The following is a 57671-nucleotide window of genomic DNA, read 5'->3' as shown; positions in this document are numbered from 1 at the left end:
GTCCAAGTTCACTGCCACATAGGCAGCTTAGAAAAACACTGGTGGGAATACTTTGCAATAACGCAAGTTCACTGCCACATAGGCAGCTTAGAAAAGCCGAAGCTGAATTGATTTTTGATGGGGATTGTTCACTGCCGAGCAGGCAGCTTAGAAATGTAGGTTTAGATTATGCATTGGTAAATGAATGTTAACTGCCGAGTAGGCAGCTTAGAAATCAAATAGTAAGTAATGAAACAAGAAAACTACGTTCACTGCCGCATAGGCAGCTTAGAAACAGTCAAGACCTACAATATTGTTTTCTACTGGATTCACTGTCGAGTAGGCAGCTTAGAAATGTAGACGGTTTCTACCACCACAGTCGTGCTAGTCCACTGCCATACAGGCAGCTTAAAAGAAGCCAACACAACACATATTAATATGTTAACTATTTCACATTTTAATTGGAAAAAATATTTATATGATTTTTAACATTAAAAAAGTAGAATATTATATAGAAAAATAAAAATATTCATTCCTTAAGCTCATATATAAACATCATCATTGGGCATGTTAACTGGGCGATTTGTCAAACATTGGTCAGTGGAAATTCTAAATTTAAGCGAAATATCAATCAGTAAAATAGTCGTTAAAGCATTGCTGCTCATTGGTCTTTTAGCTTTATAAGGGGGCGAGGGGGAGTTGTGATATCGCTGTTTTTTGCCTGAATTTCAAAGCAAATTTTCTTAATCAAATGACATAAAACGATGATTTATACTCATGTGACTAATTTAAAATTTATGCTGAAATAACGTGAATTTTGTTTTTATGTAAAAAATTTACAAAAAAAAATATTTTAAATAAAACTGAAATATGAATGTAATAAATATTTAATATATTGAAATTTATAATAAAAATATTTTTCTCAAAAAATACAAATTTATATACACTTGTATCTATTTTATACACAAAGTGTGACTTTGTTTACATTTTTATCTCAGTGTGCATAATACCCATCGATCTAAACGAATCATTTTTTTGTCTGTATAGGATACTTGGTATGAAAAATACTTTTTTAGCAGCATCAGTTTCAATTTTAGCAATGTCTAGTGCTTTTGCAGCAGACGGCACAATCACAATCAATGGTCTAGTAACTGACAAAACTTGTGATATCGTAACTCCACAAGGTAAAGATTTCACAGTAACGCTTCCTACAGTATCTAAGCAAACTCTTGCTAAAACTGGTGATATCGCGGGCCGTACGCCATTCACAATCAACTTGGCTAACTGCTCTGAAGGCAAAGTTGCAACTTATTTTGAACCAGGTTCAACAGTTGATTTTGGTACTGGTCGTTTAAATAACACAGATGCAACTGGCGCGAAAAACGTTCAAGTTCAATTGTTAGGTTCAAATAACCAATTCATTCCTGTACTTGCTGCGGGTGCTTCTGGCGCGCAAACTAACTCTCAATGGGTAGATGTTGCGGACAAAGGTGCAGCTGATCTTAATTACTATGCTGAATATTATGCAACTGATGCATCTGCTGCTGGTAAAGTAACAACGTCTGTTCAATATACTATTATCTATCAATAATTTTTTATTGAATGGTACGGAGCTAGGTTGTCTAGCAACCTAGCTCTTTTACTTTATTTTAGATATAGAGATAATCGTTATGTTCTTGAATCATTCCTTTCTTAAAAAAGGTTTACTCGCATTTTTAATTCCGTTTGGTGCAGCGAATGCTGAAATCATCATTCATGGTACTCGTGTTATCTATCCATCTGATGCACGTGAAATTACTTTACAGGTAAGTAATAACGGAAATAATCCTGCATTGGTTCAAGCATGGATTGATGAGGGAGATGCGAAATCTACGCCAGATCAATCGAAAGCGCCTTTTATGATTACACCGCCTATATCGCGTGTGGAAGCTAAAAAAGGGCAGTCTTTACGTATTACCAGTTTGCCAAATGCAAATGAGTTAAGTAAAACTCAAGAAACGCTCTTTTGGTTAAATATTCTCGATATCCCACCAAAACCTTCTGCGAAAGATCAGAATGTTGTACCAGATAACTTTTTACAACTTGCGATTCGATCGCGTATTAAGTTTTTTTATCGCCCAGCTGGACTTAAAGAAGATGTCGCTTTGGCACCTGAAAAATTACAGTGGAGCAATAACGGTACTCAGTTAACCGTAAAAAACCCAACACCATTTCATATTACCTTGACTTCTATTATGCAAGATCAATCAGGCAAACGCGTTGATTTGATTTCACAAGGTTTAATGTTGAAACCATTTTCTGATGGAACGGTGAGTTTAAAAAATTCCAATGTCGCTAAGATGACCTTTACCACAATCAATGATTATGGTGGTCGTGTAGAGCGAAATATTAAATTTTAATAGATTGAACAAGTCTTTAAATTTCTTCAATGCAAGAAATTTAAAGCACCTTCGCAATGATGATTTAATCATTTCATTTATCTGAGAGTAAGCGAGTAAAAAAACCTATTCATTTGTTGATAGGCAGACTTCTTTATGCAAAAAAATGAACAAAGCTACAAGTGGATCAAGCGACATATCAGTTACTATGTGGCTTGTGGGGTTATTACGCTCAGCATTCCTGCTTTAGTTAATGCATCTGAAACTGACTTAAAAGAGGCTGAAAAGTCTCCGACTGCTGCAGAAGCAGAATTTGATTCGGCTTTTTTAATTGGCGATGCCAAAAAGATAGATGTAAATCGCTTTAAATATGGCAATCCTGTGTTACCAGGTGACTATAATGTGGATATTTATGTCAATGGTAACTGGTTTGGTAAACATCGTATGGTGTTTAAAGCAACTGAAAATAATCAAAATGCGTTTACCTGCTTTAGCTCAAACCAATTATTAGAATATGGCGTTAAAGCAGACGTGTTAAAAAAAGGCGAAAGCTTTGCTTTGACAGGTTGTCAGAAAATTGAACAGTGGGTTGAAGATTCGTTTTATGAATTTGATACTTCACGCTTACGTGTCGATATTTCGATTCCACAAGTTGCGATGCAAAAAAATGCGCAAGGCTATGTCGACCCTAGTGTTTGGGATCGCGGGATCAATGCTGCATTTCTTTCTTATAATGCCAGTGCATATAAAACATTTAATAAAACCCAAGGTGGCCAAGAAACCACCAACGCATTTACTTCGATAACCGCTGGTGCAAATTTAGCTGGCTGGCAATTGCGCCATAATGGGCAATGGCAATGGCAAGACCGCACCACCACAGATAATCAATCTAAATCAAGTTATGACGCGATTAACACCTATGTGCAACGCGCATTCCCGCAATACCGTGGTGTATTGACTTTAGGTGAAAGCTTTACTGATGGTGAAATCTTTGATTCATTTGGTTATCGTGGTTTCGATTTTTCCAGTGATGACCGTATGTTACCCAACAGTATGATTGGTTATGCACCTCGTATTCGCGGTAATGCAAAAACCAATGCCAAGGTTGAAGTACGTCAGCAAGGTCAGTTGATTTATCAAACAACGGTTGCACCGGGTAGTTTTGAAATCAATGACCTCTATCCGACAGGATTTGGTGGTGAACTCGAAGTTTCTATTTTAGAAGCCAATGGTGAGATTCAACGCTATTCAATTCCTTATGCATCTGTTGTACAAATGCTCCGTCCAGGAATGAGTCGTTATTCTGTGTCAATGGGTCAATTCCGTGATAAAGATATCGATCTAGATCCTTTTATTGTACAAGGGAAATATCAACGCGGTATCAACAACTCGATCACGGCTTATGGTGGTGTACAGTTCTCAGAAGACTATTCAGCAGTGACATTGGGCAGTGCTTTTGCAACACCTATTGGCGCAATTGCACTTGATGTAACGCATTCACAAGCAGATTTTGAACGTCGCAAAAGTGAAAGTGGGCAAAGTTTCCGTATCAGTTATAGTAAATTAATTACCCCAACAGATACCAATTTAACCTTAGCTGCATATCGTTATTCTACAGAAAACTTTTATAAGTTACGTGATGCAATATTGGTACAAGACCTTGACAATAAAGGCATTAGTTCAGCTCATGTAGGTAAACAGCGCAGTGAATTTCAGATCACACTGAATCAGGGTTTACCACGTGATTTTGGCAATATTTATGCAACAGGTTCGTGGGTAGATTACTGGAATCGTCAGGAAACAACCCGTCAGTATCAAGTGGGTTATAGCAACAACTACCGTGGTTTGACTTATGGTTTGTCGGCAATTAAGCGTATTGTTGAAAATAATGCCACAAGTATCAGCAATAGTGATACTGAGTATATGTTGACCATGTCCTTACCACTTTCATTTAAGAAAAGCTCAGCGAACCTTAACTCGATTATGACGCAAGATAATGCGACTGTCGGTGTGAGTGGTGTGGTTGGCGATCGTTTTAACTATGGTACATCTGTATCGACGCGCTATGGTGATAATCCGAGTGCCAATTTAAATGCTCAGTATCGCACCAACTACGCTACTGTTGGCGGTTCATTCAGTGCTGCAGATGGTTATCAACAAGCCATGTTGACTGCACGTGGTAATATTGTTGCTCATCCTGAAGGTGTCTTGTTTGGACCAGATCAGGGGCAAACCATGGTGTTGGTATATGCACCTGAAGCTGCTGGTGCAAAAGTGAATAATGCGACAGGTTTAAGTATCAATAAATCTGGTTATGCGGTGATTCCATATGTAACTCCATATCGTTTAAATGACATTAGCCTTGATCCTCAAGGAATGTCGACAGATGTAGAGTTAGATGGTACAAGTCAGCGTATCGCACCCTATGCAGGTTCAATTTCACAAGTGAGTTTTGCGACGAAAACTGGTAAAGCAATTTATATTCGCAGCAAAAAACAAAATGGTGAAACTTTACCTTTTGCAGCAGAAGTATTTGATACAAAAGGTGAAAATATTGGAATGGTTGCGCAAGGAAGTATGGTTTACTTAAGAACCAATACTACTGCAGACTCGGTTACAGTGAAATGGGGCGAAAATGCTAACGAGCAATGCCACATCCAATATGATGTTTCTGCGCAAGCAGCAGACAAAAAGCAAAATATGATTATGGCGGAAGGTGTATGTCAATGAACGGTAAAGTTTTAAATCGTATTCTCTTGCTCATTGCTGGGACTGTGAGTTCAGGGACATATGCTGCATGTATACCAGATCGTGGTTTCTCTACTGTTGATGTGAGCATGGCAGTAGGACGTGTTGTGGTGAGACCAAGTGACCCTGTCGGAAAGGTTTTACGCAAAGCCTCTTTTCCAATTAGACCCAATGGTTCGACGTATAGTTGTGGTAGTTATGGCACACTTGGTGCTGTTTTAACTCAAAACTATTCACTTAGCCCTATCGGTAATTCGGTTTATAACACCAATATTGATGGAATTGGTATTCGCTTATACCGTGAAGCGCCAACAGCTCCTGGTTTTGCCGATTATTATCCTTATACACGAAGTGCGAGTGGCAGACGTGTTTTGGCAGAAGGGTTTTTTATTGTTGAAATTGTTAAAACGGCGACATCAACAGGATCTGGCGCACTGGTTCCAGGCACATATAGTAGTTATCGTTCTGGTGAACGCCAAAGCCCACCTTGGTTAACCAGTACGGTATATGGGAATGCGATTACTATTGCGTCTTCTTCATGTGAAATATTGGGAAATATTAATAAAACTGTGACACTGCCAACGGTAAATAAGGTTGATTTTAAAGGTGTCGGTTCAACGCAAGGTGAGCAAGCCTTTGATCTCAACATTTTGTGTAATGGTGGTAAAAACCCGAGTGGTTATGAAGAAAGCAATAAAATCAGCCTAAGCTTTGATTATGATGCGGTGAGTAGTAGCACTCAAAATGTACTTGCGAATACAAATACCGCAGGAAGCAGTGCATCAGGTGTTGGCGTACAATTGCTTTCACAATATAAAAATTCGAATAAAGTGATTGCTAAAAATGACAAGCTAGAATTAGGCACGTTAAAGTCAAATGATAATATTCAATACAATGTGCCAATGACTGCGCGTTACTATCAGACTGCAACCAAAGTGATGCCCGGAAAAGTCCGAGCTATGGCAACCGTCACAATTGAATATGATTAATTGACGTGAATCATATTTTTTAAAATTATTTTTTTATTTATTGATTGGAAAATCTTGTATTAATAATAAGGTTATGTAATTAATTAACTACACCATTTCTTTAGAGGGGAATGAGATGGAGTTAAATAAAAAACTATCCTTTTTATTAATAACATTTACAACGATATCGAGTTTAAGTTTAGCCACTTATGCAGAGGAGATTCATTTTCAAGGGCAGATTGTAGAATTTACATGTGAAAAGGATTCTAATAATTCTAATTGCAAAGCGATTGATAATACGATTGATGTGTTGAGAAAAACCACCACAATAGATAGTTTTAATTTCAATAACTTAGTTGATAAGAAGGCCAATAGTGTGGCGCATTTAAAAATTCAAGATTTAGAAAGTGAGCAGCATAAAATACTGGTGGTAGATTATTATTAAGCCTATTAATTTGTGATATAAATAACATAAATTAAAAATTATGCTGTGTGATAAGTTAAAATATAATCTGATTATTTTAGTTGGATTATATTTTAATGTGTATTAAAAACAATCGAATTTTAAACTGTTTTAAATCTTTGTATATTATTTTATCGGTTGGACGGTTTTATTTAATATATCCATAAAGGTTTTTAAGATAATATTGTAATTTTTTCCTTTGTGGGTAATTAGACAGATCGGCGTACTGTAATGCATTCTCTCTTGTAAAATCGGTTGCATTAAATCATCTTGGACCCATTTTTTCGCATAATGATTGGGTAAAAAACCCATAAATTTTCCTGAAAGAATCAGAAAGGCGATACCTTCTCGGTCACTGGCTGTGGCGGAACAGTTCAATCGTTGATGCAACTTCATTGCATCGGGGGTAATGGCGTAATTTGGAAGAACCGTATTGCATCGTTTTAAGTCATCTAAACTTATTTCTCCTAAATGCTGAAACAGCGGGTGATTTTGCCCACAATAGAGTGAAGACTCTTCATTATATAAATGAAAATAATCGAGGCCTGACAATGGACTCACCAAAGGAATCGCACCAGCGTGTAAGCGATTGTCCAAAACACGACACTCAATATCTGACAGTGTGCTCATACTAATATTAATAACCACCTCAGTATTTTCTTCCGCAAGCTGTGCCAATGTATTGGTAATATAAGCACTGGGCATCGTGACTAAGTTATTAATAATTCCAATATTAAATTCACCTTTGAGCTGATTATGCATTTGATTGATTTTGGCACGAAAGTCCTCAATCGAAGCCGTCAGTACTTCAATATATTCTAAAACTTCCCGACCTTCATCGGTGATGGAAAAGCCTGCTCGGCCACGTTGACAGAGGCGAATCCCTAAGCGATTTTCCAGATCACTCATATGCAAACTAATCGCAGAACGGCTAATCCCTAGGATACTTTCAGCAGCAGTAAAGCTGTGACAGTCACAGACTGTTTTAAATATTTTAAGTAATTTTATATCAAAATCAGTAACTTGATTTAATTTTTTAGGTTTCATTTAGTTTTGCTTTTTTATATCTAAACTCAAGATATTTTGAATTTATCAAAACTATCTCGCTTTGTACACTCAAGAGATAACCACAAAACAAGAAGAGTACTTATGTTTGATATCGATACATCAAATGACCGCGATGACGCATTGGAAGCCAGTCAGTCAAATGAGCAGATGAATTTAAATTATCAAGCCCATTGGATGCCATTTTCTGCAAATCGTAATTTCCATAAAGATCCGCGCATGATCGTGGGTGCAAAAGGATCGTATTTAATTGACAGTACTGGACGTGAGATTTATGACTCATTGTCAGGGCTATGGACGTGTGGTGCAGGGCATACACGGCCTGAAATCCAACAGGCTGTAAGTAAGCAATTGGCAAAATTGGATTATTCACCTGCATTCCAATTTGGACATCCTTTATCTTTTCAATTGGCTGAAAAAATTGTTCAGCTGATGCCGGAAAAACTGCAACATGTATTTTTTACCGACTCTGGTTCAGAGTCTGCGGATACTGCGATCAAGATGGCACGTGCCTATTGGCGCATTCAAGGCAAACCAAGCAAAACCAAATTGATTGGACGAGCGCGTGGCTATCACGGTGTAAACGTGGCAGGGACCAGTCTCGGCGGCATTGGTGGAAATCGTAAAATGTTTGGTCAATTGATGGATGTGGATCATTTGCCTCATACCTTACAGGCGCATTTAAGTTTTAGCAAAGGCTGTGCTGAAACGGGTGGGGTTGAGCTGGCAGATGAAATGCTCAAGCTGATTGAATTACATGATGCTTCTAATATTGCAGCAGTAATAATAGAACCTGTTTCAGGTTCAGCAGGCTGTATCGTGCCACCAGTTGGTTATTTACAACGCCTACGAGAAATTTGTGACCAACACGATATTTTACTGATTTTCGATGAGGTGATCACTGGCTTTGGGCGTATCGGCAAATGGACTGCGGCTGAACATTTTGGAGTTACACCAGACCTTTTGACCTTTGCTAAACAGATTACCAATGGCGCAATTCCATTAGGTGGGGTGGTGGCAAGCCATGAAATTTACAATGCATTTATGCAGCAAGACTTGCCTGAACATGCCATTGAATTTACCCATGGCTATACCTATTCGGCCCATCCTGTTGCCTGTGCCGCTGCTCTCGCCACCTTAAATGTACTCGAAAATGAAAATTTAATTTCCCAATCTGCTGGCTTGGCACCAAGCTTTGAAAAGCTTGTCCATGAATTAAAAGGTTCCCCCCATATTGTCGACATCCGTAACTGTGGATTGATTGGTGCCTTGCAATTGGCTCCACGTGATGGTGATGCCACGATTCGTGGTTTTGAAATTGGAATGAAACTGTGGAAAGCAGGTTTCTATGTGCGTTTTGGTGGGGATACCCTTCAGTTTGGCCCAATGTTTAACAGCACAGAAGCGCAATTAAGCAGCTTGATGAATGCAGTAGGTGAGGCACTTTATCAGGTGAAATAAATAGGGTGTGCCTCTAAGCAAATCAATACGGAACAGCTGGACAATAGACAAGGAAAAGTAATGAACAATTTAGAAAATTTTAGTGGTGGCGAGCTGTCTAATACCGAAACAGTTGAAACAGTACAACCGATCACGCTGGTTGGGCATTTTATTCAAGGGGGACTTGTAAGCAAGACCTCAAGAACACAAGCTGTATTTCATCCAGCCACAGGCAAGATCAGCAAAGAAGTTGCGCTTGCAGATAGCGACTTAGTCAATCAGGTGGTTCACATTGCACAACAGGCTTTTCCAGCATGGCGCGATACCCCTGTGATTAAACGTGCACGAGTGATGTTTAAGTTTAAACAACTGTTAGAAGACAATGCTGAAAAACTCTGTGAGTTGATTGGACAGGAACATGGAAAAATCTGCCATGATGCGCAAGGTGAGTTACAACGCGGAATTGAAAATGTTGAATATGCATGTGGTGCACCTGAGTTTTTAAAAGGTGAATACTCAAAAAATGTTGGCCCAGATATTGATTCATGGAGTGAATTTCAACCTTTAGGTGTGGTTGCTGGGATTACACCATTTAATTTTCCAGCAATGGTGCCATTGTGGATGTTCCCGATGGCGATTGTTTGCGGAAACTGCTTTATTTTAAAACCCTCTGAAAAAACCCCATCCGCAGCATTATATTTGGCGGAATTACTTAAACAGGCAGGTTTACCCGATGGTGTGTTTAACGTCATCAATGGTGATAAACAAGCAGTGGATGCCTTATTAGATCATCCAAATATTCAAGCGATCAGTTTTGTTGGTTCAACCCCGATTGCTGAATATATTTATCGTACAGCAACCTCGGCAGGCAAACGTTGTCAGGCCTTAGGTGGCGCAAAAAATCATGCCATTATCATGCCTGATGCAGATATCGATAATGTGGTGAACTCATTATTGGGTGCAGCTTTTGGCTCATCTGGTGAACGCTGTATGGCATTGTCTGTAGCAGTGGCAATTGGCGATGAAATTGCTGATCTGGTGATTGAAAAACTTAGCCAAGAAATGCAACAACTCAAGTTTGGTCATTATGCAGATCAACAAAATGACTTTGGACCGCTCATTTCGCAAGCACATAAAGATAAAGTTCAAGCTTTTATCCAAAGTGCTGAACAGCAAGGTGCTAAAATCGTTGTTGATGGTCGTGATGCCAAACCTGTTGGTTATGAAACTGGATTTTTTGTTGGCCCGACGCTGATTGATCAAGTTTCATCAGACATGACTAGTTATCAGCAAGAAATTTTTGGCCCTGTTTTACAGGTGATTCGCGTAGAAACCATGCAACAGGCGATGCAGTTAATCAATGATCATGAGTATGGAAATGGTACCTGTATTTATACCCGTGATGGGGAAGCTGCGCGCTATTTTACCCATCATATCCAAGTGGGAATGGTCGGGGTAAATGTGCCATTGCCCGTACCTGTTGCTTATCATAGTTTTGGTGGCTGGAAGCGTTCGTTATTTGGTGACTTGTCTGCTTATGGGCCAGATGGAGTACGTTTCTATACGCGCCGTAAAACCATTACCCAGCGCTGGCCAGCTACACACGTTCGTGAAGCTAAGCAGTTTTCAATGCCGACTTTAAATTAATTTTTTGTGTATAGAGGGAAGATCATCGATTTTCTCTCTTTTGAATAAGGATTTAATAATGTAAATCACGATTTTAAAAGTATTTTTAAGGAATAAAATATGAATGGTGTTAAAACAACAAAATTAGGTGAAGGACTTTCCAACCGGCATATCACGATGATTAGTATCGGTGGCGTTATTGGTGCAGGTTTATTTGTCGGCTCTTCAGCTGCAATTGCCAAAGCAGGTCCTGCTGCTGTACTGGCTTATATTATTACCAGTATTATTGTTTTTTTGGTGATGCGTATGCTCGGTGAGATGGCCGTTGCTCAACCAGATACAGGTTCATTTTCCACTTATGCGCGTAAAGCAATTGGCCCTTGGGCTGGCTTTACCGTGGGTTGGTTATATTGGTGGTTTTGGGTTTTGGTAATCCCTATTGAAGCAATTGCTGGTGCGGAAATTTTACATGCATGGTTTCCTCAAGTTTCCAGTGCTATTTATGCTTTTGCTTTTATTATTTTACTCAGTTTAGCCAATTTCTTTAGTACCAAAAGTTTTGGTGAGTTTGAGTTTTGGTTTGCTTTAATTAAAGTGGTTGCGATACTGCTGTTTATTGTGATTGGTGCATCGGCTGTATTCGGTCTTTGGCCTTTGGCTCGTGATGTCAGTGGTGTGGGGCATTTATTTTCAAATGGCGGTTTTATGCCGCATGGCATGGGTGGTGTTCTCTCGGCGATTTTAATTTCAGCATTTTCATTTTTTGGTGTTGAAATTCTGTCGATTGCTGCGGCAGAGTCTAAAAATCCACAAGAGAAAATTAAACGTGCCACCAATCTAGTGCTGTATCGCATCATTTTATTCTTTGTCGTTTCGATTTTTCTAGCAGTGGCTTTAGTCGATTGGCGTTCGCCTGATTTACAAAAATTGGGGACCTTTCAGTATGTCTTGGTCAGCCTCAATGTGCCGCAAACCAAACTGATTATGGACATGGTGGTGTTTATCGCGGTGGCAAGTTGTATGAATGCGGCTGTATATACTTCTTCACGGATGCTGTTTGCATTGGGTGCACGTCAAGAAGCCCCGAAAGTTGTGACTAAAATTAATGATGCAGGTGTACCAACGATCGCAGTGTTTGCTTCAACCTTGGTTGGACTGATTTGTTGCGCCGTGAATTATATGTTTCCCGGGCAAGTTTTTGGATTTTTACTTTCAACAACCGGTTCAATTGCCTTAGTGGTTTATTTAGTTATTGCTGTGTCACAACTACGCTCAAGAGCTAAACTGGAAAAAATAGGCGCTCAAGTGACCTTTAAAATGTGGTTATTTCCTTGGCTGACATGGTTTGTCATTGTGGTGATTATGAGTGTATTGGGCTATATGTTTTTATCGCCTCAATATAGTTATGAAACGACTTTGTCCTTAGGAGTAACCTCCATCGTGGTGATTTGTGGTCTGATGGTGACACGTAAGAATAAAACCGCGAAGCGTATGGCCGTTCATTTGGATTAAATCAGCATTAAACAGCGCAGAACAACCAGCAAACTTTGTCGGTTAAGGGCAAAGCCAGCACGACAAAGTTTGTTTTTTATGTTTAGGCTTTTGCTTTTATCACGCCAGTCTATAAAAAGAAATCAATCACTTAGGTTGGATGTTCTAGGTCATTTTAGCGAGATTTAGCTTATTTTAGCTGAGTTGAACATCATGTCTATTGAGCTCTGTTTCAAAGCTTTCATTGACATGATGTTTTTCATTTACATCTAATGTTTTATTGATATTTTGCTTTCTCCACATAGAAGGAGAAACCCCATTCCATGCTTTAAACGCACGATTAAATGAGGTTTGGTCTTTATAGGCAAGTAAAAAGGCAACTTTTGTGATGGATAAGTTTTGATTTTGCAGATATTTCTTGGCTAAATTTTGACGAATATTACTGAGAATTTCTTTAAAGGAAAGGTCTCTATTTTTTAAATATTTTTGCAGTGCTCTCGCAGAGATATTTAATGATTTTGCAATAGAGTGAATTTGGACATTATTATTTTCAAGTGCTTGTAGCATACTCAGATTAACCAATTCCAAGAAAGAATCCTCCTGAGGCATTTTACTGAGTAATATGTTGGCATGATTCAATAATATTTCTAAAAGAATAGGGTCATAATATTTTAATTTGGTTTGCAATAAAGAATTCGGTATGACGATACGAGTTTGCTTTGTATTAAATTTAATCGGGCAATTAAACAGTTGTTGGTATTTTTTTGTGTCAATGGGTTTGGGAATGGCAAGTTCTAGACAATGAAAAATACTTGCATCTGAATCGGTCAGTTGTTGTAAGTGGTGAAACAGGCTAGACACTTGTATTTCTTCAACGATGGTGGTTTCTTCTAGATATAAACCTACTTGTAAATATGCAGGTTTATCCCATGAGATTGAAAAGTGGTTTTCCTCAATAAGCACTTTTTTGGGAATATAATTAAACCAAAGCTTTTCGTATTGAGCCAATATTTCGATATAGTCAAATAATGTATCACTCGACTGAGCCATATAAGCCACAATGCCGATATGTTTGGGCTGAACCAAAGCACCGATATCTAATCCAATACCCACTTGGGGATATTGTTTATTGATTTGTTTTATTCTCTTGAGCCATTCGCCAAACGGTAGGTGATCATTGAGTGGATATTCAGCATCGCTTGAAACATCTAAGCCTTTTTTTTTACAGAAATCGTCTAATAAAAGTGCCATTCCTTTATTCACACTTTTTATTTTAAAAAAAGTTTTCATGAATTCTCCCAATATTCATTCGATGTTTCTGTGTATTTATTTTTTATTTAAAGTAATCAAAGATTTGTCGTTATGTGTGAGGTCTTCATTTTTCTTTAAAGCGAGGCTGGGATTTGAATGATGAAAATAGATAAAGTTCTCCGCTATTTTTTATGCCATTCAAATGAGAAGGATGAGTTCCTATACCCTGTGCTTTAAAAAGTTTGAATACTCAATCGTATTAACCGTCAATAATAAATCGCGTTATGTGCTCAATCATATTGAATAGAAAACTGAGCATTTGCATTTGCAATCCCTGCGAGGGCTTGTGCTTTGGTCACGATATAATTTGCATAAAAGAGTGCCGAAACATTGCCATTGATGTCTGTGCTAAAGGCTTCGCTTTTCTTGCCTAAAGGCAATCTTTTTTTATCTTGATCTCGGATTTCTATGGCAATATTTTCAGCTTTATTGGCTAAGGCATCGAGCGCTAAAAGTTCAGCATTTTCAGTATTTCGAGGCCCCTCAAAAGTAATGGTCACAGATCCATTCGGTGGACAGTTACTCATCTCAAAATGAATCGGGGTTGGTTTTGATTGACTACCTACATTCGGTAAGTCTTTGCTTGCAACGCTGCCAAGCTGAATATATTTATCTTGTTCAGAACTTAACACGCCACAGGTTGCTGTCGTCACAATCCCTGAAAGTTCAATATTCACTCGACCTAGTTCTACATTACTATTTTGAGCATGAGTGATCTGATGAATATTTAAACAACATAGCAGTGTGGCAGCGGCCATATATCTTGCTCTATTTTGCATTATCGTCTCCTAATCAAAATCCACTCTGAGATATCCTCTAGATTTAAACGGACCAATGACTGGTTTATTCCCAGTGATACTGACGGGCCAAGCTTTGATGGTCACATTTGCTGGTTGTTGATTGAGATTAAACGGAATCACACTATTGATATTATTGGGCAACAAGACATTGTCGTTTTGATCTGACATCTTAAAGCCAATATCTGGATTATCTGAGATCATCATATCTCCAGTGGCTTTTTCAGCCTCAAGCCGAAGTGTCAGCATTGCTTGGGCATCAATATTGGTACATTGAATCGCTAAGGTATGACTTTGTTTATTGACATTGTTGGGTTTATTGCCAGGACCCGCCTGACTAAAGGCATAGGCTGGAATTTCCCCAAACTTAATTTCTAAAAAGTCACCTGTGCCAATTTTGCAGCTTTGTGGAACCGTAATAGAACCGCTGTAACTGATTTTATAAACAGGGATACTTAATGGATCTGCTGAACCCGTTGTGACATATACGGTAAACATGGTTTTTTTCGGGATAGGCACAAAATCAATAAAGGGTTTAATCACTTTGAGGCGGAAGGTAAAGTTTGAATCCCAAATACCAAAGGGTTGCCCTCTACTTACATTGGGATCTGTACCCATCTGTACATAATTTGCAGGAGGATAAAAATCTCCCGCAAAGCTATCGGTAATTTTCATGGCACCGACCAGATAGTCGTTGATCGGTAAGTATTTATAGCGATCGATGGTTTCTACCACAGAGAGGTCGGAAACATAACTACGCATGGTTCTATTTCGACTAATATTGGAATTATGAACAGGGCAGGTTCCATAAACTTGCGAGGAAAAATTTTTTTTAAGCTCTACAATTTTACCTACAGCGTTATTCGAGCTGCTAAAACTATTGGACAGATCATAAAAAACTTCATCCACCACACCGTTCCCTTTACTGTTCCAACAGACAACTGCAAAAGATGGGGCAGACGCAAGTAACAACATACTGGAAATTAAAAGTTTAAATTTCATATGATCTCTCCTTATTGACATTCAAGATCAAATTGAATAACGGGTTTGCTGAGGTCCATGTCTGAAATATCGTAGTTTGCCAAACATTTTCCTTCAGCCGATTCACCCCAATTGACTTCCAGTGTGCCTTTGAGCGGAAGTCCAGTTAAATAAACTCGACCATCATCTGCAACGATACTGGTGGCTGAACTTTCCTTTTCGATCACACTACTTGCATACGGTATAAACTTGCCGTTATGGGATAAGGTGATGAGTGCTCGTACACCTAGACTGGTATTAAACGTTGCTCTGGCAATTGCCCCTTTGATTGGGACGACATTTTCAACGTTATTGCTGATTTCGAGATTATTACTGAAAGTATTTGAATTGAGCGCAACACGATTGGCACGATATTCAGTGGCATAAGGAACGATGGCATAACCACGCCAATCGGTTTTAACGCCAGTATAATTTTCGATATTTACACCTTTAGCACCGGGTGCTTTGACCAAAATTGAGGTGCTGCCTAAAGGCTGACCAAAGGTAATCCCATCACGGTGCGCTAAAATACCGCCAGATGCGTTATAGGTAAACTGATTTGAGTTCTTTTCGTAGCTATAACCTGCACCTACCGTACCGTAACTACCATTGTAATTCAGGCTGACTGAACCAATATCGCCTTGCTTACTGACTTGTCCCTGATTGATGCTATAACTTAAATTACGATCTTTCAGTAAAGTGCCACTTAAACCTGCCATATAGGACTCATTACCATTTGAATTTTGTGTGGTCGAAAAAGTGCTATATGCATTTTGGATTGGATGATTGCGGAAATTCGCTTTCGGCCATAGCTTGTCCAATGGGAAGGAGATATTCATGGCGTACATGGTGTCACTTTGATTAATCTCAGAATATTTGTTACGGCTGACTGAGAATGAATAATTCAGTGCTTTCCATGAGTTTGCATAACCCGCTTGAACCCATTCATTTTTTTTGTTGGTGTCCCAATAGGTTTGCTGATTTCCGGAGACAAATAAAGAACCATAGTTGCCAAGTGAATGCGAGATATTGACTTCAAAGCGACCTTTTTTAGAATTATATAAATTGTAGTAATCCGTAATGATCGGGGTATTGGCTTGATTTCCATCTTGAGTTTCGGAAACGTGATAGCCACTCATACGATTATAAGCAACATCATTTAAGGTATAGAAACCTTTGGTGGAATAACGATAACCCAATAACTGGAAAGTTGTTCCAGAGCTTAATAATGATTTTGAATATAAAAAGCGCAGAGACTGCCCACTGCTCGTGGATCGATCCGCCAACTCACTGTCCGCATGAGTAAGGTCAAAAGACAGAGCGCCATAATCGCCGAGGTTGGCACCTAGACCCACCAATGCACTCTTATATTTTTCTGATAATTGCGTACCCGCATAAACGGATATACCATTTTTTAAACCGTGAATTGCTGTTGCCTGTAGCAATGACGGATTATCTTGAGAATCCAATCCGCTACGGTACTCACCCACCACCACACTATATTTTGTACGTCCTTCACGTTGTAGCACTGGAAGGCTTGAATAGGGCACTTGAAAGCTTTGAATCGAACCGTCATTTTCTTCAATCGTAACCAAAAGGTCACCACTGATTGAGGTTGGATTTAAATCTTGGATAAGGAATGGTCCGGGTGCGACATTTACCTGATGGATTACAAAACCATTTTGTTTAATCACCACTTTTGCATTGGTTTTTGCAACCCCACGAACTGTAGGGGCATAGCCTTGCTGACTGTCTGGATACATTGCTTCAGAAGTCGACAAATGTGCGCCACGGAAACCAAAGCTATCAAAAATTTCGCTACTTGTTGAACCGTCACCAATTACCAGCTGGCTTTTTAAAGGAATAATGGTTTTTTGTATATAGGTGTTTAAATTATTCCATTGATTTGTGGTTTTACCATTGTGCGAATTGGCGTTAAAACTGCCCGAATGTCGGAACTGCCATGAGCCAATATTGAGTCCATTATCCAGACGTAAAAATAAACTGTTGGTATCTGTTTTAGAGTTGTCATAACCCGAAATATTATAGTTGGTATAAAAGCCGTTGATCCCTTCATCCCATTGATCGGGTGGAATATAGCCGCGAATTTGGTTGCGTAAAGACGCTTGCGGCAAGCTGATCAATAATTTTTGTTTATCAAATTGAAAGTGGCTGTTTGCACCGTCAATGATTGAAATAAAATCTACACATTGTGGGTTTGAGCTAGACAATTGCTCGTATTGGGCAATATTGACCCCAAATCCCTGCAATGTTTTGCTGTCTAAACACGGAAATAACCCCGTTGTATCTTGAATGCCTGATTTTTCAATAAAATTGATGTCGCGGGTAAACGCATATTGATCGTTGACATACACATCAACCCGGTACACGCCCGGCAATTGATGGGTCGATTTCTCAAATCTGCTCAAATCAGAAATTTGTGAATTGGATAAGTTATCTGTTAAAAATGCAGGGTTAAACACCTGTTCTGCATGACTGGTTCTTGGGACTACGATTGAAATCAGCATAGTCACTGCGATACCCACTGGATATCGCTTGATATTTCTCCTTACGCATACAACATTGTATGGCATTGAAAATAGACTATTCATAATTATTACTTCAGTTCTAAATCAACTTTAGCCGTTAAACCACCGTAATCATTGACCGTTTGATAACTCAGCTTATTGCCTGAAGTTGCTGAAATTTTTGTTTGGGCAAAAGGACTCGCCATCACATTTGGCACTTTTTGGTTATCAACAAAAACGTTCACAAAAGAAACATGATAAGGAGATGGATTATTCACCATGATTCCTTCTGCTGATTTTGAAAACTTAAGTGTTTCTAATGCGGCTTCAGGTTTGGTTTTTAGATTTATTGGACGAACAAACAGTTTGATTCGAGATAAAACAGCAAGTTGCAAAATATTTTTGTCAATCAAAGTCGATTTATCAATCGAAGGAATTGCCTTGACATTGACCCAAAATACCGACTCTCTATCTTGGGGTAAGTTGGTGGCAACATTGACAATTCTTAAAGTATTTTCGCTATTTGCTTCTGCGACAAATAAGGGCGGAGTAATCAGAAAATCTTTTGATTTTTCATCTAAATTATTTTCAATCCATGAGTTAATTAAAAAGCGTTCTTTATTGTTGCTGTTGACAATAGCTAATGAAACTTGCTTGGCATCGGTTGGGTAAATAACACGAGTTGCCCCAAGTGATATACCGCCAATTATATTGTTATTGGCCAAGCTGGTAGATGCTAAGCAGGCTAAGGTTATACTAAGAACACCATTTTTAAATAAGTTCAGTTTCATATAAGTCCTTAGAATTCATTTATGGATAAAAAACAGAAATTAAAATATTCGATGCTTGAGCGGATGACTGTTCTGAAGTTTGGTTGAGGAGAATACCAATCCTATTTTTAGCGAAACTGTCATAACGTTCAGGTCGATCAATTTGTCGAATAAATTTCTGATTCAGACGGGCCTGTTCAAGACCTTGAATGTTTAATTCTTGATGAATATCAAAATCATTTCTTGCTTTTGGATCTGTATAAAACATCTCATGGGTTGGCTTATTTTGTTCAGATAGACCAATGGCAAGATTGTCGTAAATGCTCACAGGGCATAATGAAAAATTGATTTGAATTGGAGAATTGGGAGTTTTAATAGATACAGCAGCATTATTCTCAATCAAGATTGAGCAGCTTTGATTTATCAAAACTCCCTGAAAATGAGCTCTTCCACCAAACACATAACTCTCTGCGTAAATATGAGTACTTACTAATATTCCAGCAATCAGGGTTATATACTTTTTCATGGTAAATAAGCTCATGTAATCAAATAGTTAATAATTATCTTAGGCAGATAAATTATTCATATTTCACTACAAAAGTTGCATCAGCATTTGCTTGACCAGGTGTAGATGCACCAGTCGCTACATAACGAGCGCTGAATTGAAGTGTGTTATCACCAGTGATCAATGTTTTAGGTGTAGAGAAACTAGCACCAGTAACACCTAGGATTTTTGAAGTGTCATCAGCAATCTCAATCCCTACATTTGTTGCAGCAGTAGAGTTTGTACCACCAGCAGCAACTGAAAGTAAGTTTGCATTAGACGTTACAGACTGACCATAAAATGCAACAGCAGCAGTTGCTTGAACTGTTGGATCACAGTCAACAAGTTTGATTTGGAACGGTACTGGAGTTGTTTTATCGCCAGCAACAGCTAAACGTGCAGTACGGTATTGACCTAAATCAACAGTTTGATTTGAAGATTCTGTACTCACAGCACATGCTGCATTTACGATTTCACCAGTAAAATGTACTGTTCCACCGTTAACAGTTACAGGATCAGCAGCGAAAGCTGAAACAGAAAGTGTTAAAGCAGATAAAGTTGCAGTACTTAATAGAGCTAATTTCATAGTAAAACCCATTCATTTTAGAAGGTTGATTTTTAATATTTATTTAAAATCATTTTTTATGATTTCAATAAATTACACTTAGTCGCACTGTTTAATAAAATAGTAATGTACTTAAATAAATGCAGGGTTATAGTGACTTACATCACAATAGATAACTTTGTATTTTGTGCATAATTAATTTGTATTTGACGCCCTTATCATTTTTTATGAAAAGTTTATGAATTAATGTGATTAGTTGGGTGCTTGTTTTTAGCTGTGCTGTGTACAGTGTTGTTGCTTATTATTGATATACGTTGGTACGGGTTTTTGATCAAAAATGCTCATTGCATTTGTAGATATACTTTTGAGTTAGAATTATTTTTCTTATTTAATATCAATCACAAGGGGAAATAAATTTTTTGATTATCAAAAGCTTGCGATGCCACAGCTTACATTCAAAGTTTAAATACCTTTGCGTAGGCAATGCCTCACTTTTCGTAGGGGATACCAAACCTTGCGCTATCACAACAGCAATCAAAACTAGACGATTTATACAACAGTTGATTGTGTATAGCGCTTTATTTTTTAATCTGAGATGGTATTCCAATTTGCGCAGCCAAAGGCGAGAAAATCACTTTAATTGGAGAGTTAGCCTGACTTTGCTGTACATCAGGCCCTATATAATTCTTGCCTTGAGATGTTGCAAAACTACGATGCCACACACTAAGTTCAGTGTCTGACAGCCACACTATGTGCAAAGCATTATCCTTTGCGCCAAAGTCGATGGTTCTTACATCAAATTGCGCCAAAGCATTAATAAATGAACGACATTTTTCAGTTTCACCTTTTTTCAGAACTGAAATTTGAACTTGGGTTGCGCCACCAAACATTACATCATTGGCTCGGCACTGAAGAACTTCCACATGAAAACGGCCATCAGGAGAGGGCAGATCTCTTATCAACTTATTTACCGTGCTGGATTGGCATGCTGTTAAAACGATGGGCAATATCAGTAAAGTGCATATCCTTGTCAGTTTCATTTTATTCCTTGCTATGTAAATACATTACGATTTTTGTTTTATCGCTTTATTCAAATCGGTCAGTCTGCTTTTAGCCAATACATGCAATGATTCAGTTGAATTGTTTTCACAACTTCGGCTGGTCATCATATCGTGTTGCATGTTTACTGGCGATTTAATTAAGGATGATGTGGTTAAGTTTATCTGTATTTTGCTGTTTTAAAACATGTTTTTGTATTGATTTTTCACATGATTTAATTGTTTGTGTTTAGCTGCTCTGCATTTAATCTTAATGAGAATGCTTAGAGAAAATTTAATGAATAAAAAATGACTTGCAGAAAAAAGTTGTAGAAGTTTTAATCTAAGTTTGAACGTTAGATAAAATATTAACATTCCATCAATCAGAAAATTGATCATATATTGTTTGTTTTTTCTAAGTAAAAATCATTCAATTTATTGGTGGTTATTGGCCATGAGGGCTTTTATTATGCTTAAAACATTCACGATCGCAGAGCAACACTATTTAAAACAATTCATGGGGATTGCAAACACGCTTGTGTTGGCGTTTGTTGTTTTGATGTGGTCAGGCCATGTGGCCGCAGAGGGCAATTGTCCTCCTGGTTATTATCCAATTGGTGGGCAAGGCCTGCAAGGGTGTGCACCGATTCCAAGTGGCGGTAGTAATGGTGGTGGCGGTGGTGGCACATATAAATGGGAACCCTCACTTTGGGAAAAGCGTTGGGGCGCGATTGCTGAAGATAAGGCAGCACCATCTCGACCTACAGGTTATGCCCAAGCGACAAGAACCGAACGTGGGGCAAAAAAAGTAGCCTTGGAAAATTGCCAAAAAAAGGGAGGTAAAAATTGTGAAGTCATCTTTACCTATAACAATAAATGTGTTGCCTTGGCTGATCCGACTCAAGGTGGTCAAGAGTCTGTGATTAGAATTGATCGTACGCCCGCAGGCGCCAAAGCATTAGCTGCTTATGAATGTCAAAGTAAAAACAAGCAAGAGTGTAAAGTGGTTTACTCAGCATGTAGTACTTATTACGAGCCGGGCGCCAGTATATTTTATTGGTGGTAATACATAGCGGTTCTGCTTTAAGTCACATCGCCTATTGTGATAAACCCGAGATAAGCATTTGAAAGACAATGTATATTTAAATAAAAGATCGGATCTTTTTAAAGGATAAAAATGATGAAAGCGGTTAATTTTTTACTGGGCAGTATTTTAGCTTTGCCCTTGTTTGCACATGCAGATGCCTTGAAACTGCAAAAAAGCACACAGGAATTTGATCAATATCGTGGTCAAATTACAGTAAATGGAGAATATTCATATTATTTTGATGATGAAGTGGCAGGTGATGTTATCTGTTTTCATCCCAGTGCGCCTTCAGATCAGTTGATACCACGTAAGCCGGATGATCGCCGTTCCCGTTGGTTCTGTTTCCGTGACACTCAACAGGCAGCTCAGGCATTGAAACTCAACAAAAGACCCAAGGAAGGCTATATTGGCTATACAGGACATGCAACTGTAACGGTTGGAGAATATGCGGTTTATAAGGGCGAAAGTGATGGTACTGATCTGGCAAAATTGGTATCAGTCCAAAAAGCAGATACAGCTAAACTGGTTAAAAGCTCAGGTTATTAAAAGACCATTGTTATCGCGATGTTAAATTAAATACATATTTAAAGTTTAAAGGAAATAAATCATGAAAATTGTTAGTTTTTTATTGGCGGGTATGCTGATTACGCCAATTGTTGCACAGGCAAAAACACCACAACAATGGGCTGACTGTGCCGATAAGGTTGGGCGTACTATCGATGTACAAGAAGTTGGTAATATCGGCTATGAGTCAGAAATCAAAAGCAAGTGCGGTACACGTCCTGTTCCAACAACAGGTATGGCGAAACCAGATGGTAAACACCCACATGACGTTATACAGGCAGCACCTTGGAAAGCTCGTTTTCAGCAATTAGTTGGCAAATCATATGCAAATCTCACTTCAGCTTTAGTGGTATCCAGTGCAATGCAGCGTCAGGGTGATTGGCTGGTAGGCAGTGGTTATGACCCACGTGGGGCGGGTTCGAGTAAGGCTGTCATTGCGATCAATACCAAAACAGGAAAAGTCATGGCGGCTTATTCAGATACTGAAGATGGTGTTAAGTTCTTTGGCTTTGATGAAAATACCAAAGGTGTTCCAAGTAAATTTTCACAATGGGTTGCGGAAAGTGCAGCAGGCTGATTTGTTAGATGTATGTTTGGCTGATCATGACGTGTAGCAATCAATCAGCCATGGCAAAGGGATGCCAACAATAAATTTGTTCCATAAGTCCTTTTTAAAACCATAGATCAACATAAAATCCCCCTCATCCTAGCCTTCTCCCGAGGGAGAAGGAATTTTCAATACCAAAATGCTTTACTCCACATGATCATTTTTTTGATTTATGAAAGATCTTTAATGTTCAGCTTAAAATATCCATTGTGATTTAAAATCAGCAATTACAGGAAAATTACAATTTGGAGTTGTATAAATAGTTGTGTTAAAAGCTTAGGTTTGTTGTAGCAAAGATATGTTGTTTAGAGAGCAATCGACTGTTCAAAATACTGTGTTATTTCGAGTTACCATTTTGTATAAGAGCCTGAGTCTGTCATCAACACAGTCATATAAAAAAACAGCATTACTTAGCGATAATTAACAGTAAACAAGCTTTTAAAATAAGTTTTATAAGTATAATACGCCACTTGATGAAGTGGGATTGAATAAACTGTTGCAGTAAAAAATAGTGTTGCAAGAGGATCTTTTAATTAAGAAACCAATTATTAGACAAAGTTCAATTGTATTTTTTGTATTTATTGTTATTCAAATGTTATAATTTGTCTAAAGAAGGCTTTTTAAGCCAATTAAATTAGCTGATGTTGATGAATAAAACATGCTTCAATTAAATATTTCTAGGCTCACCTTGAGCGAAGATGGTGATACATTTTTAGCACTTGAAAAAATTCCTGCGATGCAACGTAGACGGTTATCAAGTATTGCTAAAATTGCACTGAATAGTGCAATTCAAAGTTTGCAGGGGATTCAGGTCGACTATATTGTTTGGAGCTCACAATATGGCGATGAAGAAAAAACACTTAAAATTTTACAAGATGTCTTGTCAGACCAAACCCCATCTCCGACACTTTTTTCAACCTCTGTACATAATGCAGTTTCAGGTTTGTATTCTATATTTTGTCAAGATGATACGCTCGCGACCAGTTTGGCAGCGTCATGGTCTGAAGCTTTAGTCGAAGCTTATGCTTATTTAAAAACCCACCACAATGCCAAAAATGCCTTGGTGATTTATTATGACCAAGCCTTGCCAGAAATATATGATGAGTATCAGAATTTTAAAGCTTTTTCATTGGCTGGAGTGGTCAGTTTAGAAAATGCCAATTTAAAAATTGCTGTAGAAAATCTGCAACTGCAACAGAGCAAATATTTAGAGGCTCAAGATTTTAATGCGTTTTGGCACAATCAAAACCTGATAGAAAAGGGTGCTTGGGTCAAATGCTAAATATCAATAAAGTAAAGAAAAAGTTAAATTACGCTTGGCGTGTTGGTGCTACAGGTTTTAGTTTTGCAAGTTTTGGCTTGGGCGGAATTGTGATTGGGGGTGTGGTTGCACCATTGGTGAAAGTCAGCACATTTGATACAAGAAAAAGACAAGATCGTGCGCAAAAAGCCATTAAATATAGCTTTAAAGGCTTTACTGAAATGATGGTTAAATTGGGCATCATGACCTATGAAGTCGAAGGCTTGGAAAAGCTGGCCCATAGCCGTCAAGAGTTAGTCATTGCAAATCATCCAACCTTGATTGATGTGGTGATTTTGATTGGCTTAATGGAGAAGGCCAACTGTATTGTAAAAAAAGCACTTTGGCGTAATCCATTTACATTGGGGCCAGTGCGTAGTGCAGGTTATATTTTAAATGAGGGGTCTGAGCAATTCATTTTGGACTGCGTTAAAAAACTCCAAGAAAAAGATGCAGCCTCATTATTGATATTTCCAGAAGGGACACGAACAGAAAAGGGCGCATCACTGAATGAATTCCAACGTGGTGCGTCAAATATTGCGATTCGAGCGAATGTTCCAATTCGTCCGATTTTGATAGAATGCACGCCCTCGACACTGACCAAAAATGAAAAGTGGTATCACATTCCAAATGAACCATTTCACATTCAGATTACAGTGTTAGATGCGGTACATGTACACGATATATTGGATGATGCTGCTGTTAACTCAAAACAGGTGAAACAGCTCAATCATTTTTTGCACAACTTATTTAATCAAGCGTTAATTAAACAAGAGTTATCTACAAATGAGCAATCTTGCTGATGAGTTAAAAGAAATGATCATTGATGTGTTGGCTTTGGAAGATATTTCAATTGAAGATATTGATACCAATGCACCACTCTTTGGTGATGGATTAGGGCTGGATTCTATTGATGCCCTAGAATTAGGTTTGGCTTTGAAAAAACGCTATAACATTCATTTAAATGCTGAATCACAGGAAACCAAGCAACATTTCGCCTCTGTGCAAAGTTTAGTGGACTTGGTTGAAGCGCAACGCGCTGCTTAAGAGGTCGTTATGTTATCTGAAGAAATCGTCTTAACAAATCTACGTGAGTGGATGGAAGAACTATTTGAAATTGAACCTACTGATATCCAGCTTGAGTCAAACCTGTATTCTGATCTAGATGTTGATAGCATCGACGCTATTGATTTAGTTGTTAAAATTAAAGAATTAACCGGTAAGCAAGTTAAACCTGAAGATTTTAAAAATGTCAGAACAGTGCAAGATGTTGTGGTTGTGATTCAAAATATGTCTGCAGAATGAAGCATTTGATCCGCAGTGGAGTCACCATCTTATTTTTACTTTACCCATTTATCGTGGGCTACAGCCTAGCGCATGGTCATTTTATTTGGGTGAGTGCTTTGTTGGTTCTGCTTGGTGGATCACGCTTATTTTTAAAAAAAAGCGATCTTATGTGGCCATTGACTTGGTTTGCCATTATTTGTGGTGGGCTGAGTTTGATTTTAAAAGATCATGCTTGGTTAAAGCTGTATCCAGTATTGATGAGTGTGGGCGCGTTGATAATTTTTGCGACCACCTTAATCAAACCACCCTCAATGATTGAGCGTTTTGCACGTTTGGTTGAACCTGATTTACCCGCGTCTGGGGTGATCTGGACCAAAAATGTTACGATTGTTTGGTGTGGCTTTTTTATTTTAAATGCCTGTATTGCGCTTTATACAGTGTTATTTAGCAGTACTCAAATGTGGGTACTTTATAATGGTTTTATTTCTTATCTTTTGATGGGTTTGTTATTTGCAGGTGAATTTGTACTGCGAAAAATTCATCAAGCTAAAAATCATACGAGTTAAAATAAACGCTTATGTTGTGTCATTTTCAAAGCCACATTCATGCTGAAAAATGTCTGTGTATCACCTCTGATTTTAGTGTCAAAACATTCTCCCAATTTTGGCAGGAGGTGTTGAGTGAAAAAACACACATTGAACAATCCGCTGAAAGTGCATGGGCCTTGTGGCAAAATGACAGTTATGATTTTTTAGTGTTATTTTTTGCAGTTTTACTGGCAGATAAACAGGTGATTCTCCCGCCAAATCGTGTGCGTGATTTGGAAAAAAGCTTAGCGGCTCAGAATATTTATTTTATTGAACGACAATATAAACAGATTAATCCTGTGGTTGAAGATGCTCAACACATTGATCTAAATGATTATTTTTTAAATCGTGCAGCAGTGTTTTTTTATACTTCGGGTTCTACAGGGCAACCTAAAAAGATTCCGCGTACCCTAAAACAGCTGCTTAATGAAGTACAGGGTTTAGATCAAAGTTTTGATCTAGCAGAAAATGCACTAGCGCTTGCTACAGTCAGTCATCAACATATTTATGGTCTATTGTTTAAATTACTTTGGCCACTTGCCAGTGGCAGAGCTTTTTATAATCCACAATTGGCATTTCCTGAAGATGTGGTTGAAGCACAAAAAAAATTACAGCATTTAAGCCACGATCACTTTGGTTCAAATCATTATGTGGTTTCCAGCCCAGCACTTTTAAAACGTTGGACTTCTGATGTATTACTTGAGCAGTATTCAGTGGTTTATTCTTCAGGTGGTAAACTGGATGCTGGAGTGCGTCCGCTGCTCAATGCCAGTATCACCGAAATTTTTGGTAGTTCCGAAACGGGCGGTATTGCTTATCGCACACAAGATGAGGTGCTTTGGACCCCGTTTGCAGATGTCGAAATTAGTGTTACGGATGCAGGTGAACTGGGTGTCTTGACTCAACATGCCTATATCAATGATTGGATCTATACCGCAGATAAAGTCGAAGTGTCTGTGCCTAATGATCGAAAAAGTCAGTTTCAGCTTCAAGGTCGCTTAGACCGTATTGTTAAGCTTGAAGAAAAGCGTTTAAGTCTTGATTCTATTGAAAGTGGTATTGTCGAATTGCCAGAAGTTAGTGAATGTCATACATTGATCTTTGAAAAGGATCATCGACAAATTTTGGCATGTGTGGCGGTATTGTCTGAACAAGCTCAATTAGAACTTAAACACAGTCATAAGCGTGCATTTGTCGCAAAAATAAAACAACAACTTGCAGATAAATTGGAATATATTGCGATACCGAGGCAGTGGCGTTTTTTAAGCCAATTACCGAAAAACGCCCAATCAAAGCTCAATAAAAATTATATGAAATCATTATTTGAAAACTTAAATTTACCCGTGGTTTTAGCATCGCATATTGATGCCAATAGCGCAGAATTTAAATTAGAATTTATTCCTGAACTGGCTGCTTTTAATGGGCATTTCCCTGATCACCCGATTTATCCTGGTGTTGGGCAAATTGCTTTTATTCAAAAGTTCGCTAAAGAGATCTGGGCTGATCTAGATTGGTGTACAGGATTAGAACAAATTAAGTTTCAGGAATTGATCCAACCGCATGCCGTGGTTTTGCTTAAACTTGAGCGTAAAGCAGATAAAATCAGTTTCCAGTTGCAGCAGGCTGAACAATCTTTAGCATCAGGACGTTTGGTTTTTGCTACTACGGTTAAAGCTTAGGAGACAGAAGATGCAGCAATATCAATTGGGTTTTGTGATTCCTGTGTATAACCATCCACATTATATCAAAGCATTACTGGACTATATTCACCCTTATGATTTGCCAGTGGTTTTGGTCAATGATGGTAGCGATATTGAATGTTCGACCTTGTTGCAAGAATTGGCGCAGCAGCATAAAAATGTATATCTGGTCGAGCACGCGACCAATCAGGGCAAAGGTCAGGCCGTGATGACAGGTTTATATCAGGCACAAGATCTTGGCTGGACACATGCTTTACAAATTGATGCAGATGGGCAGCACGACTGGCAGGATATTGAAAAATTCATCACCATCTCAGAACAGCATCCTCAAGCAATGATTTTGGGACAGCCGATCTTTGATGAAACGGTACCGAAAAAGCGTTTGTATGGTCGTTATGTCACCCATGTCTGGGTTTGGATTAATAGCTTGTCACTTGAAATCAAAGACAGTATGTGCGGTTTTCGTATTTATCCACTTGATCAAACCATTCACGTCCTCAATCGAGCAAAATTCCAACCACGCATGGGTTTTGATAGTGAAATTCTAGTGCGCCTAAAGTGGGAACAAGTTCAGTTTATCAATGTGCCTACTGCTGTGATTTATCCAGAACAAGGTATTTCACATTTTAATGTGTGGAAAGATAATTTAGGACTCAGTAAAGCACATGCGCGACTTTTTGCAGGCATGTTAATTCGCTTACCAAAATTATTGGCGCAAAAAGCCAAAGGTTCAGCCCATGACTGAATCACATACAAAACGATGGAGTGAGCTTAAAGAAAAGGGGGGAATATTGCCTTTGATGTTAATGCTTTGCTGCTATCGTTTTGGTGGGCGTTTTTTGTGTAAGCTGGTGCTGTATTTCATCATCATGTGGTACTGGATTTTTTCTCGCACAGCACGTCAGGCTTCATTGCTTTATTTACAAAAGTTGCATCATTTTGCTCAAGAAAAGTCACCATTTTCACATCAACCGAATATGAGTCATTCGTATATTCATTTGATGACATTTGGTGAGTGTATTTTGGATAAAATTGAAGGTTGGCTGGGAAAAGTCGCAGAAGAAAAGCTGATCTTGCATGGGCATGTGCATTTTCAGGAAAATTATAAAAAAGGTGCGATCATTGTGGTATCGCATTTTGGCAATATCGAATTGCTACGTGCGATCAAATCTGATCACCAACAAAAAATCAATGTATTGGTTTATCAAAAACATGCCAGTAAATTTAATGAATTTCTTAAAAAGCTCAATCAAAAAGCCGATGTGCATCTGATTTCGGTCGATGAACTTGGCGTTGATACTGCGATTCTTTTGCAGGAGAAACTGGATCAGGGTGAGTGGATCATCGTGGCAGCAGATCGAGTGCCGGTTCAATCGCAACGTGTCGAAAATCTTAAATTTTTAGCTGATGAGTCCGCTTGGCCGCAAGGACCTTGGATTTTAGCAAGTTTACTCAAAGTTCCGATATTGGCGGTTTTCTGTTATCGCAAGCAAGACAACTTTCATGTGCATATCCACTCAATCGCTCAGAAACTTAATTTTCCGCGGCAAACCCGCAACCAAGCCATAGCTGAAGTCATACAACGCTATGTTCAATTGGTCGAACAGCATTGCGTAGATGCACCTTATCAATGGTTTAATTTTTATAATTTTTGGAACAAATAAAAATGCAGTCACTTGTCATCGGAGAAAAGCCACTTTCAATTGAAGAGGTTGTTGCTGTCGCAAATCAACAGCTCAAAGTGGCGTTGCCTAAGTCTGAAAGTTGGCAGGCATTGATTCAACGAGGTGCTGATTTTCTCGATCAATTATTACAAGAAGAAGGTGTCATCTATGGGGTAACCACAGGTTATGGCGATTCTTGTTTGGTTGAAGTGCCTGCACATCAGGTCAATGAATTGCCTTTGCATTTATCTCGTTTTCACGGTTGTGGTTTAGGGCAAAATCTGGACTTGATCACTGCTCGTGCTGTGATGGTGACTCGATTATGTTCTTTGGCACGTGGCTATTCAGGGGTATCACATGCTTTACTTGAGCGTTTGGTTTGGATGCTTAATGAAAATATTATTCCAGTGATTCCTTCAGAAGGTTCAGTCGGCGCCAGTGGTGATTTAACTCCATTGTCCTATATTGCAGGGGCATTGGTCGGTGAACGGGATGTTTACTATCAAGGCAATATCGTGGCAGTCGCAGATGTTTATGCTGAATATGCGATACAGCCTTTGGCACTCAGACCCAAAGAAGGGCTTGCCATTATGAATGGTACTGCGGTAATGACCGCAATGGCCTGTTTAAATTATAAAAAAGCTGAGCAGATTAGTTTGGCAAGTACTTTAATTACAGCATTAAATGTGTTGGCATTAGAGGGCAATCCAAGCCATTTTGATGAAGTGTTATTTGCCCAGAAACCACATGCAGGTCAGCAGGAGATTGCCAAGCAACTGCGTGAATGGTTAAACGATAAAGTACAAACAGAGCATCAAAGTCCACGTTTGCAAGATCGTTATTCGCTGCGTTGTGCACCACATATTATTGGAATCTTTGAAGATTCTAAAACTTGGCTTAGACAATTTATTGAAAATGAATTGAACTCAAGCAATGACAATCCTTTAATTGATCCGATCAATTTACGCGTGTTACATGGTGGGCACTTCTATGGTGGACATATCGCTCAGGCTATGGATAGCTTAAAAATTATGATTGCCAATATTGCTGATTTGATGGATCGTCAGCTTGCACAGTTGGTCGATCATAAAATGAATCATGGTTTACCGCGCAATTTGACTGGTGCTAAAACTGATCGCTTACCACTCAATCATGGTTTTAAAGCCGTACAGATAGGCGTGTCAGCTTGGACTGCCGAAGCGCTTAAACAGACGCTTGCCGCTTCAATTTTTTCACGTTCAACCGAGTGCCATAATCAAGATAAAGTCAGTATGGGCACGATTGCCGCACGTGATGCGAGTCGGGTGATTTTATTGACCGAACAAGTGATTGCTGCATTGAGCTGTGCTGCGGTTCAAGCAATTGAACTGAGAGGATTGGCACAACAATTAAGTCCAGTGCTGGGTTTGTTTAGACACTGGGTACTGAAAGAATTTCATTTTGTTGAAGAAGATCGTCCATTGCAAAAAGAGCTACAAGCGATAGTGGATCATCTTGAAAATCTCAGTCTGTTAAACTGCAATCTGTTGCAGCACAAGCAGGAGAACGCTGATGTATGCTGATGTCATTATTGATGTGCCATTTCATGATGTAGATACCATGAATGTGGTTTGGCATGGGCATTATCTCAAATATTTTGAAATTGCCCGTTGCAAATTGTTGGATCAATTTGACTATAACTATAATCAAATGAAAGATTCAGGTTATGCATGGCCCGTGATTGAAAGTTATGTCCGTTATGCGCAGGGTATTATTTTTGGGCAACATATTCGAGTACGTGCGACTTTAAAAGAATGGGAAAACCGTTTAAAAATCGAGTATCAGATTTTTGATGCAGAATCGGGTAAACGCCTCACCAAAGGTTTTACCAGTCAGGTGGCAGTCGAGATAGAAACTCGAGAAATGTGCTTTCAGTCACCACAAGTATTTTTAGACCGCCTATATGCCTGGTCTGAATTTAAGACCAAATAGGGGGGCATAAAAAATGTTGAATTTTAAAAATAAAATCAAACTGATCATCACCAGTATGATGTTTATGGTTGTGACGGCACTTCCATTGGCAAGTTATGCGGAAAGTTCTAAAGTTGGGCAAATTTTTCAACAGCTTTCCCAAACACCTGTAGTTCGCGCCCATTTTGAGCAGCAAAAAAAGCTCACCTCGTTAAATAAAACTTTTAGCTCAAATGGGCAGGTTTTATTTTCCAAAAGCCAAGGGGTGATTTGGCAGATTCAAAAGCCTGTTCAAGCAGATTTGATTGTTACCCCAAAAAAGTTGCTACAAAAAACCCAGCGAACCATGAGTCAACTTGAGATTAATAACAGTCAATATGGTTCAGTAGCGACCATGTTTTTACAGTTAATGGCAGGCGATGAAACAGCCTTAGCCAAAAATTTTAATGTGGTTGCAGCCAATTACACAACATCAGCTTGGGATGTCACATTGACCCCGAAAAGCGCGTTGTTTAAAAAATTGTTTGTTAAAGTGAATGCGCAAGGTGGACGTTATGTCAATCGTATTGTGATTACTGAACAAGCCAATAATATGACGATTATCAATTTTAGTCAGCAGACGGCTCAACCTCAAACTTTATCGGCGTCTGAGAATGCACTTTTCCAATTGGCAAAATAAACTCACTGCAATTTGGTTGATATTTTTAGTCATCATTGCGATCGGACTGGGATTTACATGGATGCAAAAAGGCATTCATATCCAGACCAATATTTTTGCTTTACTACCAAAAGTAAAGCAGGACAAACAGCTTGAGCAAACTGAACACTATGTTAGTGAGCAATTGAACAATAAAGTGTTCTTGGTGATTGATGCAAAATCATCTGAACAAATTGAGCAAGCAACACAGATATTAAGGGCGGGTGTCCAACAGTCGAATTTGTTTAAGCCATTAAAAGCACAAGTTGATACCGAAGATTTTGCCAGAACTTTATATGCACATCATGCAGGCTTAATCAGTTCGCAAGATCAAGCAATCTTAAAACAACAGGATTATGCGGCACTGACTGAACAAAGTTTGATGCAAATCATGAGCCCGGGTATGCCAATCACTGAGGGCTTACTTCAACAAGATCCATTGTTATTATTTCCACGTTATGCCATGGGGCTTGCAAGCCTGCAACAGCATTCAAATATCGAAATACAAGATGGTTTTGCCACAATTGCGGATGAGCAAGGTTATTCCCGACTATTTAATTTAGAACTTTTAAAAAGTCCTTATGATATTGAGTATCAAGAACAAACTACCCAATGGATGACTAATGTTAATCAGCAATTGAGCAAGATCGGGGTGAAACCGCACTGGACTGGAACAATTGTTTTTTCGCATTTTGGTACCCAATCTGCAAAGAATGAAATTTCTACAATCGGCGTGGGTTCGAGTATCGGTGTCTTGCTTTTGGTCTGGTTTGGCTTCCGTTCCATTCGCCCGATGTTGACTGAGTTTATTGCGGTTGCCACTGGGTCAATGGTGGCTTTTGCGGTAACCCACTGGATATTTTCCGAAATACATCTGATGACTTTGGTTTTTGGTGCAAGTCTGATTGGGGTATGTGTCGATTTTTCCTTTTACTTTATGGCGATGCAATCGCAGCAACGACATCTCAATGGATTTGCCGTATTAAAGCCGATTTTACCCAGTTTGTTGATCGGGCTTTCAACCACATTGCTGGCTTATTTATTTTTAAGTTTCACCCCTTTTCCGGGCTTTAAGCAGATTGCCGTATTTTCAATGGTGGGCTTAACTGCCGCTGGAATCACCAGTCTATTATTACTACCGCGTTTACCTGCCTTAAATGCTGAACCCGCAATACGCAGATTAAGCTTTATTGGCACATGGCGTAATTATTTTTTAGCGCACGCAACAAAGCGTTATCTGTTGATTTTTGTGATCTTTGTGGTTTCAGGATCAAGTTTGCTGCTGATCAAAAGTAATGATGATGTGCGTAATTTACAAAGTATGGATCAACATTTAAAGCAGGAAGATCAATATATCCGTTCTCGTTTTGGGCAAGCGCAGGGCAGTGATTATTTTGCAATTTATGCAAATTCAGCAAAGGACCTTGCAAGGCAAGAACAACACTTGATCCATGCGCTTTTTCAGTTAAAACAACAGGGCAAAATTGACGGATTTCAAGCAATAGGGCAAACGATTCCTTCGCTGGAACAGCAACAGCAGAATGTTGAAGCGCTACAGAAAATTCCAAAATCAGTACTGGTGGAATATGCAAGCGCGATGCAACTTGATCCTAAAGATGTCCTGAGTTGGCAAGCAAGATTGTCTCAACAATCATTGTTAAATTTAGATCAGTTTGCTGCCCATCCTTTGGCATTCTTACAGGTTAATTCGCAGCAAAGATTGATTTTGATTCAAGGCATAAAAGATGTAACAGCTGTAGAGGCTTTGCAAGATCAGCAGAATAAGCTGGTTCGCCCTGTACATAATTTATCGCGCTTATTCCAAGACCATCGGATCCAAGCTGAATATCTTTTTGTTTATGCATTAATTGCCTTAGCGATCGGTTTAATGCTGATCTATGGGATTAAATCGGTGTTTGCTTTGATGGTGCCTGTGACTTTGGCGTTGATGAGCACTTTTGCATTACAGGCATGGATGGGCGTTGAGATTAATCTATTTAGTGTAATGGGAGTTTTTCTCATCTTGGGGATTGGTGTGGATTACGCCATTTTCTACCGTCAAGGGCACGATCATCCGCATGTGGTCGGGATGGCATTATTTCTCTGTATGATGTCGACGTTGTTGGGGTTCGGTTTATTGGCGTTAAGCCATACTTATGCAATACATTGTTTTGGGTTAACGGTTCTTTTTGGGGTAATTTTTTCGTTTATCTATGCCACGCTGTTTACTCCGGCAGACTCAAAATTAAATCAAAATCAATTAATCAGTCAAAGAACTGAACATTAAGGTGAATACATGAAGGGTTTAGATTTACAACAAACAGATGTCGTGATCATCGGGGCAGGACCATCGGGAAGTTCCGCAGCAGCACTGCTTCGACACAAAGGTTATCAAGTGGTGATCATTGAAAAGCAGCATTTTCCTCGCTTTTCGATCGGTGAATCACTTTTGCCACAATGTATGGTGTTTTTAGAAGAGGCCGGTTTATTAGACACAGTTCGTGAACATGTTGAAGAATATGCATTTCAATTTAAAAATGGAGCAGCATTCTTACGTGGTCATCAACGCAGCTACTACGATTTTACTCAAAAATTTAGTGAAGGTCCTGGAACGACATGGCAGATTAGACGTGCCAATTTCGACCATCTTTTAGCACAGCAAGCTGAACAATATGGGGCTGAAATTCGTTTTGGACATGAGGTTGTTGCAGTTGATGTAGAGCTTGATCATCCTCTATTAACGGTTAAAGATGAGCAGCAAAATATCTATCAAATTCAGGCTAAATTTTTACTGGATGCCAGTGGCTTTGGCCGTATTTTGCCGAAACTTCTTGATCTGGAAAGTCCTTCAAATTTTCCAGTACGCCGTGCGGTGTTTAGTCATATTGAAGATGGGATCTTGGATGATCCTGAATTTGACCGAAATAAAATCCTGATTACGGTACATGAAAAAGATCACCGTGGCTGGTATTGGTTAATTCCGTTTGCAGATGGTCGTTGTTCATTTGGGATTGTGGCTGAACAGGATTTCTTTGATCATTATGGTTATATCTCTGATGAGCCTGAAGCCTTATTGGCTTTATTTAAAGATATTCTTGCAGATGAACCGAGTTTGTCGCAGGTACTGCGCAATATGAAGTTTGATACGCCAATCCGTACTTTGGTGGGCTATTCAGCAAATGTTAAAACCTTGGCACAGCGCAATTTTGCTTTGCTGGGCAATGCGGGTGAATTTTTAGATCCTGTGTTTTCATCTGGGGTGACCATTGCACTCAAGTCTTCAAGTTTGGCGGTACCTTTAGTCGATCAAGTCTTACAAGGTGGGCAAGTAGACTGGATGCAAGAATATGAAAAACCTTTGCGTAAAGGAATCAAAGTATTTCGCGCTTATGTAGAAGCATGGTACGACGGTGAGTTTCAAGATGTGGTATTTTCAAAAAATCAAAATGAAAAAATCCGTCGTATGATTGCGTCATTATTGGCGGGCTATGCTTGGGATGAAACTAATCCAATCTATCGCAATGCACGACAACGCTTAAATACCTTGGCTGAGTATTGTCGTCATGATCTGGAACAGAGCAAAATACTTGAGAGCGAATAATGCAAATTTGGTTAAAAACAATGAGCATCAGTCTGTTGTTAGCGCTGGGTGCCTGTCAAAGTATGTATCCACAGCCACAAGGTCTGGTTCCTGTGGTTTGGTCTGCTGATCCAGCCTTGGCGCATTATCAGCGTCAAGATCAAGTTGAAGTTGTCTGGAAAAATCAAAGTTTTAGCTTTTTACTCTACCAAGAACAGCAGGCGAAAAACTTGCAAATGTTTGCTTTAAGCTTAACTGGACAGCAACTGTTTAGACTGGATTTCGATGGTCAAAAAGTACAGGTGCATGAAAGGATAAAACCGATGCGTTTGTTACCCTTTGATTTTGTGGTTCGAGATATTCTGTTTGCAACTTATCCTGATTTTGCAAAAAATCATTTAGAAAATGTTAAAGTGAAACAGGGCGTTGATCAGACTGAAATTGAGATTGATCAAAAAAATGTTTTAACGATAAAAACGCGTGCTGATCATATTGAGCTGGATAACCTGCAAGTTCCTTATCAAATGATCTTTAGCCCTGTGGAAAATACTTTGAAAGACAATTCATTAGAGCAAAATGAAGTGGAAGATCTGCAAAAAAATGACAAAAAAGATTGATTTAAATCATCCCGCTGTAGGCATTCATTGTTCAGCCAGTTTATCTGCTTTAGGTGATCATCCTGAACAGGTCAAGGCACAATTGACCTCATTGGAAAACAGTTTAACCCTGAATAAATCTTTAATTTTTGATCAGCCTGTATGGGTGGGTGCTTATCCACATCCGTTATGTAGCGATATTCCCATGGTGCTACAAAACTATGACTCTCGTAATTTACGTTTTGCCTTAACTGCGCTTGCACAATGTGAATCTGAGTTACGTGACTATGTGGCTAAGTTTGATAAAAAACGACTTGCGATTATTGTTGGGACTTCAACTTCGGGTATTTCGGACAATGAACCCTTATTAAAAGCTTACTTTCAAGGCCAAACTGAAACCGTGATTCAACAGCAAAAGCAGGAAATGGGTAATCTCGCCAAAGCTTTACAAATCTATTTGGGCTGGGATGGTCTTGCGTATACGATTTCTACGGCCTGTTCTTCAAGTGCCAAAGCTTTTGCCAGTGGGCAACGTTTGCTTAATGCAGGCCTTGCTGATGCTGTATTGGTGGGTGGCGTAGATACCCTCGCTAAACTGACCTTAAATGGTTTTAACAGCTTGGAAAATTTGAGTGCAGGTATCTGTAGCCCATGTGGATATCAGCGGGATGGGATCAATATTGGTGAGGCCGCAAGCTTATTTTTACTCAGTAAAGAACCAGCGCCGATCATGTTGATTTCTGCGGGTGAATCCATGGATGCATGGCATATTTCTGCTCCGCATCCAGAGGGCAAAGGCGCAGCAACTGCAATGCAAAAAGCACTGGATCAGGCGCAATTAAAAGCTTCAGATATTCATTATCTTAATTTGCATGGCACCGCAACCACGCACAATGATGATATGGAAATTAAAGCAGTCCGACAGGTCTTTCAGGACTATGCCGTTCCAATGAGTAGTACTAAGCATAAAACTGGACACTGTTTAGGTGCTGCGGGTGCATTGGAGGCCTATATTTGTACGCAAGTGCTTAAAGATCAAAACTGGTTACCCCTTCATCAAAATGGCATGATTGATCCTGAATTGGATGATCAGCATTACGTTGAACAGGATGATTTAAATCAAACTGCTCAATCTGATCCTGTGCGTTTTGTGATGAGTAATTCATTTGCCTTTGGCGGTAGTAATGTCAGCCTTATTTTTGGAACTGAAATCAAATGAGTTTAGATGCTATTCAATTTATTCCGCATGAAAAACCGATGGTTTTTGTTGATCAACTGCTTGAGCTAGGGGAAAATTTTGCACTTGCCAACCTAACCATTACTCCTGAATTGATGTTTAGTGATGAACATGGTTTGCCGACTTGGAGTAGTATTGAACTCATGGCACAAACGATTAGTGCCTTTGCCGGTGCAAAAGGACAAAAAATGGGGCAAACGCCACAAATTGGTTATTTGCTCGGAACACGCAAATTAAATTTACCTTTGGCTTATTTTGAATTTGGTAAAACATTGACCATTCGGGCTGAACAACAATATTTACATGAAGGCTTGGCACAATTCTCTTGTGAAATAAGCTATGAAGAACATAAAATTAGCGCAGTTTTAAGTGTTTATGAACCACCTGTGAAAGCTGAGCAATAAGTAGGAATTAAGTGTGTCGAGAAGAATATTAGTGACGGGATCTAGTCGAGGAATTGGTAAAGCAATTGCTTTAACTTTAGCAAAATCTGGCTTTGATGTGGTGGTGCATGCACGTTCTAGACGTGCTGATGCTGAGCAAGTGGTCGCTGAAATCCAAGCGTTGGGGCAAAACAGTTATGCGCTACTTTTTGATGTCACCCAACGTGAAAATACCCGACAGATACTGGAACAAGATATCGAGCTTCATGGTGCATTTTATGGTGTAGTGCTAAATGCAGGTTTAACCCATGATGGCGCATTTCCAGCTTTAACCGACAATGACTGGGATGAAGTAATTTCGACCTCATTGGATGGTTTTTATAATGTATTAAAACCTTTAGTGATGCCGATGATTCGCCTAAAACAAGGCGGGCGTATTGTCACGCTTTCTTCTGTTTCTGGCATTATGGGTAATCGTGGTCAAGTCAATTATAGTGCAGCAAAAGCGGGATTAATTGGTGCGACCAAAGCTTTGGCTTTAGAACTGGCAAAAAGAAAAATTACCGTGAATTGCGTTGCGCCGGGGCTGATTGAAACGGAAATGGTCACAGAAGAAGTAAAAGAACATGCTTTAAAAATGATTCCCTTACAACGTATGGGACAGGTCGATGAAGTGGCGCATACCGTGAACTTTCTCTGCTCTGATCACGCAAGCTATATTACTCGGCAAGTCATTTCTGTGAATGGGGGATTGATTTAATGAAACGTGTTGTTGTGACGGGAATGTCGGGAATCACTTCACTGGGTGAAACGGCCGATGAAATTTTTGCCCAATTCCAAGCATCAAAAAATGGCATTCGTGTGATGCCAGATTGGGAAATTTATACCGATTTACGTTGTAAAATTGCAGGCCCAGTAGAACACTTTGAGGTACCCAAACATTTTAATCGTAAAGTGACACGAGGTATGGGACGAGTTGCATTGATGTCGGTGATTTGTGCTGAAAAAGCATTGGCAGATGCAGGCTTGATCGATCATCCTATTTTGAAAAGTGGCGATGCTGGCGTTGCTTTTGGCTCCTCTGCGGGGAGTGTCGATGCGGTCAAAGAGTTTGGGAAAATGCTCATAGACAACGACATGAGCCGTTTAAATGCGACCACGTATATTCGCATGATGTCACATACCAGCGCTGTGAATATGACGGTTTATTTTGGTTTAAAAGGTTTAACCTTACCCACATCAAGTGCCTGCACTTCAGGTTCAATGGCCATCGGACAGGCGTTTGAAGCAATTAAACTAGGTAAACAAACGCTGATGCTTGCGGGTGGTGCTGAGGAGCTCAGTGCGACAGGTTCAGCTGTATTCGATGTGTTATTAGCCACCAGCGGGATGAACGACACCCCTGAAAAAACACCACGGCCATTTGATAAAAATCGTGATGGATTGGTGATTGGTGAAGGTGCTGGCTGTTTAGTGCTAGAAGAGTATGAGCATGCGCTGGCACGTGGTGCAACGATCTATGCAGAAGTCATCGGTTATGCCAGCAATACCGATGGTGAACATGTTACTCGTCCAAATTCAGAAATGATGGAAAGATGCATGCGCATGGCACTTAAAGATGCCGCAATTTCTGCGCAAGAGGTTGATTATATCAACGCGCATGGGACTTCGACAGATCAAGGCGATGTTGCCGAAACCCAAGCTACTGCACGTATATTTGGTAAAAAACCGATCAGCTCATTAAAAAGTTATTTTGGACATACTCTAGGTGCATGTGGTGCAATCGAAGCTTGGCTGAGCATAGAAATGCTGCAACGCCAACAGTTTATCCATACTTTAAATTTGGATGAAATTGACCCATTATGTGGTGATTTAGATTATATCGTGCGGGAACCACGAGAGATGAATGCAAAAACCATCATGACCAATAATTTTGCATTCGGAGGGATTAACACCTCCATTATTTTAAAACATACTTAAAAGAGGAAAAAAACGATGTCATTTAAACACTTGGTTGTTGCTTCAACTTTATGCTTTGGTGGAATCGTCTCTGCACAGGCTGCAGACACTGTTCATAATCTCAATTTTAAAGCAGCTGTAGATCAAGCTGTGGCTGATGGATTTTTAGATGGATCGGTAAAATTTTATCTTGCTGGGACTAAATCTGGTGGTCAAGTTTTAGAAAAGGCGGTTGTCAGCAATAAAAAAACCAATGGTTTTGGAAAGTCTGCGGAAAAGGCTTGTGATCATGTATTACGTTCAGCATTAATCCAATTGCAAAACGCTGCAAAAGACAAAGGTGCTAATGCAGTGACCAATATTGTGAGCTATTTCAAAGCAAATGAATCAAAAAACACCACAACATATCAATGTTATAAAGGTACAGCACTTGCGAGTGTGGCTTTAAAAGGCGATATCGTTAAATTCTAAGCGGTAAACATGAGCCAATGTCTAGTAATCTTTTAGAATATGAGATGGACATTGGCTCATACTTTTGAATCTATTAAAAAATGATCATGTTGAGTGAATCATATTGCTCTTCAAAGTCCTTTCTCCCCTTGGGTGAAGGCTAGGATAAGGGTGCTTTTATGTTGACTTAATCTAGTACAAGACTTGGTTTAAAAATGACTTATGACGCAAGCCTATTCTTGGATCTATTATAAAAATAATATTTAACGATTAAAAATTTCATTAGCCTATTCATTTAAATGTCCTGTGCATTGTGCCGAAATGTTTTTGATTTGTGCTGTATCCAGTTCTAAGTTATCCCATTTGCACATTTGTTGAATAATCCATTCAAAATCATCTGGTTTAGGTCGCTCCTGTGTCCCAAAAGAGCGAATAATATTTTGTATTTTATGAAACGCATAGGTATGCACCAAATGTGAACAGTTAAAGCGGATAATCTCGCTGTCTTCTAACATGTGCCATATAGGTTGCAGTGATTGCAAGGTGCTTAAATCATGCTGTGCTTGCTGAATCGCTGTCTGCAATGCGTTTAAGGTATTCGGATGCTTGTTTGCCCATTCATGGGTGGTCGCCAAAACTTTATCCGCGACTTCAGGAATAATCTGTTTACTCTCGGCAATCACATAACTATAACCTTCAATCTGCGCTTGGATATTCCAAGGTTCACCGACACAGAATCCATCGATGAGTTGTGATGAAATCGCATCCACCATATAGGAAGGGGGCAGTGTGGAGGGTTGATATTTTTTGGCCAAATCTAGGTCTGCCAAAGCCAACCATTCTCTTAAACAATAATGATGGATGGACTGTTTAAACACATGAGCCAGTTGTATTTTATCGCCTTGTTTTAAGGCTTGAACCACTTTCACTGCTGACGCTTGCGCAGTATCTTGCGTGTGAATTTTTAACTCATAACACAATTTTTGACTCAAGCTGATAAATGCGCGATTGGTACTCAACACCAATGCGGTTTGTAAGGGAATACCCAGTTGATCATTGCCTGTCGCAGCAGCGGGAAGCATGGCAGAAAGACAATGTGCGGCATCTAAAATACCAAAAGCTAAACGGTCACGTAGACTGGCCCATGAAGGCTCTTTTACCAACGTAACATTCAGACCTTGCTCGGTAAAATAGCCTTGATGGTGTGCCCAAAGTATTGCAGTGCAATCCAATAAAGGAATATAGCCTAATTGAATGTCTGTGGTTTCAAGTGTATGCATTGTTTATTCCTTGAAATTAGCTTGGAGCAAGGCTTGGGCGTCGATTAACTTTCTTGCCATTTCCCCCATGGTGATACGGTGACTCATGGCATTTTTTCGTAACAAACTGAAGGCTTGTTCTTCTTCAATTTGATGCATCTGCATCAGCATCACTTTGGCTTTTTCAATATCTTTTCGGTCTGCTAGTTTGCATTTGGTTTCATTGAGATCTTTTAATAGTTTTTTATGTTTTTTAAATTGTTCAATTGAAATTTCTAAAATACTTTCCAGTTTTTCTGGATCAATCCCATCGACAATATAGGCGGTTACACCCGCTTCAATGGCACTTTTGATGGTGTCTTTTTGCGAGTTTTTAGTGAAAAGCACAGTGGGCAAATCAAACTGACTTACGCAACTTTCAATAATATCTCGTTGTGGATGGTCCATATCCAGCAAAATTACATCGGCATGTAATTGTTGAAGATCGGTACTGTTTAAATGGTCAATCATCAGACATGCGACCACATCGAAACCATGTTCGATCAAAGAGGATTTGATAAAAGATGCCCGCTCTATATCATCATCGATCAGGGCAATTCTTAATTTTGGCATGTCGCTACTCAAGTATGTCCTGACATGAACTTTCAGCATATAAGCAATTTAGATGCCAATATCTCTGGTTAAAATTGCTGTTTAAAGCATAACCGCAGGATGTTAAAGAAAAGTGATGCACTTTATTGACGCAATTTGCTTCCTAAACATGCAGTTTTATGGCTTACATTTTAGATGCACTGATCAACAGTGTGACGTTTTATTGTGCAATCTAGGTACGATCATTTAATCATAAGTACTGAGTATTCAAGCAAAATAAAACCATAAACAGTCAAAAATATAAAATTGGCATGAACCATGCATATATTTAATCAAGTCAAAGAAGACTTTCAAAATTTGTAAGACGGCCAACGACGTCCGTTCTGATCGTTACTGATATGCCTCGTGCATAACAGCAACTTATATACGTTCAGTTCAGGAGATCGAAGCTATGTCTTCAAATTTAGATGCGAAAAAAGCAACAAAGATTCATCTTTTCAATTTTAGCAGCGCAGCAATGCGGGCCTTCCATATGAGTTGGCTCGCCTTTTTTGTCTGTTTCTTTGCATGGTTTGCTTGTGCGCCGTTAATGCCTGTGATTGCAGGTGAATTCCATCTGACTAAAGATCAAATTGCCAATATCAATATTGCCGCGGTGGCCATCACGATTTTAGTCCGTCTGATCGTCGGTCCCTTATGCGATAAATACGGTCCTCGTAAAACCTATACTGCATTACTGATTATCGGCAGTATCCCTGTATTTGGTGTGGCATCTGCCAATAGTTATGAGTCCTTTCTATTTTTCCGTCTATTGATTGGTGCAATTGGTGCCAGCTTTGTCATCACGCAATATCACACCAGTATTATGTTTGCGCCAAATGTGGTGGGAACTGCAAATGCAACCACTGCAGGTTGGGGCAATGCGGGTGGTGGAGCAACTCAAGCCTTGATGCCATTGATGCTTGCCGCACTGGTGATGTTTGGTGTTGAACAAGCCATGGGTTGGAGAATTGCGCTGATTGTACCTGGTGTGCTGATGTTAATCGTCGGTGCAATGTACTGGAAGTTTACGCAAGATTGCCCACAAGGTGATTTTAAAGAGCTTCGTGCGCAAGGTCTGCATGTGGGCAGTGATAAAAAAGGTGGTATGGCAATTTTACTGCATGCTGCAAAAAACTATCGTGTTTGGATTCTATTCGGTGCTTATGCAGCTTGTTTTGGCATCGAAATTTTTATTCACAACATTGTCGCAATGTACTACGTGGATCATTTCAAATTTGGTTTAAAAGAAGCGGGTATGGCCGCAGGGATTTTTGGTTTATTGGCACTGTTTGCCCGTGCACTTGGCGGTATTGTTTCAGATAAGGTGGCGACTAAAAAAGGTCTCGATGGTCGTACTAAAGTATTGTTTGCCATGATCCTGTTAGAAGGCGTATTTCTGATTGTCTTTTCTCAAATGAATACCGCAATTCTGGCGATTTTGGTGATGACCGTATTTGCTTTATTTACCCATATGGCTTGCGGTGCGACCTATGCACTGGTTCCATTTATTGATCGCGATGCTTTGGGTGGTGTGGCTGGCATTATCGGGGCAGGCGGTAATGTCGGTGCTGTTGCTGCTGGTTTCTTATTAAAAGGCATGTTGGATATTCAAACGACACTGATGGTTTTAGGTGGTTTGGTGGTGATTGCTGCAAGTTGTGTATTGATGATCCGTTTCTCGGTTGAACATAAAGAGAAAGAGCAAAAGTTATTTGAAGCTGCAGTGCTTGAGCGAAATAGCATGGAACAAAATGCTGTAAGTCTTAAACAAAACAGTGCGACTTAATTGAATAACAACAGCAAGAATTAAGGAGAATCGATATGAAATTAGTGATGATTGGTCATGGAATGGTTGGGCACAAATTTATTGAATCTGTGCTGGAACATGCTGGTGATGAAGTTGAAATCACGATTTTGGCAGAAGAGCCGCGTTTAGCTTATGACCGTGTGCATTTGACTGAATATTTTACAGGCAAATCTGCCAAAGATTTAACCCTCTGTCGTGCTGACTTTGCCGATGCTTATGGTATCGACCTGCGCTTAAACACCAAAGCCACGGATATAGATACCCGCAATAAATGCATCACTACCAATCATGGCGATGTGATTGGCTATGACAAATTGGTGCTTGCGACGGGTTCCTATGCTTTTGTTCCACCAATTTTAGGTCACGACCGTAACAACTGTTTTGTTTACCGTACCATTGATGACTTGGATGCGATTCGGGCAGCGAGTTTATCGGCAAAATCTGGTGTGGTCATTGGCGGTGGTTTGCTGGGTTTGGAAGCTGCCAAAGCGCTTCGTGATTTAGACTTGGAAACCCATGTTGTTGAGTTTGCCCCCCGTTTAATGGCAGTACAAATTGATGATTTAGGCGGAAAAGTTTTACGCGCCAAAATTGAAAATTTAGGTGTGAAAGTCCATACCCAAAAGGCCACTTCGGCTATAGAAGACGGTGTGAATAGCACCCATGTGATGAAGTTTGCAGATGGTTCCGAACTTGAAACAGATATTATTTTATTTTCCGCAGGGATTCGCCCACGTGATGAATTGGCGCGCCAAAGTGGTTTAGCTTTAGGTGAACGTGGCGGTATCGTGATCAATGATTACTGCCAAACCTCAGATGCAGACATTTATGCAATTGGTGAATGTGCATTATGGAACAATAAAATTTATGGTTTAGTGGCGCCCGGTTATGACATGGCACGGATTGCGGCAAAACATGTGATGCAACAAAGTTGCCCTACATTTGCTGGCGCAGACATGAGCACCAAGTTAAAACTGATGGGTGTTGATGTAGCATCGGTAGGCGATGCGCATGCCATGACCGCAAATGCATTGAGCTATTTCTATGCTGATGAAGATGCAATGGTCTATAAAAAGATCGTGGTCAATGCGGAGAAAACCCAGTTATTAGGCGCAGTACTGGTTGGTTGCGCCAAAGAATATAACGACTTATTGCAAATGATGCTCAATGGATTGGCTATACCAGAAAATCCAGAAAGTTTAATCATGCCGGGCTATGCACAATCTTCAGCAAAAGCGGGAGGCAGTGGTGTAGATTTATTGCCAGACAGTGCCACGATTTGTTCATGTAATAACGTGTCTAAAGCAGATATTTGTAGTGCAATTGCCGAGGGTTCGACCTCATTAGGCGCGTTAAAAAAATGTACCAAAGCCGCAACTGCATGTGGTGGATGTGCACCCTTAGTGACCCAAGTTTTAAAATCTGAATTACAACGCCAAGGGGTAACGGTCAATAATCATCTTTGTGAACATTTTGCTTACTCACGCCAAGAGTTGTATCACTTGGTACGGGTCAATGAAATTAAAAGCTTTGATGACTTGATTCAACAACATGGGCATGGTTTAGGTTGTGATATTTGTAAACCGACAGCGGCCAATATCTTGGCATCTTGCTGGAATGACTTTGTTCTCACCGCAAATCATGCTGGGTTGCAAGACAGTAATGACTACTATCTAGGCAATATTCAAAAAGATGGTTCGTATTCTGTTGTACCACGTATGGCAGGCGGTGAAGTGACGCCAGATGGTTTGATTGCAGTCGGTCAGATTGCCAAAGAATATGGTTTATATACCAAGCTAACCGGTGGGCAACGGGTAGACTTATTTGGAGCACAAGTCCATCAATTGCCAGAAATTTGGGAAAAGCTGATCAATGCGGGGTTTGAGTCTGGTCATGCCTATGGCAAGTCATTACGTACCGTTAAATCTTGTGTTGGGAGCACATGGTGTCGTTATGGTGTCGATGACTCTGTCGGTTTAGCCATCTTCCTTGAAAATCGCTACAAAGGTTTGCGTTCCCCACATAAATTAAAAATGGCAGTTTCGGGTTGTACCCGTGAGTGTGCCGAAGCACAAAGCAAAGATGTTGGGGTGATTGCCACTGAAAAAGGCTGGAACTTATATGTCTGTGGCAATGGGGGAATGAAACCTCGCCATGCAGAACTTTTAGCTTCTGACCTAGATACGCAAACTTTAATTCAATATATCGACCGCTTTTTTATGTTCTATATCCAAACAGCGGATCGTTTACAACGGACTTCAGTATGGCGTGACAATATGGAAGGTGGTTTGGATTATCTTAAAGATGTTGTTGTACATGATTCCTTAGGGGTTGCTGCTGAACTTGAACGTCGAATGAGCCATGTGGTGGGCACTTATCAAGACGAATGGCGCACTGCGGTGGAAGATCCTGAAGTACGTAAACGTTTTGTGACCTTTATTAATGCCAAAGCTGAGCAACAGCAAGATCCACATATTCAGTTTGCCAAAGTCCGTGGGCAAATTCGCCCAAAAACTGAATCAGAACGTGATCAGAGCCGTATTCCTGTAGTTGAAGCATAAGGTTGAAGCATAAGCATATGAACACTTGCTTTATTGGCCTTATTCCACAGCTTAAAAACAAGTCTTGTGGAAGATCTGATCAACGTTGTTAAAAGGATAAATACAATGACCATTTTAAAAGATATGAATGAACTCGATTGGCTGGATATTTGTGCATTGCAAGATATTACGCCCAATACAGGTGTAGGCGCATTACTGGGACAACAACAAGTGGCTATTTTTCGGGTAGGCAGTGAAAAGCGTGTATATGCGCTGAGCAACCAAGACCCATTCAGTAAAGCCTTTGTCATGTCGCGTGGAATTATTGGTGATTTACAAGGTGAACGTGTAGTTGCATCACCGATTTATAAGCAACATTTTAGTTTAGCAACAGGCCGTTGTTTAGAAGACAAAGATCAAAAATTATTGGTTTTTCCAAGCAAAATTGAAAATGGTCGGGTTTGGGTCAGTCCAACCCCACAAAAAACTTATATCACCAATAATGGTACGGCTCAGGAAAAAATCAATTTAGTTCTGGTGGGGAACGGATTGGCAGGGATGCGTTGCTTGGAAGATTTGCTTGATATGGCACCTGATCGTTACGACGTGACGGTGATTGGTGAGGAGCCTTGGGGTAACTATAACCGGATTATGCTGTCGCCTGTCTTATCAGGGGATAAAACCATTGACGACATTATGCTACATCCCCATTCATGGTATGCCGATAAAAATATTCGCTTTATTGCGGGTGATGCTGCGGTACGTATTGACCGTCCCCGTAAGCAAGTCTATACCGAAAAAGGTGTGGTGGTGAGCTATGACCGTTTGATTTTAGCAACGGGTTCAAAACCATTTATTCCACCAGTCAAAGGCTCAGATTTGGATGGCGTGTTGAGCTTTCGTGATATTTATGATGTCAATAATATGCTCGACTACTGCAAATCTAAAAACAATGCCGTGGTGATTGGTGGTGGTCTATTGGGGCTAGAAGCCGCATATGGTTTAAAGCAACGTGGTATGAATGTGACGGTTTTGCATTTGATGGATCGCATTATGGATCGCCAACTTGATGCCAAAGCCAGTCAAATGTTGAAAACAGCAATTGAGCAAAAGGGCATTCCGATCATCACCGAAGCCAATACAGAAGAATTACTCGGTGAAAATGGTCATGTCACCCAGATTCGGTTAAAAGATGGCACGCTTTTAGACGCAGATCTGGTGGTTTTTGCCGTAGGTATTCGCCCAAATATGGCTTTGGCACAAAGTGCGGGTTTACGCTGTAATCGCGGTGTGTTGGTCAATGACACCATGCAAACCTATGATCCAAGTATTTATGCAGTGGGTGAATGTATTGAGCATCGTAACCAAACGTTTGGTTTGGTAGAACCTTTATGGGGTCAAGCCTTTATTTGTGCATCACATTTGGCCGAACACGGCAGTTTGACCTTTAAAGCACCGACTGTTCCAACCCAGTTAAAAGTTAGTGGTTGTGATGTTTTTTCAGCAGGCCGCATTGATTTAGAAAACAGTCAACCGCTAGAAGATTTCGAAGACATTATTCTGAATGATGAAAAACGTCAAATCTACAAACGCATTATTATTCAAAAGGATAAAGTCGTGGGTGCGGTACTGTTTGGTGATACAGAGGATGGTACTTGGTACGCTGAATTGATTGCTGATCAAACCCCAATTTCTTCGATTCGCAATAAATTGTTATTTGGTCGGGATTTTGCATTAAAAAAAGCAGGCTGATTTATATCGCTTAACCCCCTTTATCTTAACAGGAGGGGGAGATTAAAAATGAAAGCCATATTCAAGTGAATGTATAGCATTGAGGAGCACAGCAGCAATGAATAGTATCCCTGTAATGGAACTGCCTAGCTCCACAGAACATAAGATCACAAGCACACACACCACTTGTCCTTACTGTGGTGTAGGCTGTGGTGTCACAGCAACAGTGCAAGACACCACGCTAGGACCAAAAGTGTCTGTGCTTGGCGATGTCAATCATCCCTCGAATTACGGGAAACTGTGTATTAAAGGCAGTAATTTAGCCGATACGCTGGGGTTGGGCACACGTGTTTTATATCCAATGCTTGGGCGTCATCTCCATCAGCAAGTCACAGATTGGGATAGCGCAACAGATTTAATTGCCAATAAATTCCAACACTATATCGAGCAATATGGTCGTGACAGTGTCGCATTTTATGTTTCTGGTCAGTTGCTGACGGAAGACTATTATGTGGTGAATAAATTCGTTAAAGGCTATTTGGGCACAGCCAATATCGATACCAATTCAAGATTGTGTATGTCTTCGGCGGTTGCCGCACATAAGCGTGCTTTTGGTGAGGATCTAGTACCTGCAAGTTATGATGATTTTGAACATACTGACATGGTGATTTTGGTCGGTTCAAATACAGCATGGTGTCATCCCGTGATGTATCAACGCATCATGCAAGCCAAAGAATTAAGACAACAAAAGCAAAGTGATTTATTTGTGGTGGTGATAGATCCACGCTTTACTGCCACATGTGAAGCAGCTGATTTGCATTTGCCTATTTTGATTGGTCAAGATGTTTCCTTGTTTAATGGGTTATTACAATATTTATATCAACAGGGTTATGCCGATAGCGCATTTGTTGAGGCACATACCCAAGGGCTAGAGACGGCTCTAAAAAGTTCGCAAGCTGAAACAGATCTCCAAGATGTTGCAGTGAAAACAGGAATTTCGCTAGAAAAACTCCAGCTCTTTTTTGAAAAGTTTGCCCAAACAGAAAAAGTCATGACCTTATTTTCAATGGGGGTAAACCAGTCTTCACGTGGCGTGGACAAAGCCAATAGCATCATTAATTGTCATTTGTTGACGGGCAAAATTGGAAAGTTGGGCGCAGCGCCGTTCTCAATGACAGGACAACCTAATGCAATGGGCGGGCGTGAAGTGGGTGGACTTGCCAATATGCTGGCAGCACACATGGACTTAGACAATCAACAACATCAACAGCTTGTGCAAAGTTTTTGGAACAGTCCAAGCATTGCCAAACACGTTGGATTAAAAGCCGTTGATCTTTTTGAAGCAGTGGAAAGTGGCAAGATTAAAGCCATTTGGATTATGGCGACCAATCCGGTGGTCAGCCTACCCAATGCCGATCAGGTCAAACGTGCTTTAAACAGCTGTGAGTTTGTTGTGGTCTCTGATATTTGTAAAGATACCGATACCACTCAGTTTGCTGATGTGCTCTTACCAGCATTGGGGTGGGGAGAGAAGGATGGCACGGTCACCAATTCAGAACGCCGTATTTCACGACAACGTGCTTTTTTAGACCCGCCTGAGCAGGCCAAAGCGGATTGGTGGGCTGTGGCACAAGTGGCTAAAAAGCTTGGATTTACTGGCTTTGATTTTGCAAATAGCCACGAGATTTTTAAAGAACATGCACAGTTATCTGCGTATCAAAATGCAGAGATTAATGCGCGATCAAATACCCAAAGCTTTCGTTACTTCAATTTACAAGGTTTAACTGATCTTTCATTGGATGAATATGATCAATTGGCGCCCATTCAATGGCCTGTGATCATACGCAATCAGGCTGAGCATGCATTCGCACAATTGTTTTCACAGGGGCAGTTTAGCCATGCAGATGGCAAAGCTAAATTTATTGCCACGATGGCGATAGATCCAGTCCATCAAAGCACTGTTGAATATCCTTTAATTCTCAATACAGGGCGGATTCGGGATCAGTGGCACACCATGACCCGCACAGGTTTATCTGCCAATTTAAGCACCCATAAAGCAGAACCCTTTTGTGAAATTCACCCCAATGATGCATTGAAATATGGCTTGAAAGAAGGCGAGTTGGTTGAAATCAAATCAGCTTGGGGCAATTGTGTCTTGCGAACTGTACTCAGTGACAATATCCGTCGTGGGCAGATTTTTGCCCCGATTCATTGGAATGATCAATTTGCTTCGGATGCCCGTATTGGCAAAGTGGTCAATCCCGTAGTGGATGCAATTTCAGGCGAGCCAGAATTCAAACATACCCCTGTGCTGATTCAGCCATTTTATACCCAGTGGCAAGGGGTATTTTATGTCCGTGAAGGGTATGAACATATTGTTAAAAATAGCATCGAAAATACGGTGTGGTGGACAAAAATTCAGACCGCCAAAGCAGTACGCTATGAATTGGCAGATCGTCGTCGTTTTACCCAAACTACTCAACATCTCAAACAACTTTTACCCTTTGAAGATGAAAGTTTTGAGTGGCTGAACTTGGAAGATCAAACTGCACATATCAGCCATAGTGTAGTGTTAAAAGAAGGTAGTCTTATTGCAAGTTTATATATCGCACCCAAAGCCTTGTTGCCTGATCGTGATTGGGTTGCCAGTTTATTTAAACGTGATCGTTTAAGTGCGATGCATCGTAAAGCCTTACTTGCTGGACAAGCCATGTCGATGGGCAATAGTGATGGGCCGTTGGTGTGTAGTTGTTTTAAAGTGGGCAAAAATCGAATTATTCAAACCATTAAAGAAAACAATATTAATCATGAAAAACAAGTGACTGCATGTTTAAAAGCAGGTGGTAATTGTGGTTCATGTCTACCTGAAATTCGCGGATTGATTAAAGCCTGTCAAGCGGAGCTTACACAATGAAAAGAATCATAAAACCCAAGAAAGCCAAACAATATCCACAGACTGATCTTGTCATTCTTGCGGGGGGTCAAGCAAGGCGTATGAATGGGATCAATAAACTGTTACAGAAATTTGATGATCAAATTCAATTGATTAAGATCCATCAACAACTAAAAAATTGAGTCGCGCAGATTTGGGTCAATAGCCACCGTGATTATTCAATTTATCAAAAACTTATTCCCAGTTTGTATTGCTATCAGGATGATGAAAAAGGCTTTTTTGGTCCGCTGATGGGAATAAAGAGTGCTTGGTCTTATGTAAAATCTGACTATGTACTTTTTGTGCCCTGTGATGTGACCTTTATTCCACCTGATGTTATTGAAAACTTACATATGGCTTTAGCGGGTCATCCTTTGGCACAAGTGGCTTATGTCAATATCAATGGCAAAGCCTTATATCCATTTTGCTTGTTAAAGCGCAGTGCTTTAAATCAAATCTGCACTCATCTTGAACAAGGACAACGCAGTTTAAAGGCATGTTTTTCTGATTTGCACGCTCAGGAAGCGTTATTTGAAAATCATGCACTGTTTTTTCACAGCATCAATTCTTTGGACGAATTACAGCAATATCAACAGCTCAAGTTTTTACATTGATTGGCTTGGTTTGGACTCGTTTTTTGCAAATCTCTATTTTTGAGAGAATTCGAGCAGGTTTTAGCTGAAGCGCATTGGTGAATGATCAAAGTTGGAACACTTTTTGCAATTTCAATATCAATAAAATAGCGCAGATTTTAAGTTTAAAGAACTTTTGAACTTAAACCGGGCTTGGGATGTGTAGATGAATGTAATGACACAATATGACGTGGGTAGCGCCTTTGTCGATCAATATGGTCGTAGCAAGCGTAAACTCCGAATTTCAGTGACAGATCGCTGTAATTTTAAGTGTGTCTATTGTATGCCCGAACATCCTGAATGGATGAAAAAACACGATTTACTCAGTTTTGAAGAACTTTATGTGTTTTGTGAGTTTATGGTGCGGTATGGCATTGAACAGATTCGGATCACAGGTGGTGAGCCGTTAATGCGTCAAGGTGTGGTGCACTTTATTGAGCAACTACAAAAATTAAGAAAACTGGGACTCAAACGTATCTCAATGACCAGTAACGCACACTATCTTAAACAATACGCAAGCCAGTTAAAACAAGCGGGTTTAGATGACTTAAATATCAGTCTGGACAGTCTAGATCCAGCACAATTTAAAGCACTGACTCAAAAAGAATTAAAACCTGTATTAGCGGGCATTGTCGCAGCACAACAAGCAGGCTTTAAGATCAAGATCAATGCTGTATTGATCAAAGGCATCAATGATGATCAGGTTTTGCCCTTAGCACACTGGTCAATTCAACACCATTTTACTGTGCGATTTATTGAGTTTATGCCTTTGGATGGCGCTGGTCTTTGGTCGCAAGCCGATATTGTCAGTGAACAAGAAATTTTAGCTCAATTACAGCAAGACTTTGTTGTCACTTTACAGCAAGGACAGTCTTCCGAGCCTGCACGACAGTATTTTATTGATGGTTATCCGATTGGCATCATTTCGACCATTACCAATTCATTTTGTGGCACATGTGACCGTGTACGCTTAACTGCACAAGGTGATTTTTATAATTGTCTATTTGCGCCAAAGGGAATCAGCCTCAAAGCGCAAATTAAGGCATTGGATCAGGATTTCCCTGTTTTAGAGCCTCTCCAATTAGCACAAATCAGTTCACCAAATGCAGTTGTATATTCGCCAATAACATTAGGTTCGCCACAGCATAGACAATTAAAAGATACTTTATCAGATTATATTTGGCAGAAAAAACAAGGCTTTGATGAGATTTATCAACAGCCAAAATCAAAACATTCATCATCTCGAAAAATCAGTATGTACATGATTGGAGGTTAATATGTCAGATCAATTTACCATTCCAAATACACCAGACTCGGCAAACATTGCCAATCAATTCAAAGATATCCAGCAGCACATGACTGTAAAAATTGAATGCTTTGGTGCAATTGAACGTTTACTGCCGAGCGATTTAACCCTGCAATGTGAGTCTGAAATGATGCTTTCGGATGTTTTGGATTATGTGGTACGCGCTTATCCACATGCAGGAAACATGCTTGAACGTTGTGCATGTGCAATAGGCGAAGACATTATCCCACGTCAGACCTTATTAACATCGGATAGCACCGTGGTTTTACTGTCACCTGTTGCGGGAGGTTGATATGCATACATTTGAACAAACGCTTAAACAATTCAACAGAATTCAGGATACCCCTTTAAGCCAAGACAGTTTTGATCCGATTCAAGACTTTCCTGAATGTGGTGGGATTGGCATCTTTATTGGAACAGTACGTAATCACCATGAAGGCAAAGCAGTCAAAGCATTGAAATACACTGCCTATGCACCTGTTTCAGAAAAAATGATTCGTCAAATTGAACAAGAGATTCAACAAAAATTTGCGGTGGCTTATGTACGGGTTATTCATCGTATTGGTGCTTTAAACATCGGTGAAAAAGCCATTATTGCGATTGCTTATGCAGCGCATCGCCGTGAAGCATTTGCTGCCTGTGAAGAAGCGGTAGAACGAGTAAAACATGAGGTTCCCGTATGGAAAGAAGAATTTTATCTGGATGGCACGAGCCAATATGTTGCGGGTTGTTGTATTCGAAAAGATGATATGGAGCAAGATCTGCCAATACAACAGGATTTATCTAGCCAACATATTTGTAAACATGAACATGGCGCTTCTGATGACCATTTATCTCAGCACAATCACCCTCAACCTCAGCATTCTTTAGTAGGTCATTTCACATCTGTACATTTAGGACACACGCATTCAGAACACAGCAGTCAACAACAGGATCATGAACGAGAACAGCAAGTGTTATTTCGCAAACAGTGTGAACAGACAATTTATCAATGGCATATGTAAAACATATTTAGCAACTTGGTAAAGTGTCTTCTTCACAAAGTATATTTTGCCATGTAAAAGATGTTGTTATCTCAACAGATGCTAAATCACTTGGCGTAAATCTCGCGCTGTTTCTTGCAGTAACGGCAAGATATGCGTAATTAAATAATCTTTGGTGGTGCGTATAGTGGGGGAGACAATATTGAGTGCGGCAACAACAACCGCATTTGAGTCATAAATCGGAACTGCCACAGCATGCACCCCCAATTCGTGCTCTTCACAGGAATAACACCAGTCTTGTTCTTTAATCTCATGCAGTAGTTCTATAAAGGCAGCACTTTCTGTATGAGTGTATTTAGTGAAACGCTTTAATGGATATTGGGTCAGCCACTGCTTTTGTTCTTCGACATTTAAATGCGCCAATAAAATTTTCCCCGCAGAGGTTGCATGCGCAGCCAGACGATTGCCTAAATGTAAGCCATAGGGATTAACTCGGTCTGTTTGTTGGTGCGCAGCACTCCGTGCAATGGTAATTGCTTCATAACCATCGAGAACCATCACGGAATAAATCAGTGAGGTTTGGTTGGTCAATAAATTTAATAAGGGTTGGCAAATTTTAGGTAAAGGGGAGCCGTCTAAATAAGCGCCAGAGAACTTGAGAATTTTCGGGGTTAAATAATAATAATGTCCGTCAAAGTCTAAATAGCCTAAGTATTCTAATGTCAGTAAATGGCGACGCGCTGCTGCACGGGTCATTCCGGTTTTCTCAGCTGCCGTGCTGATGTTAAAACGATGCCGTTCAGGTCCAAAACATTCCAAAATCGCCAAACCTTTTGCAATCCCTGCAATAAAATCTTCATGGCGAATAATCTTTTTATTTTCAGTATGATGAATAAATCGGGTGGTTTTTTTCTGTTCATTGTCCATAACGCAGATCCTTATTTTAAATCAGATTCCGTAAAATTATTTTAAACCGAAAGTAGACTGTTTTAGTGGGATAAAGTTCGATCATCGAACATAAAAAATAATGATCGAACAAAACATCCCTTCAAGCCTAGAAGTAAATACAAAATTTATCAAGAATGAAGATAAGAAATCCGAACAAAACACTCAACTTATGTTTCATCGGTTTCTAGGATGAAACAAATGAGTGATTCATAGTACAGGAAGTAGTCAGATGATTGATAAAAGCGCCACCTCATTGACCGAGGTTCTGTCCCACATCAAAGATGGTGCAACCATTATGATTGGTGGCTTTGGAACAGCAGGACAGCCCGCAGAGCTGATCGATGGGCTGATTGAACTTGGCGTTAAGGATCTGGTGATTGTCAATAACAATGCAGGCAATGGCGATTATGGTCTGGCTAAACTGCTTAAATCGGGTGCAGTCCGTAAAATCATTTGTTCTTTCCCACGTCAGTCTGACTCTTGGGTATTTGATGAACTCTATCATGCGGGCAAGATCGAACTGGAACTGGTTCCACAAGGTAATCTCGCGTGTCGTATTCAAGCCGCAGGAATGGGTTTAGGTGCAGTATTTACCCCAACAGGCTTTGGCACATTATTGGCAGATGGTAAAGAAACTCGTCATATCGATGGCAAAGACTACGTGCTTGAATATCCAATTAAAGCAGACTTTGCACTGATTAAAGCACATCAAGGCGACCGTTGGGGCAACTTGGTTTATAACAAATCAGCACGTAACTTCGGTCCAATCATGGCGATGGCTGCGGATGTCACCATTGCACAGGTTTCAGAGGTGGTTGAACTGGGTCAGCTCGATCCTGAGCATATTATTACCCCAGGGATTTTTGTTCAGCATGTGGTTGCAGTTGATGCAGCCAATGGTAATGGAGAATAACAATGAGCTACCAAAAACTAAGCCGTGACCAAATTGCTGAACGTGTTGCCCAAGATATTCCCGATGGTGCATATGTCAATTTAGGCATTGGTTTACCGACCAAGATTTCAAAATATTTGCCAACAGACAAAGATGTATTTTTGCATTCTGAAAATGGTTTATTGGCTTTTGGTCCTCCACCCGCCAAAGGTGAAGAAGATCCTGAGCTGATTAATGCTGGCAAAGAATATGTCACTATGCTAACGGGTGGCTCGTTTTTCCATCATGGTGATTCTTTTGCCATGATGCGTGGTGGACATTTGGATATTGCTGTATTGGGTGCATTCCAAGTGGCAGCCAATGGCGATCTTGCCAATTGGCATACCGGTGCGCCTGATGCGATTCCTGCGGTGGGTGGTGCAATGGATTTGGCTGTAGGGGCCAAGAAAGTCTTTATCACCACAGATCATGTGACCAAGCAAGGTGAACCTAAGATTGTTGAAGAACTGAGCTATCCAGTAACAGGTAAGCATTGTGTTGATCGTATTTATACCGACTTATGCGTGATTGATGTGACTACAGATGGCTTAAAAGTGCTTGAAAAAGTTGCAGGTCTGAGCTTTGAAGAATTACAGGCTTTGACGGGTGCTCAGTTAATTGATGCGACACAGGGATAATAAATCTCCCCTAACCCCTCTTTAAAAAAGAGGGGAACTCCTCCCTTTAATAAAAGGGAGGCTGGGAGGGATTTTAGATAAAGGAAAGACACATGAAAAACGCTTACATCATAGATGCCATCCGTACCCCATTTGGTCGTTATGCCAGTGGTCTTGCGCCAGTCCGTGCAGATGACCTCGGTGCTATTCCAATTCAAGCATTGATACAACGTAATCCAACGGTAGATTGGCAGCAAGTCGATGATGTGATCTATGGCTGTGCCAATCAGGCTGGTGAAGACAATCGTAATGTCGGGCGCATGTCAGCATTATTGGCGGGTGTGCCCTATCAAGTGCCAGCGACCACTGTCAACCGTTTATGTGGATCGTCACTGGATGCGATTGCCATGGCAGCTCGTGCCATCAAAGCCAATGAAGCAGATTTAATTATTGCGGGTGGTGTAGAAAGCATGAGCCGTGCGCCCTATGTGATGGGTAAATCAGACAGTGCTTTTGGACGCAGTCAAAAGATCGAAGACACCACTATGGGCTGGCGCTTTATCAATCCAAAACTTAAAGAATTGTATGGTGTGGACAGCATGCCACAAACTGCTGAAAACGTAGCAGAACAATTCAATATTAACCGTGCGGATCAAGATCAGTTTGCGCTAAACAGCCAACAACGTACTGCGGCAGCACAAGCTCAAGGCTTTTTCAAAAATGAGATTGTGCCTGTCACTATTCCACAGCGTAAAGGTGATGCTGTGCTTGTGGATACCGATGAACATCCACGTGCATCAACCACTTTAGCTGCACTGACAAAACTTAAAGGTGTGGTCAAAGCTGATGGTACGGTCACGGCGGGAAATGCGTCTGGGATTAATGATGGTGCAGCGGCGTTATTGATCGCCTCAGATGAAGCTGTAGAAAAATACCAATTAAAACCACGTGGCAAAATTATTGCAGCAACCACA

The 57671-nt window shown here is 40.0% G+C and carries 51 protein-coding genes and 2 pseudogenes (1 of these 53 cut by a window edge); 41 read left to right on the top strand and 12 right to left on the bottom strand.

The features are described from left to right. Nucleotides 1-1036 precede the first annotated feature (1036 nt). From L3V46_RS15465 to L3V46_RS15445, 5 genes are all read left to right on the top strand, one after another. Nucleotides 1037-1570, top strand: coding sequence for a fimbrial protein (locus L3V46_RS15465; RefSeq protein WP_004819818.1), 534 nt, complete (start codon nucleotides 1037-1039; stop codon nucleotides 1568-1570). A 79-nt stretch (nucleotides 1571-1649) separates the two neighbouring features. Next, nucleotides 1650-2378: a fimbria/pilus periplasmic chaperone gene (locus L3V46_RS15460; RefSeq protein ID WP_004722241.1), complete on the top strand. Its 729-nt coding sequence runs from the start codon at nucleotides 1650-1652 to the stop codon at nucleotides 2376-2378. A gap of 135 nt (nucleotides 2379-2513) precedes the next feature. Continuing rightward, entirely contained in the window at nucleotides 2514-5087 is a 2574-nt protein-coding gene (locus L3V46_RS15455) for a fimbria/pilus outer membrane usher protein (RefSeq protein ID WP_034614016.1), read from the top strand. After that, nucleotides 5084-6094: a fimbrial protein gene (locus L3V46_RS15450; RefSeq protein ID WP_035370891.1), complete on the top strand. Its 1011-nt coding sequence runs from the start codon at nucleotides 5084-5086 to the stop codon at nucleotides 6092-6094. The genes L3V46_RS15455 and L3V46_RS15450 overlap by 4 nt, the downstream gene beginning before the upstream one ends. A gap of 115 nt (nucleotides 6095-6209) precedes the next feature. Next, nucleotides 6210-6518, top strand: a complete 309-nt coding sequence (locus L3V46_RS15445) for a hypothetical protein (protein ID WP_034614014.1) — start codon at nucleotides 6210-6212, stop codon at nucleotides 6516-6518. Between the two features lie 144 nt (nucleotides 6519-6662). Here L3V46_RS15445 and L3V46_RS15440 read toward each other — a convergent pair whose 3' ends face one another. Continuing rightward, on the bottom strand, nucleotides 6663-7583 hold the full coding sequence (locus L3V46_RS15440) for a LysR family transcriptional regulator (RefSeq protein ID WP_239046184.1): 921 nt from the start codon (nucleotides 7581-7583) through the stop codon (nucleotides 6663-6665). A gap of 102 nt (nucleotides 7584-7685) precedes the next feature. Between L3V46_RS15440 and L3V46_RS15435 the strand changes: the two genes are divergently transcribed. The 3 genes from L3V46_RS15435 (at nucleotide 7686) to L3V46_RS15425 (ending at nucleotide 12179) form a co-directional block, all read left to right on the top strand. Beyond that, nucleotides 7686-9062 (top strand): aspartate aminotransferase family protein, encoded by a 1377-nt coding sequence (locus tag L3V46_RS15435; RefSeq protein ID WP_034614010.1) that lies wholly within the window; start codon nucleotides 7686-7688, stop codon nucleotides 9060-9062. Between the two features lie 60 nt (nucleotides 9063-9122). Further along, nucleotides 9123-10688, top strand: coding sequence for a CoA-acylating methylmalonate-semialdehyde dehydrogenase (locus L3V46_RS15430; protein ID WP_239046183.1), 1566 nt, complete (start codon nucleotides 9123-9125; stop codon nucleotides 10686-10688). 99 nt (nucleotides 10689-10787) lie between these two features. Further along, entirely contained in the window at nucleotides 10788-12179 is a 1392-nt protein-coding gene (locus L3V46_RS15425; RefSeq protein ID WP_004819829.1) for an amino acid permease, read from the top strand. 174 nt (nucleotides 12180-12353) lie between these two features. Here L3V46_RS15425 and L3V46_RS15420 read toward each other — a convergent pair whose 3' ends face one another. The 8 genes from L3V46_RS15420 to L3V46_RS15385 form a co-directional block, all read right to left on the bottom strand. Then, nucleotides 12354-13448, bottom strand: coding sequence for an AraC family transcriptional regulator (locus L3V46_RS15420; RefSeq protein ID WP_239046182.1), 1095 nt, complete (start codon nucleotides 13446-13448; stop codon nucleotides 12354-12356). Nucleotides 13449-13699: 251 nt separating this feature from the next. Continuing rightward, a complete protein-coding gene (locus L3V46_RS15415; protein WP_239046181.1) occupies nucleotides 13700-14248 on the bottom strand; it encodes a fimbrial protein in 549 nt (182 codons plus the stop codon). A 9-nt stretch (nucleotides 14249-14257) separates the two neighbouring features. Then, nucleotides 14258-15268 carry a fimbrial adhesin FimH gene (locus L3V46_RS15410; RefSeq protein ID WP_004819837.1) on the bottom strand — a complete coding sequence of 337 codons (1011 nt, stop codon included), beginning with the start codon at nucleotides 15266-15268 and terminating at the stop codon, nucleotides 14258-14260. Nucleotides 15269-15279: 11 nt separating this feature from the next. Next, a complete protein-coding gene (fimD, locus tag L3V46_RS15405) occupies nucleotides 15280-17898 on the bottom strand; it encodes an outer membrane usher protein FimD (protein ID WP_034614004.1) in 2619 nt (872 codons plus the stop codon). A 5-nt stretch (nucleotides 17899-17903) separates the two neighbouring features. Next, nucleotides 17904-18605, bottom strand: coding sequence for a fimbria/pilus periplasmic chaperone (locus L3V46_RS15400; RefSeq protein WP_004722216.1), 702 nt, complete (start codon nucleotides 18603-18605; stop codon nucleotides 17904-17906). A 19-nt stretch (nucleotides 18606-18624) separates the two neighbouring features. Beyond that, nucleotides 18625-19110 carry a hypothetical protein gene (locus L3V46_RS15395; RefSeq protein ID WP_004819841.1) on the bottom strand — a complete coding sequence of 162 codons (486 nt, stop codon included), beginning with the start codon at nucleotides 19108-19110 and terminating at the stop codon, nucleotides 18625-18627. A gap of 52 nt (nucleotides 19111-19162) precedes the next feature. Next, nucleotides 19163-19714, bottom strand: a complete 552-nt coding sequence (gene fimA, locus L3V46_RS15390) for a type 1 fimbrial major subunit FimA (RefSeq protein WP_016539504.1) — start codon at nucleotides 19712-19714, stop codon at nucleotides 19163-19165. A 557-nt stretch (nucleotides 19715-20271) separates the two neighbouring features. Further along, on the bottom strand, nucleotides 20272-20733 hold the full coding sequence (locus L3V46_RS15385; RefSeq protein ID WP_239046180.1) for a hypothetical protein: 462 nt from the start codon (nucleotides 20731-20733) through the stop codon (nucleotides 20272-20274). Between the two features lie 466 nt (nucleotides 20734-21199). Here L3V46_RS15385 and L3V46_RS15380 point away from each other — a divergent pair, with 466 nt between their 5' ends. The 22 genes from L3V46_RS15380 (at nucleotide 21200) to L3V46_RS15275 (ending at nucleotide 40399) form a co-directional block, all read left to right on the top strand. Further along, nucleotides 21200-21796: a DUF4189 domain-containing protein gene (locus tag L3V46_RS15380; protein WP_239046179.1), complete on the top strand. Its 597-nt coding sequence runs from the start codon at nucleotides 21200-21202 to the stop codon at nucleotides 21794-21796. A gap of 114 nt (nucleotides 21797-21910) precedes the next feature. Continuing rightward, on the top strand, nucleotides 21911-22363 hold the full coding sequence (locus L3V46_RS15375) for a hypothetical protein (RefSeq protein ID WP_239046178.1): 453 nt from the start codon (nucleotides 21911-21913) through the stop codon (nucleotides 22361-22363). Between the two features lie 61 nt (nucleotides 22364-22424). Then, nucleotides 22425-22958, top strand: a complete 534-nt coding sequence (locus tag L3V46_RS15370) for a hypothetical protein (protein ID WP_004722210.1) — start codon at nucleotides 22425-22427, stop codon at nucleotides 22956-22958. A gap of 688 nt (nucleotides 22959-23646) precedes the next feature. Beyond that, a complete protein-coding gene (locus L3V46_RS15365) occupies nucleotides 23647-24270 on the top strand; it encodes a beta-ketoacyl synthase chain length factor (RefSeq protein ID WP_239046177.1) in 624 nt (207 codons plus the stop codon). Then, nucleotides 24264-25091: a lysophospholipid acyltransferase family protein gene (locus tag L3V46_RS15360; RefSeq protein ID WP_056516375.1), complete on the top strand. Its 828-nt coding sequence runs from the start codon at nucleotides 24264-24266 to the stop codon at nucleotides 25089-25091. Before L3V46_RS15365 ends, L3V46_RS15360 begins: the two co-directional genes overlap by 7 nt. Next, nucleotides 25075-25335: a phosphopantetheine-binding protein gene (locus tag L3V46_RS15355; protein WP_004819853.1), complete on the top strand. Its 261-nt coding sequence runs from the start codon at nucleotides 25075-25077 to the stop codon at nucleotides 25333-25335. Before L3V46_RS15360 ends, L3V46_RS15355 begins: the two co-directional genes overlap by 17 nt. Before the next feature lie 9 nt (nucleotides 25336-25344). After that, nucleotides 25345-25593, top strand: coding sequence for an acyl carrier protein (locus tag L3V46_RS15350; RefSeq protein WP_239046176.1), 249 nt, complete (start codon nucleotides 25345-25347; stop codon nucleotides 25591-25593). Continuing rightward, nucleotides 25590-26141, top strand: a complete 552-nt coding sequence (locus L3V46_RS15345; protein WP_239046175.1) for a septation protein IspZ — start codon at nucleotides 25590-25592, stop codon at nucleotides 26139-26141. The genes L3V46_RS15350 and L3V46_RS15345 overlap by 4 nt, the downstream gene beginning before the upstream one ends. Before the next feature lie 11 nt (nucleotides 26142-26152). Next, complete coding sequence (locus tag L3V46_RS15340) at nucleotides 26153-27841, top strand: AMP-binding protein (protein WP_239046174.1); 1689 nt, start codon at nucleotides 26153-26155, stop codon at nucleotides 27839-27841. Between the two features lie 10 nt (nucleotides 27842-27851). Then, entirely contained in the window at nucleotides 27852-28607 is a 756-nt protein-coding gene (locus L3V46_RS15335) for a glycosyltransferase family 2 protein (protein WP_239046173.1), read from the top strand. Beyond that, entirely contained in the window at nucleotides 28600-29526 is a 927-nt protein-coding gene (locus L3V46_RS15330) for an acyltransferase (protein WP_239046172.1), read from the top strand. The genes L3V46_RS15335 and L3V46_RS15330 overlap by 8 nt, the downstream gene beginning before the upstream one ends. A gap of 2 nt (nucleotides 29527-29528) precedes the next feature. Then, nucleotides 29529-31088 carry an aromatic amino acid ammonia-lyase gene (locus tag L3V46_RS15325; protein ID WP_239046171.1) on the top strand — a complete coding sequence of 520 codons (1560 nt, stop codon included), beginning with the start codon at nucleotides 29529-29531 and terminating at the stop codon, nucleotides 31086-31088. Then, complete coding sequence (locus L3V46_RS15320; RefSeq protein WP_239046170.1) at nucleotides 31078-31497, top strand: acyl-CoA thioesterase; 420 nt, start codon at nucleotides 31078-31080, stop codon at nucleotides 31495-31497. Before L3V46_RS15325 ends, L3V46_RS15320 begins: the two co-directional genes overlap by 11 nt. Nucleotides 31498-31555: 58 nt before the next feature. After that, a complete protein-coding gene (locus tag L3V46_RS15315; RefSeq protein WP_239046784.1) occupies nucleotides 31556-32155 on the top strand; it encodes an outer membrane lipoprotein carrier protein LolA in 600 nt (199 codons plus the stop codon). Next, nucleotides 32130-34460: a hypothetical protein gene (locus L3V46_RS15310; protein WP_239046169.1), complete on the top strand. Its 2331-nt coding sequence runs from the start codon at nucleotides 32130-32132 to the stop codon at nucleotides 34458-34460. Before L3V46_RS15315 ends, L3V46_RS15310 begins: the two co-directional genes overlap by 26 nt. A gap of 9 nt (nucleotides 34461-34469) precedes the next feature. Beyond that, nucleotides 34470-35774 (top strand): NAD(P)/FAD-dependent oxidoreductase, encoded by a 1305-nt coding sequence (locus tag L3V46_RS15305; protein ID WP_034613976.1) that lies wholly within the window; start codon nucleotides 34470-34472, stop codon nucleotides 35772-35774. Continuing rightward, complete coding sequence (locus L3V46_RS15300) at nucleotides 35774-36370, top strand: DUF3261 domain-containing protein (RefSeq protein ID WP_034613973.1); 597 nt, start codon at nucleotides 35774-35776, stop codon at nucleotides 36368-36370. The genes L3V46_RS15305 and L3V46_RS15300 overlap by 1 nt, the downstream gene beginning before the upstream one ends. Further along, nucleotides 36354-37568 carry a beta-ketoacyl-[acyl-carrier-protein] synthase family protein gene (locus L3V46_RS15295; protein ID WP_239046168.1) on the top strand — a complete coding sequence of 405 codons (1215 nt, stop codon included), beginning with the start codon at nucleotides 36354-36356 and terminating at the stop codon, nucleotides 37566-37568. The genes L3V46_RS15300 and L3V46_RS15295 overlap by 17 nt, the downstream gene beginning before the upstream one ends. Next, nucleotides 37565-37990, top strand: a complete 426-nt coding sequence (locus tag L3V46_RS15290; protein WP_239046167.1) for a 3-hydroxylacyl-ACP dehydratase — start codon at nucleotides 37565-37567, stop codon at nucleotides 37988-37990. Before L3V46_RS15295 ends, L3V46_RS15290 begins: the two co-directional genes overlap by 4 nt. Before the next feature lie 13 nt (nucleotides 37991-38003). Next, a complete protein-coding gene (locus L3V46_RS15285; RefSeq protein ID WP_004819879.1) occupies nucleotides 38004-38729 on the top strand; it encodes a 3-ketoacyl-ACP reductase FabG2 in 726 nt (241 codons plus the stop codon). Continuing rightward, nucleotides 38729-39949, top strand: a complete 1221-nt coding sequence (locus L3V46_RS15280; protein WP_239046166.1) for a beta-ketoacyl-ACP synthase — start codon at nucleotides 38729-38731, stop codon at nucleotides 39947-39949. The genes L3V46_RS15285 and L3V46_RS15280 overlap by 1 nt, the downstream gene beginning before the upstream one ends. Before the next feature lie 15 nt (nucleotides 39950-39964). Then, nucleotides 39965-40399 (top strand): excinuclease, encoded by a 435-nt coding sequence (locus L3V46_RS15275; protein WP_239046165.1) that lies wholly within the window; start codon nucleotides 39965-39967, stop codon nucleotides 40397-40399. A gap of 266 nt (nucleotides 40400-40665) precedes the next feature. Here L3V46_RS15275 and L3V46_RS15270 read toward each other — a convergent pair whose 3' ends face one another. Both L3V46_RS15270 and L3V46_RS15265 read right to left on the bottom strand, forming a co-directional pair. Further along, the gene (locus L3V46_RS15270; RefSeq protein ID WP_239046164.1) at nucleotides 40666-41658 is read right to left on the bottom strand and encodes an ABC transporter substrate-binding protein; all 993 of its coding nucleotides are present in this window, start codon (nucleotides 41656-41658) and stop codon (nucleotides 40666-40668) included. Nucleotides 41659-41661: 3 nt separating this feature from the next. Next, the gene (locus tag L3V46_RS15265) at nucleotides 41662-42249 is read right to left on the bottom strand and encodes an ANTAR domain-containing protein (protein ID WP_239046163.1); all 588 of its coding nucleotides are present in this window, start codon (nucleotides 42247-42249) and stop codon (nucleotides 41662-41664) included. 430 nt (nucleotides 42250-42679) lie between these two features. Between L3V46_RS15265 and L3V46_RS15260 the strand changes: the two genes are divergently transcribed. The 8 genes and pseudogenes from L3V46_RS15260 to L3V46_RS15225 form a co-directional block, all read left to right on the top strand. Continuing rightward, nucleotides 42680-44056, top strand: coding sequence for an MFS transporter (locus tag L3V46_RS15260; protein ID WP_004819891.1), 1377 nt, complete (start codon nucleotides 42680-42682; stop codon nucleotides 44054-44056). A gap of 35 nt (nucleotides 44057-44091) precedes the next feature. After that, nucleotides 44092-46638, top strand: a complete 2547-nt coding sequence (gene nirB / locus L3V46_RS15255) for a nitrite reductase large subunit NirB (RefSeq protein ID WP_239046162.1) — start codon at nucleotides 44092-44094, stop codon at nucleotides 46636-46638. 105 nt (nucleotides 46639-46743) lie between these two features. Further along, nucleotides 46744-48369, top strand: a complete 1626-nt coding sequence (gene nirD / locus L3V46_RS15250; RefSeq protein ID WP_239046161.1) for a nitrite reductase small subunit NirD — start codon at nucleotides 46744-46746, stop codon at nucleotides 48367-48369. Nucleotides 48370-48466: 97 nt separating this feature from the next. After that, nucleotides 48467-51262 (top strand): nitrate reductase, encoded by a 2796-nt coding sequence (locus tag L3V46_RS15245; protein WP_239046160.1) that lies wholly within the window; start codon nucleotides 48467-48469, stop codon nucleotides 51260-51262. After that, a pseudogene (locus L3V46_RS15240) lies at nucleotides 51259-51894 on the top strand (NTP transferase domain-containing protein). Before L3V46_RS15245 ends, L3V46_RS15240 begins: the two are co-directional and overlap by 4 nt. Nucleotides 51895-52078: 184 nt before the next feature. Continuing rightward, nucleotides 52079-53188 (top strand): GTP 3',8-cyclase MoaA, encoded by a 1110-nt coding sequence (moaA, locus tag L3V46_RS15235; RefSeq protein ID WP_239046159.1) that lies wholly within the window; start codon nucleotides 52079-52081, stop codon nucleotides 53186-53188. A gap of 79 nt (nucleotides 53189-53267) precedes the next feature. Continuing rightward, the gene (locus L3V46_RS15230; protein WP_034614026.1) at nucleotides 53268-53510 is read left to right on the top strand and encodes a MoaD/ThiS family protein; all 243 of its coding nucleotides are present in this window, start codon (nucleotides 53268-53270) and stop codon (nucleotides 53508-53510) included. Nucleotide 53511: 1 nt separating this feature from the next. Next, a pseudogene (locus L3V46_RS15225) lies at nucleotides 53512-53964 on the top strand (molybdenum cofactor biosynthesis protein MoaE); the annotation flags it as partial. A gap of 339 nt (nucleotides 53965-54303) precedes the next feature. Here L3V46_RS15225 and pcaU read toward each other — a convergent pair. After that, nucleotides 54304-55128: an IclR family transcriptional regulator PcaU gene (gene pcaU / locus L3V46_RS15220; protein ID WP_239046158.1), complete on the bottom strand. Its 825-nt coding sequence runs from the start codon at nucleotides 55126-55128 to the stop codon at nucleotides 54304-54306. 250 nt (nucleotides 55129-55378) lie between these two features. Between pcaU and L3V46_RS15215 the strand changes: the two genes are divergently transcribed. The 3 genes from L3V46_RS15215 to pcaF all read left to right on the top strand — a co-directional run. After that, nucleotides 55379-56062: a 3-oxoacid CoA-transferase subunit A gene (locus L3V46_RS15215; protein WP_239046157.1), complete on the top strand. Its 684-nt coding sequence runs from the start codon at nucleotides 55379-55381 to the stop codon at nucleotides 56060-56062. Nucleotides 56063-56064: 2 nt separating this feature from the next. Then, nucleotides 56065-56718: a 3-oxoacid CoA-transferase subunit B gene (locus tag L3V46_RS15210; protein ID WP_004722148.1), complete on the top strand. Its 654-nt coding sequence runs from the start codon at nucleotides 56065-56067 to the stop codon at nucleotides 56716-56718. Between the two features lie 92 nt (nucleotides 56719-56810). Continuing rightward, nucleotides 56811-57671: the 5' portion of a 3-oxoadipyl-CoA thiolase gene (pcaF, locus tag L3V46_RS15205; RefSeq protein ID WP_239046156.1), read on the top strand. 348 nt of this gene lie beyond the right edge of the window; 861 of the gene's 1209 nt are visible here — the first part of the coding sequence; its start codon is at nucleotides 56811-56813; its stop codon lies beyond the right edge, outside the window.

It is taken from the genome of Acinetobacter sp. AG3 (assembly GCF_022343575.1).
In the GTDB taxonomy this organism is placed as follows: Bacteria; Pseudomonadota; Gammaproteobacteria; order Pseudomonadales; family Moraxellaceae; genus Acinetobacter; species Acinetobacter guillouiae.
This window is presented reverse-complemented; position numbering and strand designations above follow the sequence as displayed.

Coding starts and splice junctions, on each gene's coding strand:
- L3V46_RS15420 (WP_239046182.1), bottom strand. CDS start 13,448: ATGAAAACTTTTTTTAAAATAAAAAGTGTGAATAAAGGAATGGCACTT.
- L3V46_RS15350 (WP_239046176.1), top strand. CDS start 25,345: ATGTTATCTGAAGAAATCGTCTTAACAAATCTACGTGAGTGGATGGAA.
- L3V46_RS15415 (WP_239046181.1), bottom strand. CDS start 14,248: ATGCAAAATAGAGCAAGATATATGGCCGCTGCCACACTGCTATGTTGT.
- L3V46_RS15375 (WP_239046178.1), top strand. CDS start 21,911: ATGAAAGCGGTTAATTTTTTACTGGGCAGTATTTTAGCTTTGCCCTTG.
- L3V46_RS15305 (WP_034613976.1), top strand. CDS start 34,470: ATGAAGGGTTTAGATTTACAACAAACAGATGTCGTGATCATCGGGGCA.
- L3V46_RS15295 (WP_239046168.1), top strand. CDS start 36,354: ATGACAAAAAAGATTGATTTAAATCATCCCGCTGTAGGCATTCATTGT.
- L3V46_RS15355 (WP_004819853.1), top strand. CDS start 25,075: ATGAGCAATCTTGCTGATGAGTTAAAAGAAATGATCATTGATGTGTTG.
- L3V46_RS15360 (WP_056516375.1), top strand. CDS start 24,264: ATGCTAAATATCAATAAAGTAAAGAAAAAGTTAAATTACGCTTGGCGT.
- L3V46_RS15290 (WP_239046167.1), top strand. CDS start 37,565: ATGAGTTTAGATGCTATTCAATTTATTCCGCATGAAAAACCGATGGTT.
- L3V46_RS15455 (WP_034614016.1), top strand. CDS start 2,514: ATGCAAAAAAATGAACAAAGCTACAAGTGGATCAAGCGACATATCAGT.
- moaA (WP_239046159.1), top strand. CDS start 52,079: ATGAATGTAATGACACAATATGACGTGGGTAGCGCCTTTGTCGATCAA.
- L3V46_RS15300 (WP_034613973.1), top strand. CDS start 35,774: ATGCAAATTTGGTTAAAAACAATGAGCATCAGTCTGTTGTTAGCGCTG.
- L3V46_RS15325 (WP_239046171.1), top strand. CDS start 29,529: ATGCAGTCACTTGTCATCGGAGAAAAGCCACTTTCAATTGAAGAGGTT.
- fimD (WP_034614004.1), bottom strand. CDS start 17,898: ATGAATAGTCTATTTTCAATGCCATACAATGTTGTATGCGTAAGGAGA.
- L3V46_RS15380 (WP_239046179.1), top strand. CDS start 21,200: ATGCTTAAAACATTCACGATCGCAGAGCAACACTATTTAAAACAATTC.
- L3V46_RS15410 (WP_004819837.1), bottom strand. CDS start 15,268: ATGAAATTTAAACTTTTAATTTCCAGTATGTTGTTACTTGCGTCTGCC.
- L3V46_RS15370 (WP_004722210.1), top strand. CDS start 22,425: ATGAAAATTGTTAGTTTTTTATTGGCGGGTATGCTGATTACGCCAATT.
- pcaU (WP_239046158.1), bottom strand. CDS start 55,128: ATGGACAATGAACAGAAAAAAACCACCCGATTTATTCATCATACTGAA.
- L3V46_RS15365 (WP_239046177.1), top strand. CDS start 23,647: ATGCTTCAATTAAATATTTCTAGGCTCACCTTGAGCGAAGATGGTGAT.
- L3V46_RS15275 (WP_239046165.1), top strand. CDS start 39,965: ATGTCATTTAAACACTTGGTTGTTGCTTCAACTTTATGCTTTGGTGGA.
- L3V46_RS15465 (WP_004819818.1), top strand. CDS start 1,037: ATGAAAAATACTTTTTTAGCAGCATCAGTTTCAATTTTAGCAATGTCT.
- L3V46_RS15310 (WP_239046169.1), top strand. CDS start 32,130: ATGCACTTTTCCAATTGGCAAAATAAACTCACTGCAATTTGGTTGATA.
- L3V46_RS15320 (WP_239046170.1), top strand. CDS start 31,078: ATGTATGCTGATGTCATTATTGATGTGCCATTTCATGATGTAGATACC.
- L3V46_RS15430 (WP_239046183.1), top strand. CDS start 9,123: ATGAACAATTTAGAAAATTTTAGTGGTGGCGAGCTGTCTAATACCGAA.
- L3V46_RS15280 (WP_239046166.1), top strand. CDS start 38,729: ATGAAACGTGTTGTTGTGACGGGAATGTCGGGAATCACTTCACTGGGT.
- L3V46_RS15385 (WP_239046180.1), bottom strand. CDS start 20,733: ATGAAACTGACAAGGATATGCACTTTACTGATATTGCCCATCGTTTTA.
- L3V46_RS15245 (WP_239046160.1), top strand. CDS start 48,467: ATGAATAGTATCCCTGTAATGGAACTGCCTAGCTCCACAGAACATAAG.
- L3V46_RS15395 (WP_004819841.1), bottom strand. CDS start 19,110: ATGAAAAAGTATATAACCCTGATTGCTGGAATATTAGTAAGTACTCAT.
- L3V46_RS15425 (WP_004819829.1), top strand. CDS start 10,788: ATGAATGGTGTTAAAACAACAAAATTAGGTGAAGGACTTTCCAACCGG.
- L3V46_RS15210 (WP_004722148.1), top strand. CDS start 56,065: ATGAGCTACCAAAAACTAAGCCGTGACCAAATTGCTGAACGTGTTGCC.
- L3V46_RS15215 (WP_239046157.1), top strand. CDS start 55,379: ATGATTGATAAAAGCGCCACCTCATTGACCGAGGTTCTGTCCCACATC.
- L3V46_RS15330 (WP_239046172.1), top strand. CDS start 28,600: ATGACTGAATCACATACAAAACGATGGAGTGAGCTTAAAGAAAAGGGG.
- L3V46_RS15315 (WP_239046784.1), top strand. CDS start 31,556: ATGTTTATGGTTGTGACGGCACTTCCATTGGCAAGTTATGCGGAAAGT.
- L3V46_RS15230 (WP_034614026.1), top strand. CDS start 53,268: ATGACTGTAAAAATTGAATGCTTTGGTGCAATTGAACGTTTACTGCCG.
- L3V46_RS15400 (WP_004722216.1), bottom strand. CDS start 18,605: ATGAAACTGAACTTATTTAAAAATGGTGTTCTTAGTATAACCTTAGCC.
- nirD (WP_239046161.1), top strand. CDS start 46,744: ATGACCATTTTAAAAGATATGAATGAACTCGATTGGCTGGATATTTGT.
- nirB (WP_239046162.1), top strand. CDS start 44,092: ATGAAATTAGTGATGATTGGTCATGGAATGGTTGGGCACAAATTTATT.
- L3V46_RS15260 (WP_004819891.1), top strand. CDS start 42,680: ATGTCTTCAAATTTAGATGCGAAAAAAGCAACAAAGATTCATCTTTTC.
- L3V46_RS15440 (WP_239046184.1), bottom strand. CDS start 7,583: ATGAAACCTAAAAAATTAAATCAAGTTACTGATTTTGATATAAAATTA.
- fimA (WP_016539504.1), bottom strand. CDS start 19,714: ATGAAATTAGCTCTATTAAGTACTGCAACTTTATCTGCTTTAACACTT.
- L3V46_RS15265 (WP_239046163.1), bottom strand. CDS start 42,249: ATGCCAAAATTAAGAATTGCCCTGATCGATGATGATATAGAGCGGGCA.
- L3V46_RS15270 (WP_239046164.1), bottom strand. CDS start 41,658: ATGCATACACTTGAAACCACAGACATTCAATTAGGCTATATTCCTTTA.
- L3V46_RS15340 (WP_239046174.1), top strand. CDS start 26,153: ATGTTGTGTCATTTTCAAAGCCACATTCATGCTGAAAAATGTCTGTGT.
- L3V46_RS15450 (WP_035370891.1), top strand. CDS start 5,084: ATGAACGGTAAAGTTTTAAATCGTATTCTCTTGCTCATTGCTGGGACT.
- L3V46_RS15435 (WP_034614010.1), top strand. CDS start 7,686: ATGTTTGATATCGATACATCAAATGACCGCGATGACGCATTGGAAGCC.
- L3V46_RS15345 (WP_239046175.1), top strand. CDS start 25,590: ATGAAGCATTTGATCCGCAGTGGAGTCACCATCTTATTTTTACTTTAC.
- L3V46_RS15460 (WP_004722241.1), top strand. CDS start 1,650: ATGTTCTTGAATCATTCCTTTCTTAAAAAAGGTTTACTCGCATTTTTA.
- L3V46_RS15445 (WP_034614014.1), top strand. CDS start 6,210: ATGGAGTTAAATAAAAAACTATCCTTTTTATTAATAACATTTACAACG.
- L3V46_RS15335 (WP_239046173.1), top strand. CDS start 27,852: ATGCAGCAATATCAATTGGGTTTTGTGATTCCTGTGTATAACCATCCA.